This window comes from Streptomyces sp. NBC_01551, from assembly GCF_026339935.1.
GTDB lineage: Bacteria > Actinomycetota > Actinomycetes > Streptomycetales > Streptomycetaceae > Streptomyces.
Genome location: NZ_JAPEPX010000001.1, coordinates 5,558,803 through 5,616,473 on the forward strand (window position 1 = coordinate 5,558,803; position 57,671 = coordinate 5,616,473).

The 57,671-nt window shown below is 73.0% G+C and carries 48 protein-coding genes, 1 tRNA gene and 2 pseudogenes (2 of these 51 only partly in view); 24 read left to right on the forward strand and 27 right to left on the reverse strand.

The genetic code is table 11. The features are described from left to right. A protein-coding gene (locus tag OG982_RS25085; RefSeq protein ID WP_266782944.1) for a hypothetical protein crosses the window boundary here: on the forward strand, positions 1–283 show its 3' portion. Its footprint begins 158 nt before the window's first position; the window shows 283 of its 441 coding nt (coding positions 159–441); its start codon lies off the left edge, out of view; the stop codon is at positions 281–283. Here the strand turns inward: OG982_RS25085 and OG982_RS25090 are convergent. Both OG982_RS25090 and OG982_RS25095 read right to left on the reverse strand, forming a co-directional pair. After that, positions 269–1,075 (reverse strand): helix-turn-helix domain-containing protein, encoded by an 807-nt coding sequence (locus OG982_RS25090; protein ID WP_266782942.1) that lies wholly within the window; start codon positions 1,073–1,075, stop codon positions 269–271. The two genes, OG982_RS25085 and OG982_RS25090, sit on opposite strands and share 15 nt — an antisense overlap. Before the next feature lie 67 nt (positions 1,076–1,142). Then, positions 1,143–2,954, reverse strand: a complete 1,812-nt coding sequence (locus OG982_RS25095; RefSeq protein ID WP_266949254.1) for an FAD-dependent oxidoreductase — start codon at positions 2,952–2,954, stop codon at positions 1,143–1,145. A 212-nt stretch (positions 2,955–3,166) separates the two neighbouring features. Here OG982_RS25095 and OG982_RS25100 point away from each other — a divergent pair, with 212 nt between their 5' ends. After that, positions 3,167–3,472, forward strand: coding sequence for a 4a-hydroxytetrahydrobiopterin dehydratase (locus OG982_RS25100; RefSeq protein ID WP_266782938.1), 306 nt, complete (start codon positions 3,167–3,169; stop codon positions 3,470–3,472). A 25-nt stretch (positions 3,473–3,497) separates the two neighbouring features. Here the strand turns inward: OG982_RS25100 and OG982_RS25105 are convergent, their stop codons facing one another. The 8 genes from OG982_RS25105 to OG982_RS25140 all read right to left on the reverse strand — a co-directional run bounded on the left by OG982_RS25105 (position 3,498) and on the right by OG982_RS25140 (position 14,239). Next, positions 3,498–3,923 (reverse strand): RICIN domain-containing protein, encoded by a 426-nt coding sequence (locus OG982_RS25105; RefSeq protein ID WP_266782936.1) that lies wholly within the window; start codon positions 3,921–3,923, stop codon positions 3,498–3,500. A gap of 14 nt (positions 3,924–3,937) precedes the next feature. Further along, positions 3,938–4,786 (reverse strand): aldo/keto reductase, encoded by an 849-nt coding sequence (locus OG982_RS25110; RefSeq protein ID WP_266782934.1) that lies wholly within the window; start codon positions 4,784–4,786, stop codon positions 3,938–3,940. Continuing rightward, complete coding sequence (locus tag OG982_RS25115; protein ID WP_266782932.1) at positions 4,783–5,712, reverse strand: CPBP family intramembrane glutamic endopeptidase; 930 nt, start codon at positions 5,710–5,712, stop codon at positions 4,783–4,785. The genes OG982_RS25110 and OG982_RS25115 overlap by 4 nt, the downstream gene beginning before the upstream one ends. A gap of 673 nt (positions 5,713–6,385) precedes the next feature. Next, positions 6,386–7,165 (reverse strand): ABC transporter ATP-binding protein, encoded by a 780-nt coding sequence (locus OG982_RS25120; RefSeq protein ID WP_266782930.1) that lies wholly within the window; start codon positions 7,163–7,165, stop codon positions 6,386–6,388. Next, on the reverse strand, positions 7,162–9,999 hold the full coding sequence (locus OG982_RS25125; protein ID WP_266949255.1) for an ATP-binding cassette domain-containing protein: 2,838 nt from the start codon (positions 9,997–9,999) through the stop codon (positions 7,162–7,164). Before OG982_RS25125 ends, OG982_RS25120 begins: the two co-directional genes overlap by 4 nt. Before the next feature lie 19 nt (positions 10,000–10,018). After that, on the reverse strand, positions 10,019–11,302 hold the full coding sequence (locus OG982_RS25130) for an ABC transporter substrate-binding protein (protein WP_266782925.1): 1,284 nt from the start codon (positions 11,300–11,302) through the stop codon (positions 10,019–10,021). Between the two features lie 137 nt (positions 11,303–11,439). Continuing rightward, positions 11,440–13,263: a long-chain fatty acid--CoA ligase gene (locus tag OG982_RS25135; RefSeq protein WP_266782923.1), complete on the reverse strand. Its 1,824-nt coding sequence runs from the start codon at positions 13,261–13,263 to the stop codon at positions 11,440–11,442. A gap of 124 nt (positions 13,264–13,387) precedes the next feature. Next, positions 13,388–14,239 carry a LysR substrate-binding domain-containing protein gene (locus OG982_RS25140; RefSeq protein WP_266782921.1) on the reverse strand — a complete coding sequence of 284 codons (852 nt, stop codon included), beginning with the start codon at positions 14,237–14,239 and terminating at the stop codon, positions 13,388–13,390. Between the two features lie 423 nt (positions 14,240–14,662). On the opposite strand from OG982_RS25140, the gene OG982_RS25145 reads away from it, so the two are divergent. Beyond that, positions 14,663–15,703: a bile acid:sodium symporter family protein gene (locus OG982_RS25145; protein WP_266791723.1), complete on the forward strand. Its 1,041-nt coding sequence runs from the start codon at positions 14,663–14,665 to the stop codon at positions 15,701–15,703. 9 nt (positions 15,704–15,712) lie between these two features. Further along, complete coding sequence (locus tag OG982_RS25150) at positions 15,713–16,144, forward strand: (2Fe-2S) ferredoxin domain-containing protein (protein WP_266782919.1); 432 nt, start codon at positions 15,713–15,715, stop codon at positions 16,142–16,144. Between the two features lie 102 nt (positions 16,145–16,246). Here OG982_RS25150 and fdhD read toward each other — a convergent pair whose 3' ends face one another. Next, the gene (fdhD, locus tag OG982_RS25155) at positions 16,247–17,074 is read right to left on the reverse strand and encodes a formate dehydrogenase accessory sulfurtransferase FdhD (RefSeq protein WP_266791721.1); all 828 of its coding nucleotides are present in this window, start codon (positions 17,072–17,074) and stop codon (positions 16,247–16,249) included. A gap of 218 nt (positions 17,075–17,292) precedes the next feature. Between fdhD and OG982_RS25160 the strand changes: the two genes are divergently transcribed. Then, positions 17,293–18,234, forward strand: a complete 942-nt coding sequence (locus OG982_RS25160) for a beta-ketoacyl-ACP synthase III (RefSeq protein ID WP_266782917.1) — start codon at positions 17,293–17,295, stop codon at positions 18,232–18,234. Positions 18,235–18,407: 173 nt separating this feature from the next. Then, a tRNA-Leu gene (locus tag OG982_RS25165) sits at positions 18,408–18,492 on the forward strand. Positions 18,493–18,667: 175 nt separating this feature from the next. On the opposite strand, the gene OG982_RS25170 is transcribed toward OG982_RS25165, so the two are convergent. Beyond that, a complete protein-coding gene (locus OG982_RS25170) occupies positions 18,668–19,228 on the reverse strand; it encodes a TetR/AcrR family transcriptional regulator (protein ID WP_266949256.1) in 561 nt (186 codons plus the stop codon). Positions 19,229–19,353: 125 nt separating this feature from the next. On the opposite strand from OG982_RS25170, the gene OG982_RS25175 reads away from it, so the two are divergent. Next, positions 19,354–20,040: an SDR family oxidoreductase gene (locus OG982_RS25175; protein WP_266782891.1), complete on the forward strand. Its 687-nt coding sequence runs from the start codon at positions 19,354–19,356 to the stop codon at positions 20,038–20,040. Positions 20,041–20,147: 107 nt separating this feature from the next. Then, positions 20,148–21,137 carry a hypothetical protein gene (locus OG982_RS25180; protein ID WP_266949257.1) on the forward strand — a complete coding sequence of 330 codons (990 nt, stop codon included), beginning with the start codon at positions 20,148–20,150 and terminating at the stop codon, positions 21,135–21,137. 30 nt (positions 21,138–21,167) lie between these two features. Here OG982_RS25180 and OG982_RS25185 read toward each other — a convergent pair whose 3' ends face one another. Next, positions 21,168–24,200, reverse strand: a complete 3,033-nt coding sequence (locus OG982_RS25185; protein WP_266949258.1) for an NACHT domain-containing NTPase — start codon at positions 24,198–24,200, stop codon at positions 21,168–21,170. Positions 24,201–24,362: 162 nt separating this feature from the next. Here OG982_RS25185 and OG982_RS25190 point away from each other — a divergent pair, with 162 nt between their 5' ends. Together OG982_RS25190 and OG982_RS31010 are read left to right on the forward strand one after the other, a co-directional pair. Next, on the forward strand, positions 24,363–25,622 hold the full coding sequence (locus OG982_RS25190; RefSeq protein ID WP_323139279.1) for a serine/threonine-protein kinase: 1,260 nt from the start codon (positions 24,363–24,365) through the stop codon (positions 25,620–25,622). Further along, complete coding sequence (locus tag OG982_RS31010) at positions 25,592–26,077, forward strand: hypothetical protein (RefSeq protein WP_323139280.1); 486 nt, start codon at positions 25,592–25,594, stop codon at positions 26,075–26,077. Before OG982_RS25190 ends, OG982_RS31010 begins: the two co-directional genes overlap by 31 nt. A gap of 335 nt (positions 26,078–26,412) precedes the next feature. Here OG982_RS31010 and OG982_RS25195 read toward each other — a convergent pair. Next, positions 26,413–27,132 (reverse strand): annotated as a pseudogene (locus OG982_RS25195) (IclR family transcriptional regulator C-terminal domain-containing protein); the annotation flags it as partial. An 809-nt stretch (positions 27,133–27,941) separates the two neighbouring features. After that, positions 27,942–28,535 carry a sigma-70 family RNA polymerase sigma factor gene (locus tag OG982_RS25200; RefSeq protein ID WP_266782885.1) on the reverse strand — a complete coding sequence of 198 codons (594 nt, stop codon included), beginning with the start codon at positions 28,533–28,535 and terminating at the stop codon, positions 27,942–27,944. Positions 28,536–28,937: 402 nt separating this feature from the next. On the opposite strand from OG982_RS25200, the gene metG reads away from it, so the two are divergent. Then, on the forward strand, positions 28,938–30,653 hold the full coding sequence (metG, locus tag OG982_RS25205; protein WP_266949259.1) for a methionine--tRNA ligase: 1,716 nt from the start codon (positions 28,938–28,940) through the stop codon (positions 30,651–30,653). A gap of 113 nt (positions 30,654–30,766) precedes the next feature. Here the strand turns inward: metG and OG982_RS25210 are convergent, their stop codons facing one another. After that, positions 30,767–32,269 (reverse strand): YfcC family protein, encoded by a 1,503-nt coding sequence (locus tag OG982_RS25210; protein WP_266782883.1) that lies wholly within the window; start codon positions 32,267–32,269, stop codon positions 30,767–30,769. 71 nt (positions 32,270–32,340) lie between these two features. Beyond that, positions 32,341–33,681: a M20/M25/M40 family metallo-hydrolase gene (locus OG982_RS25215; RefSeq protein ID WP_266949972.1), complete on the reverse strand. Its 1,341-nt coding sequence runs from the start codon at positions 33,679–33,681 to the stop codon at positions 32,341–32,343. Positions 33,682–33,981: 300 nt separating this feature from the next. Between OG982_RS25215 and OG982_RS25220 the strand changes: the two genes are divergently transcribed. Further along, positions 33,982–35,424, forward strand: coding sequence for a glyceraldehyde-3-phosphate dehydrogenase (locus tag OG982_RS25220; protein ID WP_266782881.1), 1,443 nt, complete (start codon positions 33,982–33,984; stop codon positions 35,422–35,424). 157 nt (positions 35,425–35,581) lie between these two features. On the opposite strand, the gene OG982_RS25225 is transcribed toward OG982_RS25220, so the two are convergent. Next, a complete protein-coding gene (locus OG982_RS25225) occupies positions 35,582–36,724 on the reverse strand; it encodes a cytochrome P450 (protein ID WP_266949260.1) in 1,143 nt (380 codons plus the stop codon). 140 nt (positions 36,725–36,864) lie between these two features. On the opposite strand from OG982_RS25225, the gene OG982_RS25230 reads away from it, so the two are divergent. The 3 genes from OG982_RS25230 to OG982_RS25240 are packed head-to-tail and all read left to right on the forward strand — an operon-like array spanning position 36,865 to position 38,319. After that, positions 36,865–37,158, forward strand: a complete 294-nt coding sequence (locus OG982_RS25230; protein ID WP_266949262.1) for a hypothetical protein — start codon at positions 36,865–36,867, stop codon at positions 37,156–37,158. Between the two features lie 8 nt (positions 37,159–37,166). After that, complete coding sequence (locus OG982_RS25235) at positions 37,167–37,505, forward strand: hypothetical protein (protein WP_266949263.1); 339 nt, start codon at positions 37,167–37,169, stop codon at positions 37,503–37,505. 37 nt (positions 37,506–37,542) lie between these two features. Continuing rightward, entirely contained in the window at positions 37,543–38,319 is a 777-nt protein-coding gene (locus tag OG982_RS25240; RefSeq protein WP_266782877.1) for a DUF4239 domain-containing protein, read from the forward strand. A 21-nt stretch (positions 38,320–38,340) separates the two neighbouring features. On the opposite strand, the gene OG982_RS25245 is transcribed toward OG982_RS25240, so the two are convergent. From OG982_RS25245 to OG982_RS25255, 3 genes are all read right to left on the reverse strand, one after another. Then, positions 38,341–39,522 carry an MAB_1171c family putative transporter gene (locus OG982_RS25245; RefSeq protein ID WP_266782876.1) on the reverse strand — a complete coding sequence of 394 codons (1,182 nt, stop codon included), beginning with the start codon at positions 39,520–39,522 and terminating at the stop codon, positions 38,341–38,343. Continuing rightward, positions 39,519–40,076, reverse strand: coding sequence for a toxin-antitoxin system, toxin component (locus OG982_RS25250; RefSeq protein WP_266782875.1), 558 nt, complete (start codon positions 40,074–40,076; stop codon positions 39,519–39,521). Before OG982_RS25250 ends, OG982_RS25245 begins: the two co-directional genes overlap by 4 nt. A gap of 67 nt (positions 40,077–40,143) precedes the next feature. Continuing rightward, positions 40,144–40,809 carry a helix-turn-helix transcriptional regulator gene (locus tag OG982_RS25255; RefSeq protein ID WP_266782874.1) on the reverse strand — a complete coding sequence of 222 codons (666 nt, stop codon included), beginning with the start codon at positions 40,807–40,809 and terminating at the stop codon, positions 40,144–40,146. Between the two features lie 218 nt (positions 40,810–41,027). Between OG982_RS25255 and OG982_RS25260 the strand changes: the two genes are divergently transcribed. From OG982_RS25260 to OG982_RS25270, 3 genes are all read left to right on the forward strand, one after another. Next, entirely contained in the window at positions 41,028–42,017 is a 990-nt protein-coding gene (locus tag OG982_RS25260) for a helix-turn-helix domain-containing protein (protein WP_266782873.1), read from the forward strand. 115 nt (positions 42,018–42,132) lie between these two features. Next, a complete protein-coding gene (locus OG982_RS25265; protein ID WP_266782872.1) occupies positions 42,133–43,482 on the forward strand; it encodes a 6-phospho-beta-glucosidase in 1,350 nt (449 codons plus the stop codon). A gap of 36 nt (positions 43,483–43,518) precedes the next feature. Then, positions 43,519–45,651 (forward strand): MDR family MFS transporter, encoded by a 2,133-nt coding sequence (locus tag OG982_RS25270; protein ID WP_266949265.1) that lies wholly within the window; start codon positions 43,519–43,521, stop codon positions 45,649–45,651. Positions 45,652–46,003: 352 nt separating this feature from the next. Here OG982_RS25270 and OG982_RS25275 read toward each other — a convergent pair whose 3' ends face one another. Both OG982_RS25275 and OG982_RS25280 read right to left on the reverse strand, forming a co-directional pair. Further along, positions 46,004–46,489 (reverse strand): NUDIX hydrolase, encoded by a 486-nt coding sequence (locus tag OG982_RS25275; RefSeq protein ID WP_266782871.1) that lies wholly within the window; start codon positions 46,487–46,489, stop codon positions 46,004–46,006. A 14-nt stretch (positions 46,490–46,503) separates the two neighbouring features. Beyond that, complete coding sequence (locus OG982_RS25280) at positions 46,504–47,127, reverse strand: helix-turn-helix domain-containing protein (RefSeq protein WP_266782870.1); 624 nt, start codon at positions 47,125–47,127, stop codon at positions 46,504–46,506. A gap of 201 nt (positions 47,128–47,328) precedes the next feature. Between OG982_RS25280 and OG982_RS25285 the strand changes: the two genes are divergently transcribed. Both OG982_RS25285 and OG982_RS25290 read left to right on the forward strand, forming a co-directional pair. Continuing rightward, complete coding sequence (locus OG982_RS25285; protein WP_266949267.1) at positions 47,329–48,288, forward strand: NAD(P)/FAD-dependent oxidoreductase; 960 nt, start codon at positions 47,329–47,331, stop codon at positions 48,286–48,288. A gap of 206 nt (positions 48,289–48,494) precedes the next feature. Then, positions 48,495–49,877, forward strand: a complete 1,383-nt coding sequence (locus OG982_RS25290) for an NAD(P)/FAD-dependent oxidoreductase (RefSeq protein ID WP_266949269.1) — start codon at positions 48,495–48,497, stop codon at positions 49,875–49,877. 159 nt (positions 49,878–50,036) lie between these two features. Here OG982_RS25290 and OG982_RS25295 read toward each other — a convergent pair whose 3' ends face one another. Further along, positions 50,037–51,104: an ATP-dependent DNA ligase gene (locus OG982_RS25295; protein ID WP_266949270.1), complete on the reverse strand. Its 1,068-nt coding sequence runs from the start codon at positions 51,102–51,104 to the stop codon at positions 50,037–50,039. Between the two features lie 75 nt (positions 51,105–51,179). Here OG982_RS25295 and ligD point away from each other — a divergent pair, with 75 nt between their 5' ends. The 3 genes and pseudogenes from ligD to OG982_RS25310 all read left to right on the forward strand — a co-directional run bounded on the left by ligD (position 51,180) and on the right by OG982_RS25310 (position 53,429). Then, entirely contained in the window at positions 51,180–52,199 is a 1,020-nt protein-coding gene (gene ligD / locus OG982_RS25300) for a non-homologous end-joining DNA ligase (protein WP_266949271.1), read from the forward strand. Between the two features lie 9 nt (positions 52,200–52,208). Further along, a pseudogene (locus OG982_RS25305) lies at positions 52,209–52,393 on the forward strand (hypothetical protein); the annotation flags it as partial. 181 nt (positions 52,394–52,574) lie between these two features. Further along, positions 52,575–53,429, forward strand: a complete 855-nt coding sequence (locus tag OG982_RS25310) for an alpha/beta hydrolase (RefSeq protein ID WP_266949272.1) — start codon at positions 52,575–52,577, stop codon at positions 53,427–53,429. On the opposite strand, the gene OG982_RS25315 is transcribed toward OG982_RS25310, so the two are convergent. Further along, positions 53,426–54,097 (reverse strand): TetR/AcrR family transcriptional regulator, encoded by a 672-nt coding sequence (locus tag OG982_RS25315; RefSeq protein WP_266949274.1) that lies wholly within the window; start codon positions 54,095–54,097, stop codon positions 53,426–53,428. The two genes, OG982_RS25310 and OG982_RS25315, sit on opposite strands and share 4 nt — an antisense overlap. 154 nt (positions 54,098–54,251) lie before the next feature. Here OG982_RS25315 and OG982_RS25320 point away from each other — a divergent pair, with 154 nt between their 5' ends. Then, the gene (locus OG982_RS25320; protein WP_266782861.1) at positions 54,252–54,506 is read left to right on the forward strand and encodes a WhiB family transcriptional regulator; all 255 of its coding nucleotides are present in this window, start codon (positions 54,252–54,254) and stop codon (positions 54,504–54,506) included. 257 nt (positions 54,507–54,763) lie between these two features. Here the strand turns inward: OG982_RS25320 and OG982_RS25325 are convergent, their stop codons facing one another. Next, positions 54,764–55,735, reverse strand: coding sequence for an acyl-ACP desaturase (locus OG982_RS25325; protein WP_266782859.1), 972 nt, complete (start codon positions 55,733–55,735; stop codon positions 54,764–54,766). A gap of 385 nt (positions 55,736–56,120) precedes the next feature. Continuing rightward, on the reverse strand, positions 56,121–57,671 hold the 3' portion of the coding sequence (locus OG982_RS25330; protein ID WP_266949276.1) for an ABC-F family ATP-binding cassette domain-containing protein. The gene runs 96 nt beyond the window's last position; the window shows 1,551 of its 1,647 coding nt (coding positions 97–1,647); the start codon falls outside the window, past its right edge — the gene reads right to left on this strand; its stop codon occupies positions 56,121–56,123.

The window sequence follows — 57,671 nt, forward strand, 5'->3', positions numbered from 1 at the left end:
CGGGCAGGGGCTGCTGCTCGGGCTCGGCGTGCTCCTGGTGCTCTACGGCGCCGCGGTCGGTCTGCTGGCCTCGCGCCGACGGCCCCCCGCCTTCGCGGTGCGGTGTGTGATCGAGACCAACTACGCCTGGGCGGCCGTCAGTCTGGCCTCGCTGTTCCTCTGGTTCTCGCCGACCGCCGCCGGCGCCGGCTGGATCCCGGCGCAGGCCTTCGTCGTGGCCGCCTTCGCCGTCCTCCAGCAGCTCTCCCTGCGCGCGGCGCAGGCCGGGTCAGGAGTCCAGTGAGCGCAGGTACTTCGCCGTCGCCGGGTCGGCCGGGAGCAGCGTCTCGATGGCCAGCTCGGCGACGGTCACGTCCATCGGCGTGTTGAAGGTGGCGATGGAGGAGATGAAGGAGAGCAGCCGCCCGTCGTGCTCGATGACCAGCGGGAGCGCGATGTACGGGGCCGCCTCGTCCGGCTCGGCCTCGCCCGGCCGGTCCGGGGCGGGGTCCGGCACGGGGTAGGCCGACACCTCCTCGTACAGCGCGCGCAGCGGCGCCGAGCGCGCCAGCGCGATCTGCCGCCCCATCTGCGCCAGCAGGTGCCCGCGCCACTCCTTGAGGTTGTGGATGCGCGGGGCCAGGCCCTCGGGGTGCAGGGTGATCCGCATGGCGTTCAGCGGCGGGGTCAGCAGGTGCTCCGGCAGCCCGTCCAGCAGCATCGCGATGCCCCGGTTGGCCGCGACGACCGTGTAAGTGGCGTCCACGACCAGCGCCGGATACGGCTCGTAGCCCGTCAGCAGCCGCTCCAGCCCCTCCCGCAGGGCCCGCATCGCCGGCGCGTCCAGCGGGGTCTGCGCGTAGTGCGGTGCGTATCCGGCCGCGAGCAGCAGCGCGTTGCGCTCCCGGATCGGCACGTCGAGTCGGTCGGCGAGCCGCAGCAGCAGCTCCTCGCTCGGCCGGGACCGGCCGGTCTCGATGAAGCTGATGTGCCGGGACGAGGACTCGGCGCGGCCTGCCAGTTCCAGCTGGCTGATGCCGCGCCGCTCGCGCCAGGTGCGGAGCAGGGCTCCGACGGACGTCGTCGAGGGGGTCATGCCCACGACGTTAGCGGGGTCCGGTCGGGCCGGTCCGCCCCTGCCCGTCGTGCCGGAGCGTCCCGCCTCACCCCAGGTCGAAGACGTTCCGCAGGCCGAGGCGGTGGCGCCACAGGTCGTGCCGCTTCGCGGCCTCCACCTCCGGCGCCCGGTACAGCGGCGTGATCGTGCAGGGTCGCGCCGCCGAACCGTCCCTGGCCAGCAGCGCGTTGACGGCGGCCCGCGCCGACGCGTTGGCGCCTTCCATCGTCGCCAGGTCGATGTCGACCGCGACGTAGTCCCCGCTGAGGAAGAAGTTCGGGATACGGGTGCCCGCGCTCGGCCGGTTGTGGAAGGTGCCGGTCGGGTGGATCAGCAGCTCGTCCTGGTTCGTGGGGTTCGGGGTGCCGAGCCCGTCCACCCCCGGGTCCAGGAACCACGAGTGCAGCGCGCCGTCCGACAGCGCGCTGCGGCCGGTGTCGTTGAGGGAGGCCTTCAGCTGCGCCCACACCTCGCGGGCGACCTCGTCGCGGGTGCACTGCTTGGCCGTCTTCCCGTAGAGGAGCCCGGGCTTGTCCCACTCCGAGATGTCCACCGACAGGCAGTCCACCACCGCCCCGTCGCCGTAGTCGGCGGGGAAGTTCCGGGACGGCCAGTGTTCGGCCTGCTGGATCGCCGTCAGCGACCAGGGCGAGTCGATGCAGTTGAGGTGGCCGTGCACCAGCGGTGCCCGTTCGGTGAGATAGAACTGGATGCCGGTCATCCAGTCCGTCTCCAGCTTGTCGCAGCGTCCCAGCATCGGGTCGGCCGCGCGCAGCGCCGCGCTCCAGGTGCGGCGGGCGTGTTCGACGGGCAGGGCGGACACGTAGTGGTCGGCCGTCACGCTCTGGCGGACGCCGGCCGGGTCCTCGACCGCGACCCCGCTGACCAGGCCGTTCCCGTACCGCACCTCCCGTACCGTCCAGCCGATCCGGAACTCCACGCCCAGCGAGCGCAGATGGGCCTCCCAGGGGTCGATCCAGGCCTCGTTGGTCGGCAGGTTGAGGATCCGGTCGGGCGGGCCGTCCGCGCCCCGGCCGAGCAGGTTGAAGACGAAGGCCTCGCCGAGGGTGCCGACGGTACGGGTCGAGGCCTCCTCGGCCTTGGTCGCCACGATGTTGCGGGTGACGCCGATCGCCAGGATGCGCTGGTACTCGCTCGACATCCGCGCCGCGCGCACGAAGTCCCACCAGGGGGTGTGCTCCCAGACCTCGTCGCGGCGCTCGTCGCAGCTGGTCAGGAAGACCAGCGCGCGGTTCACGAAGTACGCCGTCTCGTGCGGGGGCAGCCTGACGAGGGACTGCATGATGCCGGTCAGGGCGCGGCGGAGCTCGTCGGGTGTCAGCTCGGCGGGGGAGTGGTCGGGCCAGGGGATGGGCGCGCGCAGGTCCTCGCGGCCGCCCGCCCGGGCGAACATCATCTCGCGCGGGGCGACCAGGTTGTCCCAGACGCCGTTGGCGTTGCCGGGGAAGGGGATGCGCCGCATCGTGTCGGGCAGGTTGTGGTAGATGCCCGGGATGAAGCGGAAGCCGTGCTCGGCCGGCAGCGGGCGGCGGCCGCCCCGGGCGCTGCCGGGCACGTCCATGCTGCGGGCCTTGCCGCCGAGCGCCCGGCGCTCGTACACGGTGACGGCGTAGCCGCGCTCGGCGAGTTCGTGGGCCGCCGTGAGGCCGGCGACGCCGCCGCCGAGCACGGCGACGGTGCGTCGGCCCGTCGGTGCCGAGCCCGGTGCGGCCGCGGCCCATGGCCGCGCGGCCGCTGCCGGGGCTGCCAGGGCGCCGGAGGCCCCCACCGCCGCGGCGCCGGCGGCCGCGCCCGCGCCCGTGATGAACGTACGCCTGGAATTGCCCGTGCGTGCCATGGGGTCCCCTCGGTGTGCGCCGTATTACCGCCGGTAACAGTCACGTCCGGCGCAGGAGCATAGGGGTGTCGCCATGGTCACGGAAGACGCGGAAGTACCCGCACGCACTATGGCGCGAAAGCTTCCCCGCGCCGCGCGCTGTGGGAACCTTGACAGCACGTCAGTCGTGGGACGGGCGCGGACAGCGAGGACCACCGGGAAGGAGCGTGCGGATGTCGGACGAGCCGCTTTCGCAGAAGGAGATCGAGGACCGGTTGCGGGAACTCCCCGGCTGGGCCTACGAGAACGACCGGATCACCCGCACCTACCGGCTGGACGGCCACTTCGCGGCGAGCGCGCTCGTCGCCCACATCGCCGCCCTCCAGCAGGAGTTGAACCACCACTCGGACCTCACCCTCGGCTACAACACGGTCCGGATGGCAGTGAACACCCACAGCGCGGGCGACGCCGTGACCGCGACCGACTTCGCCCTCGCCGAACGCGTCGAGGGCATCGCGCCCGGCCACGGCGCGAGCTGATGCCGATAACGGGGCGGGCGCGGGATCAGAGGGGTTCCAGGCGCCACCACTGGGAGGGCGCGTCGCTGTCCTCGCACTGGCGGGCCTGCCCCTGCGCGTCCGCCTCCAGCGGCAGTCCGCTGATCGCGGCGATCAGCGAGACCACGCCCGGCGCGTCGAGGTGCTCCTCGACGATCCACTCCTGCGCCCCGAACGCGTTCGCCTTCCACACCTGCACGCGCGTCCCGCTCTCCGTCGACGCGTTCGCGACATCGAGCCGTTTGCCGTTGTGCGCGCTCACCACGTGGAAGAGCCCGCCGCCGCTGTGTACCGGCGAGATCTCCCACTGCTGGGCCGCCGCGGGCACCGGCGCGCCCTCGGGCCCGACGCGCACCCGGTTGCCGCTCTCCACCTGGAGCAGCAGATCACTGGCGACGTTGCGGACCCGGTACAGGCCGTCCGGGGGATTCACGCGCGACCCGCCCCTCAGTAGTCGAACTCGGCCGGGTCGGGCCCGATCCGCCGGCCCTCGGGCCCGGACCCCAGGGCGTCCAGCGCGGCCACGTCCTGCGCGTCCAGCTCGAACCCGAACACGTCGAGGTTCTCCCGGATGCGCGCCGGGGTCACCGACTTCGGGATCACGATCGTGCCGGCCTGCAGGTGCCAGCGCAGCACCACCTGCGCGGGCGAGCGGCCGTGCTTGTCCGCGATCCCGGTGACGACCGGCAGCGTCAGCAGCTCCTTGCCCTGGCCCAGCGGCGACCAGGCCTCGGTGGCGACGCCGAGGCGGGCGTGCAGCGCGCGCAGGTCCGACTGCGGGAACAGCGGGTGCAGCTCGATCTGGTTCACGGCGGGCACGAGGGAACTCACCGTCCCGATCCGCTCCAGGTCCACCGGGCGGAAGTTCGACACGCCGACCGCGCGGGCCCGGCCGCTTGCCGCGATCTCCTCGAAGGTCTGCCAGATGGTCAGGAAGTCGTCGCGCATCGGGCGCGGCCAGTGGATCAGGTACAGGTCGAGGTGGTCGAGCCCCAGCCGGTCGAGGGACTCGTCGAAGGCGCGCAGCACCCCGTCCCGGTCCCAGACCCGCGTCTTGACGTTCCACAGCTTGGTGGTGACGAACAGCTCCGCGCGCGGCACCCCGCAACGGGCGATGGCCCGGCCCGTTCCCGCCTCGTTGTCGTACACGGCGGCGGTGTCGATGCTGCGGTACCCGGCCTCCAGGGCGTCCCCGACGGCACGTTCCGCCTCGCCGTCCGGGATCTGCCAGACGCCGTAGCCGAGCTGCGGCATCAGTGTGCCGTTGTTGAGCTTGATGGTGGGGACCTGGTTCACGTCTGCTCGTTCCCTCTCGTTCCCTCGCCGCGGTCACCGGATGGCTGCCGAGCCGGCACGTTACTTTGCGGAAGTCCCTCAGGGAAGGAACCCTTCGGAGCGGCGGGACCGCGGCGTTCCACTCCGTACTTGGTGCTCAGCTTCGCGATCAGCAGGCAGTAGGCCGGGGCGATGACCAGCTCCAGCACGAGCGCCTGCCAGGGGGCGTCCGCCGCGGTCCCGTTGTCCTCCAGCTGCCCCACGGCCAGGGAGATGCAGAAGGCCAGCACGTTGTTGGCGGTGTGCGCCGCGATCACGGCCTCCAGGCCGCCGGTCCGGATGACCAGCCAGCCCCACCACATGGCGGAGTAGAACAGAAGGGCGAACCCGGACCAGGCGCCGAAGCCGTGCGCCAGGGCGAAGAGCAGCGAGGCCACCACGATGCCGGGCCAGGGGGACTTGAGGAATCCGCCGAAGTACTGGGCGAGCCAGCCCCGGAAGACGAACTCCTCGGCCGCCGCCTGGAAGGGCACCACCAGCCAGAACACCAGCAGGCCGAGCAGCAGGCCGCCCCAGCCGGGGAACTCGCCCTCCAGGCCGGCGTCCCCCTCCTGGAGCCAGCCCCACAGCATGAGCAGGCCCATCTGGAGGGCGAGGACGGGAAACGCGACGGCGGCGCACACCCCGAGCCAGCGCCAGCGCAGCCGCCCGACGACGGAGGCCACGCTCCCGGCGAACCGGTGCCCGCAGACGCGGACCGCGAGCAGGACGGCGGGTATGCCGACCGCGATCCCCGCGAGCGCCAGGGCGTTGTCCGCCAGCGGATCGGCCAGCAGCTGCTCACTGTCGTCCGGGGCGACCTCGATCCCCAGCGCGTAGCCGGCCGCCATGCCGGCGATGATGACGGCGATCATGCCGCCGATCGCCACCGCGATGACCAGCAGCAACTCCCCGACCCGCCCGAGCCGGCCCTGCCGGCCGTTGCGCGCCTGCTCGTGATAGAGCGACCCGGCCGGGGCGGCCGTGGGCCCCAGGTGTTGAACCGCATACGGCCCGGCGGGCCACCCATGCGGCGGCGCCGCCCACCCTTGAGGACCGGGCCAGCCCTGGGGCGCGGCCCCGTCTTGGGGCGCGGCCCCGCCCTGGGGTGCGGCCCCGCCCTGAGGTGCTACCCCGCCCTGAGGACCGGCCCCGCCGTGGGGCGCGACCCAAGGACCGGGCCCGCCCTGAGGTGCCGCCCAAGGACCGGGCCCTCCGTGGGGCGCCGCCCCGCCCTGGGGCACGGCCCCGCCTGGGGAGTCGGGTCCGCCCTGGGGCGGTACCCCGCCTTGGGGCACGGCCCCGCCTTGGGGCGGTACCCCGCCTTGGGGCACGGCCCCGCCTTGGGGCGGCACCCCCTGGGGGTCGGGTGCGGTCGGGGTGACCGGGGTGTCGGTTGGGGCGGGGGTGCCCGTGGGTGGGGTCTGGTCGTTCGTGGGGCGGGTCCAGCCCGCTCGGTCGGGTGTCTGTGACACGGGTAGTCCGCCTTCTTCCAACTCCGCCGTCCTTGACCCCCATTCGATCACGCGCTCGACCGTGCGCGGTGCCGAGCCCGCTCCGGGGACGTACGGCGGCCGGAGGTCAGGCGGTGGCGGTCCCCAGATACGCCTCCCGCACCAGCGGGTCGGCCCGTACCTCGGCCGCCGTTCCCTCGGCGAGCACCGTCCCGAGGTCCAGTACGACGACCCGCGCGCAGAGGTCCATCACGAAGGCCACGTTGTGTTCGACCAGCAGCACCGCGCACCCCTCCTCCTCGGCCAGCCTCCGCACCACCCCCGCCAGCTGCGCCCGCTCCGGCGCCGACATCCCCGACGCGGGCTCGTCCAGCAACAGCACCCGCGGCGGATCGGCCACCGCGCGCGCCAGCTCCACCATCCGGGCCCGCCCCACCGGCAGCCCGCCCGCGTACGAGGGCCCCAGCGGCCCGATCCCGCAGTCGGCCAGCACCCGGGCAGCCCGCTCCCGGCGCTCCCGTTCCCGCCGGCGCCGGGCCGGCGAGGCGATCAGGTCGGCGGCGAGACCGCCCCCGCCGCCCCGCCACTCCTGCGCGACGAGCACGTTGTCCGCCACGCTGAGCTGCCCGAACAGCTGCTGGCGCTGAAAGGTCCGGCGCATCCCGTGCCGGGCCCGCCACACCGGGGAGCGGCGGGTGATGTCCACCCCGTCGAGCAGCAACCGCCCCCGGTCCGGCCGGCGGATCCCGGACAGGACGTCGAACAGGGTTGTCTTCCCCGCTCCGTTCGGCCCGATCAGCCCGCACACCTCCCCGGCCCGGATCCCGATCCGCACCCCGGTCAGTGCCCGGACCCCGCCGAAGCGGACGCTGACGCCGCTCGCCTCCAGTACGTACGGCTCCGTCATGTCGCCATCCCCAAATACGCCTCGGTCAGCCGGTCCTCCTCCACCTCGGCCCGCGGGCCGCACCACGACACCCCGCCCTGGGAGAGGTAGGCGACGGTGTCGGCGACCCCGAGGATCCCGGCCGCCTTCTCCTCCACCAGCAGCAACGCCGTCCCGGCGTCACGCAACTCGGTGAGCAGCGCGTACACCTCCTCCACCACACGCGGGGCGAGTCCGAGCGAGGGCTCGTCCGCGATCAGCACCTCGGGCGGCCGCTGGAGCAGCGGGGCGAGGGCCAGCATCTGCTGCTCGCCGCCCGACAGCGCCCCGGCGGGGACGTCGCGGCGCTCCCGCAGGCGCGGGAACCGCTCGTAGACGGCGTCCCGGGCGCGCGGGTCCCGCAGGTAGAGCGCCAGGTTCTCCTCGATGCTGAGCGAGGGGAAGATGCCCCGCCCCTCGGGCGCGAGCACCACCCCGCCCCGCGAACGCCGCACGGCGCCGTCCCCGGTCACGTCCCGCCCGCGTACGAAAACCCCGCCCGCGGCGACCGGCACCAGCCCGGCGGCCACCCGGCACGCGGTGCTCTTCCCGGCCCCGTTGGGCCCGAGCACGGCCAGGATCTCCCCGCGCCGCACGGTCAGATCCACCCCGTGCAACACGAGCCCTCCGTCATACCCGGCCCACACCCCCCGCAACTCCAGGGCGACGTCCGGCCCCGAGGCCCCGCCGGCGTTCGAGGCACGGCGGCCCGGGAGCCGGCTCCCGATTTCGGGAAGGGGCGGGGCGGGGGGAAGCCCCGCAGGGCCCACCATGCCGGCCCCGTCAGCCCCGGCCCCGTCAGCCGCGGCCCTGGCCACCCCGGCCCTGGCCCCGGCCCCGGCCCCGGCCACCCCGGCCCCGACCCCGGGCCCGGCAGCCTCGGCCCCGGCCACCCCGGCCCACGCCACCGCGCCCCGCCGCCTGGCCAACCGCACCGGAACAGCCGCGCAATACCCGTCCGGATCATTGGCCAAGGCCAACCCCGCCAACCCGAACAGAATCACCGGCAGATGCGCCGACGCCGTCACGTAGTCCGCCATCACCCGCGGAGCGACGGCGAACACCAGCCCCGCCACCACCGCGTACTGCGGCCGCCGGACCCCCGCGGCCACCACCACCGCCAGCCACACCAGCCCCGTCATCGCCGTGAAGTCCGTCGCCGTGATCCGGGTGTTGTACGACGCGTACATCACGCCCCCGAAGCCGGCCAGCCCCGCCGACAGCGTGAACAGCAGCAGCTTCGTCCGCAGGACGGACACCCCCGAGGCCATCGCCGCCGCCGGCGCGGACCGCACGGCCAGCATCGCGCGCCCCGACGGGGAGTCGCGCAGCACGCTCAAGCCGGCGGCCACCGCCGACACCAGCAGCACCAGCGCCACGCCCAGCGCCCGGTCGTCCGACAGGTCCACCGGCCCGATCACCGGCCGCGGGACCGACCAGCCCGCGTCCCCGTTCCGCAGCCACCGCAGCTGGAACAGCACCTGGTCGGCGAGGAACGCCAGCGCCAGCGTCGCCAGGGCGAGCGAGCGCCCGCCCAGCCGCAGCGCCGGCAGCGCGACCAGCGCCCCGAGTACGGCGGCCACGCACGTCCCGACCGCCAGCGCCGCCACGAACGGCCAGCCCCGGCTCATCAGCAGCCCCGCGACCAGCGCGGCCCCCGTCACGAACGTGGCCTGCGCCAGCGAGACCATCGCACCGAGCCCCGTCACCACCGTGAAGGACATGAACACCAGCGCGATCGCCAGTCCCTGCGCCAGCAGCCCGCTCCAGAACGGGGTGGTGACGGTGTAGAACGCCACGCACAGCGCCCCCGCGAGGGCTGCCCACACCCCCCACCGCCGCGCCCAGGACGCCCCGGCCAGATGGTCGACCGGCGGCGCGTCGGCCGCGGCGGTCCCCGCCGTCCGGGCCCGGCGCGTCAGCACCAGCAGTCCGCCGAACAGGATCAGGAACGGCACCGCGGTGCGGAACCCGGTGATCCCCTCGGCGAACGACGCGTACCCGGCGACGAGGTTCTGCAGCACCCCCAGCCCCAGCCCGCCCGCGAACGCGAGCGGTACCGACGCGAACCGCCCGATGACCGCCGCCGTGGCCGACACGAACAGGAACAGCGTGAAGTCGTGCGCCGACAGCCCCAGCAGCGGGGTCGCCAGCACCCCCGCCAGCCCGGCCAGCCCCGAGGCGATCATCCAGGCCACCGAGGACAGCCGGTCGGCGCTGATCCCGCGCAGCTCGGTCAGCGAGCGGTTGTCGACCGCCGCCCGCAGCCGCAGCCCCAGCCGGGTGTGCCGCATCAGCACCCACAGGGCCACGGCCACCAGCGCCGTCACCACCCAGGTGATCAGCTGGTCGGAGTCGATGCCGACGCCCTCCGTGAGCTGCCAGGACCGCGCCGGACTCGGCCCCACGCCCGGCAGCCCGAACTGGTTCTCCGCCGGCTTCACGGGCGCGCCCGCGTCCGCGAGGAGCTCCACCGCCCACAGTCCGGCCGCCGGGAGCGCGACCAGCAGCCCGATGGTGGCGACGATCTGCGCGGTCTCGCCGACCCGCGCGAGCCGGCGGAACATGAGCCGGTCCAGTGCCCAGCCCAGGCCGGGCGCGACGACCACGACGACCAGCAGGGCCGCCGGGACCGCCGGGACGCCCAGCCCGGAGTGCACTTCGTAGAAGATCAGTGCACACAGGTAGGCCGTCGCCCCGTGCGCGAAGTTGAACAGGCCGGAAGCCGAGTACGAGAGCACGAGCCCGGTGGCGAGCAGTGCGTACAGGGCGCCGGAGACCAGACCGCTCAGGACGAAAACGAGCAGATCCTCCATGCCGCTCCCCCTGCCCGGGCTACTTGAAGGGGATGGGCTCGCGGCACGTGAAGGGGACGGAGACCTCGTACGCCCCGTTCTTCAGCTGGACGAGGGCCCCGCAGCCGAAGCTGTCCTTCTGCCCCTTCGGCTCGGCCCGGTCACCGACGAGGGTGCCGGTGTCGGAGAAGCTCTGCGCGGCGTTCTGGAAGTGCGTGACGGTGAGGTCCTTGCCCGCCTTCTGGGCGATGGACACGAAGAGGTCCGCCGACATGTAGCCGGTCAGCATGTGCATGTTCAGCGGTATTTCCTGGCCGCCCGAGGCCGCCTTGATGTCCGCCTTGAACTGGGCCATCCCCGGGCTCGTCGACTCGAAGGGCTCGAACTGGAGCAGCACGTGCACGCCGTCGAGAGCCTGCTTGGTGGTGTCCTTGGCGAGCAGCGCCGGGTCGTAGTCGGTCGGGTCGGAGAGCAGACCCTTGTACCCGGCGCGCTTGAGCGCGGTGAACAGCCCGATGTTGTTGGGGGTCTGCATGACCGAGACGACGGCGTCCGGGGCCTTGCCGCCGCCCGCGGCGAGGATGTCCTTCACGTACGCCGACCAGTCGCTCGGCACGGCCGTGCCGGGGACGGACGCCTTGGCGTAGGCGACCTCGAACCCGGCGGCGGCGAAGCCCTGCTGGAAGGTCCGGATGCCGAACTTCCCGGCGTCGCTGTCGTTTGCGATGATCGCGACCGACTTGCCCTTCGCCCCGCCGAGGAGCTGCCCGATGCCCTCGGGCCAGGTCTGGTTGACGGTGCCGCCGGGGGAGGGGACAAGGCAGCCGTTGAACCCGTAGATGTGCTTGGGGCCGCAGAAGGAGGGCAGCGTGCCCCAGCCGAAGGTGGGGACCTTCTCCTGCTCCAGGAAGTCGGCGCCGGAGAAGGTGACCGAGCTCATCGGGGCGACCGCGAAGACCTTGTCCTGCTGGACGAGTTTGCGGGCGGCCGCCAGGTTCTTGCCGGGGTCCTGGCCGTCGTCCTCCGCGCCGATGTAGTCGATCTTTCGCCCGTTGATCCCGCCCTCGGCGTTGGCCCGCAGGTAGCGGGCCCTGGCCCCGAGGTCGGTGTCCTTCTTGCTGTAGCCGCCGGCGCTGGTCATGGAGACGATGCCGCCGACCTTGATCGAGTCGGCGCTCACCCCGCGGGTGGTTCCGGCCGCGTCGCCGGGCCTGCCCGGCTGGGAGCTGTTGGAGGCGGAGTTGCAGGCGGAGACGAGGGCGAGCGCGGCCGCGGCGGCGGCCAGGGCGCGGATCGGTCGCGGGGCGCGGATCGGTCGCAACATGGGTGGAATCCCCTCCCGGTCGGAATCCCCGCATTCTGTGCGTGACCTGACGCACCGTCAATATCCCTGACGAGGTGATTTGACGGAGCGTCAGATGTGTCGGGAGCGGTGTCGGGAGCGGTGCCGGGAGAGTGGCGTCAGGACGGGTAGAGGGCGGCGACCTCCTGCGCGTACGCCTTCTCGATCGCCCCGCGCTTCAGCTTCAACGAGGGCGTCAGCAGACCCCGTTCCTCCGTGAACTGCTCGGCCAGCACCCGGAACGTCCGGATCGCCTCGGCCTGCGAGACCAGCGTGTTGGCCGCCACCACCGCCCGGCGCACCTCCGCCGTCAGGTCCGGGTCGTGCACCAGGTCCGCCGCCACCAGCTGCGGGCGGCCCCGCATCGACAGCCAGTGCGCGACCCCCTCCATGTCCAGGGTCACCAGCGCCGCTATGTACGGCCGGTCGTTGCCCACCAGCACGCACTGCGCCACCAGCGGATGCGAGCGCACCCGCTCCTCCAGGGCCGCCGGCGCCACGCTCTTGCCGTTGGAGGTCACCAGGATCTCCTTCTTGCGCCCGGTGATCGTGAGGTAGCCGTCCTTGTCCAGCCTCCCCAGGTCCCCCGTCGCCAGCCAGCCGTCGCGCAGCACCGCGTCCGAGGAGCGCGGGTCGTTGAGGTACCCGGAGAAGATGTGGCCGCCGTGCAGCCAGACCTCCCCGTCCTCGGCGATGTGCACCGTACTGCCCGGGATGGGCCGCCCGACGGTGCCGTACTTCGTCGCCCCCGGCGGGTTCGCGGTCGCCGCCGCGCAGGACTCGGTGAGCCCGTACCCCTCGAACACCGTGATCCCGGCGCCGTCGAAGAACAGCCCCAGCCGGCGCGACATCGCGGACCCGCCCGACATGGCGTGGCGCACCCGGCCGCCCATCGCCTCGCGGACCTTCCCGTACACCAGCTTCTCGAACAGCTGGTGCTCCATCCGCAACGCCGCCGAGGGGCCCGGCCCGGTGCCGAACGCCTTCTGCTCCCGCGCCTCGGCGTACCGTACGGCCGCCTCCACCGCCCGGTCGAAGGGGCCCGTGCGCCCCTCCTTCTCGGCCTTGCGGCGGGCCGCCGCGAACACCTTCTCGAAGACGTACGGCACCCCGAGCACGAACGTCGGCCGGAACGCGGCCAGATCCGGCAGCAGCTCGGCCGCCGCCAGCACCGGCTGGTGCCCCAGCTTCACCCGGGCCCGCACCGCCGCCACCTCGACCATCCGGCCGAAGACGTGCGCGAGGGGGAGGAAGAGCAGGGTGGACGGCTGCTCGCCCGGGCCGGTCTGGAACACCGACTCCCAGCAGCTGACGAGCGTGTCGGCCTCGAACATGAAATTGCCGTGCGAGAGCACGCAACCCTTGGGGCGGCCGGTGGTGCCGGAGGTGTAGATGACGGTGGCCGTCGAGTCCGGGGTCACCGCGCTCCGGTGGCGGTGCACCACGCCCTCCGCGACCCCGCGCCCGGATTCGACCAGGTCCGCGACCGCCCCGGCGTCGAGCTGCCAGAGCCTGCGCAGGTCGGGGAGGCGCTCGATGACCGAGCCGACGGTCATGGCCTGGTCCTCGTCCTCGACCACGCAGCCGACGCAGGACGAGTCGTACAGGATCCAGTGGACCTGCTCGACGGAGGACGTCGGGTAGACGGGGACCGGCTGGGCGCCGATGGCCCACAGGGCGAAGTCGAACAGCGTCCACTCGTACCGGGTACGGGACATCACGCCGACCCGGTCCCCGAAGCGGACCCCCTGCGCCAGCAGGCCCTTCGCCAGCGCCAGCACCTCGGCGGCCAGCTCGCCGGAGGTGACGTCCAGCCAGCGGCCGTCCGTCTTACGGCCGAGGACCACCCGGTCCGGGTCCTGCCGGGCGTGATCGAACACGACGTCGGCCAGGCCTCCGACCGGTGCGTCCGTGATCACGGGTGGGACGGTGACCTCGCGCAACACCCGGCTCCTCTCCGTGTCGGCGCCGTGACGCTACCTCACGCGACACGCCGGCCGGGAGCCCTTCGGAAACCTCCACACGATCCCCCCGGATTTCACCGCGTCCGGTGATTCCGTTCGCAGGTCAGGCGGGCCGGCTGAGGCGGTCGCCGCCCGCGAGGACCGCGGCCGCCAGGGCCTCGGAGGCCGGGGTCGGGCGGCGCCCCTGCAGCAGCGCGAACTCCACCGGCCCCAGCTCGGGCAGCCCGCCGACGCGGACCAGGCCCGGCGGGATCAGCCCGCGGGTGTGCGCCATCACGCCGAGCCCGGCGCGGGCCGCCGCGATCAGGCCGCTGAGGCTGCCGCTTGTACAGGCGATGCGCCAGGCGCGGCCGTCGCGCTCCAGGACCTCCAGCGCGCGGGCCCGGGTGATGCCGGGCGGCGGGAACACGATCAGCGGGACCGGCCGCTCCGGGTCCACCCGCAGCCCCTCCGCCCCGATCCACACCATCCGGTCCCGCCACACGAGCCGGCCGCGCTCGTCGCCCGGGCCGCGCCGCTTGGCCAGCACCAGGTCCAGCCGGCCCGCGTCGAGCCGCTCGTGCAGGATCCCCGACAGCTCGACCGACAGCTCCAGGTCCACCTCGGGGTGCTCGTGCCGGAACCCCTCCAGGACCTCCGGCAGCCGGGTCAGCACGAAGTCCTCCGACGCGCCGAAGCGGAGGCGGCCGCGCAGCCGGGTCCCGGTGAAGAACGCGGCGGCCCGCTCGTGCGCCTCCAGGATGGTCCGCGCGAACCCGAGCAGCGCCTCGCCGTCCTCGGTCAGCTCCACGCTGTGCGTGTCCCGCAGGAAGAGCGCCCTCCCGGTCGCCTCCTCCAGCCGCCGCACGTGCTGGCTGACGGTCGACTGCCGCACCCCGAGCCGCCCGGCGGCCTGCGTGAAGCTGAGCGTCTGGGCGACGGCGAGGAAGGTACGGAGCTGGCCGGGGTCGTACACGGCGCCCAGATTATCGCGATTCCCGATAACAGTGAGAGCGCCGTACGCCTTTCCCGATCACCGGCCCCACGGTGAGGATGACGGAACCCGGCGACGGCACACGTCCACCGGCACCCCCTCGCCCACCCGCCCCCGTCCCCGCCCAGCCACCGTCCCCGCCCAGTTGCTGCTCACCGCGTCCCGGCTCATCGCGCCTCCGCGCCCGCCCGCTGTCAGCGCCCGGCGGGGCCGCCGGCTCGGCCTCGTCGAGCGTCCCGCAGGACCCGTCCCCGCTCCGCGTCTCCACCCCCGCCTGCTGCCATCGCCCTGCGAGGCCGCCGGCCCGACCCCGTCGAACGTCCCGCCGGACCGGCGAGAAGGCACCCGCACATGCGCCGTACAGACCCGACCGACCCCGCCCCGCAGCAACGGCGCGGGTGGGGGATGCCCGCGTGGCTGCGGGTGGACCCGTACGTGCTCGCCCTGCTCGGGACCGTCGGTGTCGCCGCGTTGCTGCCCGCCCGGGGGGCGGTCGGTGCCGGGGCCGACGCGGCCGCGACCGGCGGGGTGGCGCTGCTGTTCTTCCTCTACGGCGCCCGGCTCTCCGCCCGCGAGGCCCTCGACGGCCTGCGCCACTGGCGGCTCCACCTCACGGTGCTCGCCGCCACCTTCCTCCTCTTCCCCCTCCTCGGCCTCGCCGCCCGCGGCCTCGTCCCCACCCTCCTCACGCCCCCGCTCTACAGCGGCCTGCTCTTCCTCTGCCTCGTCCCCTCGACCGTCCAGTCCTCCATCGCCTTCACCTCGATCGCCCGAGGCAACGTCCCCGCCGCGATCTGCGCCGGCTCCTTCTCCTGCCTCGCCGGCCTCCTCCTCACCCCGCTCCTCGCCGCCGCCCTCCTCGGCCCGGCCGCGGGCGCCGGCTTCTCCCTCGACTCCCTCGCCGAGATCGTCCTCCAGCTCCTGCTGCCGTTCCTCCTCGGCCAGGCCCTGCGCCGCCGGCTCGCCGGCTTCCTGGTCCGCCACAAGAAGGTGCTCGGCCACGTCGACCGCGGCTCGATCCTGCTCGTCGTGTACGCCGCGTTCAGCGCGGGCATGGCCGCCGGCATCTGGCACCAGGTCAGCCTCCCGCGCCTCGGCGCCCTGCTGGTGGTGGAGGCCGTAGTCCTCGCCGTCATGCTCCTGGCCACCTGGTACGGCTCCAAGCGCCTCGGATTCGCCCGCGCGGACCGCATAGCCATCCAGTTCGCGGGGTCCAAGAAGAGCCTCGCCGCCGGACTCCCCATGTCGAGCGTGCTGTTCGGGCCGCAGGCGGGCCTGGCGGTGCTGCCGCTGATGCTGTTCCACCAGATGCAGCTGATGGTCTGCGCCGTCCTGGCCCGCCGCCGCGCCCGCGACCCCGGGCCACGGCCAGAGGATGAACTCCCCGTCGGCCATGTGGCGGAGGTCTCGCCCGCGCCCCAACACCCCGCCGCCCGGGCCCGGTAACGTGCGGCGGTGACCTGGATACGCCCGCTCGCTGCCCACGCCGAACGCCCCTGCACCCTCGTGGTCTGCCGGGGCTGCTGCTGTGGCGACCCCCGCAAGAACCCCGGCACCGACCACGCCGGGCAGCTCGCCCGGCTGCGCGAGGCCGCGGCCGCGTCGGGGGGCCGGCTGGCCGTCCGTACCAGCGACTGCCTGGGCCCCTGCGCGCAGGCCAACGTCATCGTGGTCCAGCCCACCTCCGAGGCCCGGCGCCGCGGCGCCCGCGCGGCCTGGTTCGGCTGGGCCCTCGACGACACCGCGACCGACGAGATCATCGCCTGGGCGCGAACCGGCGGCCCCGGCTCCGCCCCGCTCCCGGACACCCTGGACCTGCACCGCATCGACCCGCCGGAGCCGAAGCCGAAGGCGGGCACGCCCCGCCGCGCCCGCCGTGGCCGCTGAGGCGGACACCGGCTACGGGAGCCCCGGCTACGGGAGCCCCGGCTACGGGAGCGCCGGCTACGGGAGCGCCGGCCACGGGCGCACCGGCCACGGGCGCACCGGCTACAGGAGCACCCGCTCGTCACCCGCATAGATGTTCATGTCCGCCCCGCGCAGGAACCCGACCAGCGTCAGCCCCGTCTCCAGCGCGAGGTCCACCGCCAGCGAGGACGGCGCCGAGACCGCCGCCAGCACCGGGATCCCCGCCATCACGGCCTTCTGCGCCAGCTCGAAGGACGCCCGGCCCGACACCAGCAGCACCCCTCCCGCCAGCGGCAGCCGCCCGGCCTGCAGCGCCCGCCCGACGATCTTGTCCACCGCGTTGTGCCGCCCCACGTCCTCCCGTACGTCGAGCAGCTCGCCCTCCGCTGTGAACAGCCCGGCGGCGTGCAGCCCGCCGGTCCGGTCGAACACCTTCTGGGCCGCGCGCAGCCGGTCCGGCAACTGCCCGAGGACCGCCGCGGGGACCCGTACCGGATCGGCGGCGATCCCCGCGAAACGGGTCGCCGTACGCACCGCGTCCAGGCTGGCCTTGCCGCACAGCCCGCAGGAGGAGGTGGTGTAGACGTTCCGCTCCAGCGTGATGTCCGGCACCGGCACTCCGGCGGCGAGCTGCACGTTGACCACGTTGTACGTGTTCGAGCCGTCCTCCGTGGCGCCCTCGCAGTAGGTCACGGCCTGTACGTCCGCGGCCGCGGCGAGTACGCCCTCGCTCACCAGGAAGCCCACGGCGAGCGCGAAATCGTCACCCGGGGTGCGCATCGTGATGGCCAGCGGCTTGCCGTTCAGCCGTATCTCCAGCGGCTCCTCGGCGACCAGGGTGTCCGGGCGGGTCCCGGCCACGCCGCCCCGGATCCGCACGACACGACGGCGTTCGGTGACCCGTCCCATGGCGATCAGCCCACCCGTTCTCTGCTCGTCGCGCACCTCGTCGTGCACCTGACGAGCACATTCTCCCGGATCGCCGCCCATGGATGCCCCCGGCAGCGAGTTGCTCGGAATTCTCCAAATTCCGGGGCCGGAATCCTGTCGGGTCACTCACACCCGTACCCACCGGTAGCAGGCCAAGCTGGTTAATCCTGACCACCCGACAAAGGGGGACCCCGCCCATGACCGGTTCACGCGTGGTGGCGCTAGGGCACTACCAGCCCGCGAAAGTGCTCACCAACGAGGACCTCTCGGCCATGGTCGACACGAACGACGAATGGATCCGGTCCCGGGTCGGCATCAAGACCCGCCACATCGCGGGTCCCGAGGAGCCGGTCGACGAGCTGGCCTTCCAGGCCGCCGGCAAGGCCCTCGCGAACGCCGGTCTGAGCCCCGACGACATCGACCTCGTCCTCGTGGCGACCTCGACCGCGATCGACCGTTCCCCGAACATGGCCGCCCGCGTCGCGGCCAAGCTCGGCATGCGCAGCGCCCCCGCGCTCATGGACATCAACGTCGTCTGCTCGGGCTTCACGCACGCCCTGGCCACCGCCGACCATGCGATCCGGTCCGGCTCCGCGACCCGCGCCCTGGTCATCGGCTCCGACAAGATGACCGAGATCACCGACTGGACCGACCGCACCACCTGTGTGCTGACCGGCGACGGCGCGGGCGCCGCCGTGGTCGAGGCCAGCGAGGAGCCCGGCATCGGCCCGGTCCTGTGGGGCTCCGTGCCCGAGATGGGCCACGCGGTCCGCATCGAGGGCTCGCCGCCGGTCTTCGCGCAGGAGGGCCAGTCCGTCTACCGCTGGACCACCAGCCGCCTCCCGGCGCTGGCCCGCAAGGCCTGCGAGAACGCCGGGGTGACCCCGGAGGAGCTGGCCGGCGTCGTTCTCCACCAGGCGAACCTCCGGATCATCGAACCGCTCGCCAGCAAGATCGGCGCCGTCAACGCGGTCGTCGCCCGCGACGTCGTCGACTCCGGCAACACCTCGGCCGGCAGCATCCCGATGGCCCTGTCGAAGCTGGTCGAACGCGGCGAGATCCCCTCAGGCGCCCCGGTCCTCCTCTTCGGCTTCGGCGGCAACCTCTCGTACGCGGGCCAGGTCATCCGCTGCCCGTAGCGCCGACCACGCCCGGCACTGGCGAGACGCTCCGTCTCGTCACCGCGTGCGACGCATGCGTGCAGGTCAGCGCGGCCGCGTCGGACGCCCCGGCCCGATTACCTGGTCGGAACCACCCCGATCCCCTGCTATTGTTGTCCATGTCGCCGCGGGAAACCGGGGCCGACCACCTGGTCCGGGTGGCGGAATGGCAGACGCGCTAGCTTGAGGTGCTAGTGCCCTTTATCGGGCGTGGGGGTTCAAGTCCCCCCTCGGACACAAAGGTCAATCGACCACATGGAGCCGGTCAAAGTGACACTGTCGCTTTGACCGGCTCTGTCGTATGCGGTGAACATCGTCCGGCCCCCTGCGGTTCGCAGGGGGCCGGACTTGTTCGTGCTGGTGAGCTCGGGCGTAGGCGTTGGCGTGCGTGGCCCGGGTCTGTGCCGTTTCGTCAGGGCGTGGGGGTCAGTGCGGCCCGGGCGGCGTCCAGGATCTCGTCGGAGAGCGGGGTGTCCTTGGTGGCGCGGGCCAGTACGACCGCGCCGAGCATCGTGCACAGCCGGGCGATGCCGTCCTGGTCGTCCGTGGCGAGCCAGTCGGCGAAGTCGGACACGCCGTCGGCGTAGGTGCGGTGCGCCCCGAGGTCCCCGGGGTCGCGGGCCATGTCGACGGCCAGTGCGGCGGCGGGGCAGCCGACGGCGGGGGAATCCCGGTGCCGGGCGGACAGGTAGCTGTCGATCATCGCCTGCTGGGCCGCGGGGCGCTCGCCGTCGTGGTCCTCCAGTGCGGTGGTGCGCCGCTCGGCCAGTTCCCGGAACGCGTGCGTGACGGCCTCGTCGATGAGCGCTTCCTTGGAGGCGAACTGCTTGTAGAAGCCGCCGTGGGTCAGGCCGGCCGCCTTCATCAGGTCGGCGACGCTCACGCTCGTGCCCTGTTCGCGGAAGAGCCGCGATGCCATCTCCACGACCCGCTTGCGGTTCTCCTGCGCCTGCGCCTGCGATACGCGGCCCATGGCACCTCCTCGTTTGGATGACGACTGGCATCTATCTTACTCCGGGTGTAGATTATGGGCGTAATCTAAATGGGCCGGGACGAGCGTGTGCGCCCCGGCCGGCCGCCCGAACCTTGGGAGATGTCATGGAACTGAAGGACGCCGTCGCCGTGGTCACCGGAGCCAACCGGGGCCTGGGTCGTCATTTCGCCGCCCAGCTCGTCGAGCGCGGGGCCAAGGTCTACGCCGCCGCCCGCCGCCCCGAGTCGGTGGACCTGCGGGGCGTCGTACCCCTCCACTTGGACCTGGCCGACCCGGGGTCGGTGCGGGAGGCCGCCCACATCGCCTCGGACGCCACCGTGCTCGTCAACAACGCCGGGATCATGACGGGCACCCCGCTGGTCGCGGGCGACTGGGACGCGGTGCGGCTGGAGATGGAGACGAACTTCTTCGGCCCCCTGGCCGTCACCCGGGCGTTCGCCCCGGTCATCGAGGGCAACCAGGGCGGGGCCGTCCTCAACGTGCTCTCCGTCCTGTCCTGGTTCCACCCGGCCGGAGCCGGTGCCTATGCCGCCGCCAAGGCCGCCGGCTGGGCGATGACCGACGCGATCCGGGAGGAACTGGCCCCGCGGGGCATCGCGGTCACCGCGCTCCACGTCGCCTACATGGACACCGACATGGCCGCCCGGATTCCGGCCGGCCAGAAGACCGACCCCGCCCTCGTCGCGGCCCTCGCCCTCGACGGCCTGGCCGCCGGGGCACCGGAAATCCTCGCCGACGACCTCACCCGCGGTGTCAGGCAGGGGCTCGGAGGCGTCCCGTCCGCCGCCTGACCCACCCGCCCGGCCGCTCGCGGTCCGCCACCGCCGGACCGGACCAGGAAAGACCCTCCATGAAATCCCCCGTCACATCCGCCCCGGCTGTCCTTGCGCCCGCCGTGGTGGGCGAAGCCCCCGCCCCGCCCGTCCCCGACACCCGCCGCCGTCCGCCCGTACGGACCTGGCTTCAGCCCGCCGTGATCGCCCTGGTCCTGGCCGTCGCGTTCATCGGCTGTTACATCGGCCTGCAGCGTGACCCCCAGCCCCACCACGTCCCCATCGCCGTCACCGGGCAGGAACTCGCCGCGCGGATGGGCGGCGCGCTCGGCGACAGCGTCGAGGTGCACCCGGCCGTCGACGCCGGGGCCGCCCGCCGGGCGCTGGAGCGGCACGAGGTCTCGGCCGCGCTCAGCGAGGGCCCCGGCGGCCGGCTGCACCTGGAGATCGCCGGAGCCTACGGCCCGTCCACCACCTCGGCCGTCAAGAGCCTCGTCGGCGCGTACGCCGAGGGCGCGCGCCGACAGGTCACCACCGAGGACGTCGTGCCCCTGACCCGCTACGACTCGCGCGGCCTGGCCGGCTTCTACCTCGCCTTCGGCGTGACCCTCGCGGGATTCGTCCTCGCCCAGAACGCCCTGGGCCTCGCCGGCCTGCTCCGCCTGCGCCACCGGCTCTGGCTGCTCTGCGCCGTCTCCGCCGCGGTCGGGACCGTGGCCGCCATCCTCGCCGGGCCCGTCCTGGGCGCCGTACCCGCCCCGATCGTCCCCCTGGCCTTCACCCTCACCCTGCTGGCCGCGGCCGCCGCGTTCGCCACCAAGCTGCTGGGTACGTACCTCGGTCCCGTCGGGGTACCCGCCGCGACCCTGCTGCTGCTCACCGTGGGCAACTCCACCAGTGGCGCCGCCATCAGCGCGGATCTCCTGCCGCCGGCCGCGCACGCCGTCTCCGCGCTCCTGCCGCCGGGGGCGGCCGTCCGTGCCATCACCGACCTCGGCTACTTCCACGGCGCCCGCGTCACGGGCCCGCTCGTCACCCTGGCAGCCTGGGCCGTGACCGCAGCGCTCCTGGTCGCACTGCGGTCCCGCCTGCACCGCACTGCCGCGGATTCCTGACGCCCCAGCCAAGAGCGGGGCACTGCGTGGTCACCGGAGAACGTCCACGTGAACGGTGGAGGGCAGGGCGTCCGCTCCCCGGACATCGCCGTGGCCGTGGGCTGTTTTGACGTGGACCTGCTCAAGGTCGGGCAGGTCGGCGAGAGGCGCGAGGTCGATCTCGTCGTCAGGCGCCGCGCGCCAGGTGACCTGGAGCGATCGCAGCCTCGGGAACGAGCTGGGCAGGCGGTCGATCGCGGCCTGCGTGGTTCCGTGTTCGTGGACGAGGAGGACCAGGGTCCTGACCGCCGTGAATTGCGTGGTCGTGGGCATGGACTCAAGCGCGTCGAGGGTCGTCATCAGCTGGAACAGGGTGGACAGGGTGGAGATTTCCCGCCATTCGTCCGCGGTGGGTTCGCAGTCTTCGTCGAGCTTCAGGTCGCGGAGGGGGAGTCGGGCCATGCCGGAAAGGTCGACCAGGGCGGGGCACTGCCCGATCCACAACGCCTTCAGCTCCGACTGCCCGGCCAGAAAGCCCAGATCGGTCGCCGTGTCGTGCGTGAGCTCGAATCGTGTGACCGCATGGCGCGAGAGGTATGAGGTGAGCGCGGAAACGGAGACGCCGGTTCTGATGTCCAGGCGCCTCGGCCGCAGGCCCAGGCGGTCGAGGTGGTCCAGCTGCGCGTCCGACGTCACCGTGTAGTCCAGGTCGGCCGGGTCCAGGCGCGCGATGACCTCGTCGGCGTACCGGGCGGTGTCGAAGCGCGACCACGACCACATGAGCTGGGAACGGACCGGGAGCGACGGGTGATCGGCGAACCGGGACAGGAAGGCGACGGCGCCGTCGGACTGGAGGTGTGAGGCGGCGATGACCACGTGGTACGCGTCCGTGTCGGCCAAGCCCTCCGGGCCCGGGAGGAGGTCCAGGACGAGGGGGCCGACCTCGGCCAACGCGCGGGCTCCCTCCTCGTTCCTCGGCGGGATCAGGGAGGCCGTGCGCGCTTGCACCGCCTCGCGGACCGACGGGTCCAGGGTCGTGGCGTGTTCCAGGCAGGCCGCCGCCAGGAGGTAGACGCGGGCCTTCGTGGGCTGGTCGGGGGCGGTGGCGTCGCCGATGGCCAGCAGGTCGCGGAGGATCGCCACGCGTTCCGCGGGGCGGGCGAGGGCGACCGCCATGCGGATGACGTCCTCCCACTGGTCGTCGGCGGCGTGCCGGGTCAGCAGCCCGAAGTCGCCCTCCTCCACGGCGGCCCGCGCCCCGAGGAAGTCCTGGAAGGTGCGGTGGACGAAGTCCACCGTGCCCGGGGCCGGTTCGCGCAGCAGCCCGCTGCGCTGCAGGAAGTGCTCGAAGACCACCGGGGCGGCGCCCAGTGCGGCCGCCTCGGGGACCGACGGCAGTGCCCGGCCGACGATGTCCTCGGCACGCGCGCGGTCCATCTCGGTACGGCCGTTCTTGATCAGCCAGTACGCGAGCCGCTGGAGCAGATCGAGCTGCGGCTCCTCGCGCAGGTCGGGACCCGCCATGTCGCGCTCCCGGTCGCGTCGGCTCAGCAGCATCGACAGCGCGGCCTCGTAGAGGTCCTTGCGGCCGTGCGGGAGGTAGCCGCCCCGGTCGCGGTGCAGCGCGCAGATCAGCCCGCACATCAAGGGGTTGGTCGCCAGCCGGCCGAGGTCGGGCTTCGTGCGGACCGCGCCGAGGAGCTGGCCCTCGTACATGTCGAGTTCGGCGTCCCGTTCGGCCGTGTCACGGCCCGTGCCCCGGGCGGCGGCGTGCCAGCGCCTGATGAAGGTCGCGATGTCGGCGGGGCCCATGGCGGACAGCGTCAGCTCGGCGAACCCGTCCTCCGCGAGCCAGTCCTGGTCCACGGCCGACGGCCGGGAGGTCACCAGCCACCGGTTGTCGCCGTCGTACGTGTCGACCAGGTCCCGCAGCCAGCGCCGGGCCCGCGCCCGCTCGGCGTCGGGGATCTCGTCGATGCCGTCGACGAGGATCAGGCCGCGTCCCGCCGCGAGGACGCGGTGTTCCCAGCCCGCCGGCTGGGTCCCCGCCGGCGAGCAGTCGGTCGCCGCGAGGAAGTCCTTCGGCGCGGGCAGCCGCTCGCCGTTGCGCGTCAGCGTGCGCAGCGGGAGGACGAAGGGGACGCGGTCGCGGAGGTACGCCGGCTGCTGCCCGGTCCGGGTTCCGCCGGCGGCCGTGACGGCCAGCCACTGCACGAGGGTGGTCTTCCCCGAGCCGGCCTCGCCCCGCAGGAGCACCCGGGGGCTGTGCGCCAGAGCCCGGTCCGCGGGCTGCGGCCCGGGCAGATGGCGCAGCGCGCCGCGGTAGGGCGCCGTGGGGTCGGGGTCCGGCAGACCGTCCACCGCCCGTGCGTCGCCCCCCGGGGCCGCCTCCAGGCTCAGGTACGCCACGTCCAGCGGCCACCGGGTGGGGGAGTTGCCGAGATCGATCCCGTAGATCGTGAGTTTGCCGTGCTTCTTGGCCACATAGGGCAGGTACGTCGCCTCGAACGCGGCGTCCGCGCCCTCCGGGAGGGGGACGCGGCGGATCAGCTCGTCCGTCTTGGCCGTCAGCTCGCCCATCCCGCGCGACTGCTCGACCAGGGCGCGGGCGACGAACGTGGAGCGCTGCGTGAAGAAGTGCAGGATCTGATCGGCGGCGACGTCGAGCAGCCGCTCGTAGAAGTACGTGGCGTCGGCGCCGAGATGGCGCTCGGGGTTCCCGCCCGCGCGGCGCAGCTGCCGTACGAACTCCGCGCGCCCGAGGCGGACGGCGTCCAGATCGGTGAGCGTGAGGTCGCCGAGGGCGTGCAGCGTGGTCGCGAGGGCGTCGGCGACGGCCCGCTCCTCGTCGGCCGGTACGGGACGTTCGCCCGCGCCGACGGCCCGGCGGACGAGGGCGGCGGCGAGAGCGCTGACGTCCGCCTCGGTCAGGGAGCGTTTCTCGCCCCGGAAGGAGACGTACGAGGAAATGCGGACCGGCTTGTCGACGAGGCCGGCCCCCGGGCCCTCGGCGACGAAGATCTTCCTGATCAACGGGCCGATCACGGCCGAGGCCAGCCGGGTGCCGATCGTGATGGGTTCCATGCCAGCCCCCGTAGCGCCGTCAGCGAAGTCTTCGTGATCTTAGGGCGACCGCCCGTGCTCCACCCCCGACTTCAGCGGTTCGCTGACACTCTCGCGCACCACGGACACGGCCCCCTGCGCGTGCGGCATCATGGCACTTGAACGGGCCGAGGGGGAGCGAACGTGTCGCAGGACGAGCCGGGCAACGGCAACGTGATCGCCGGGCGTTACCGCCTGGGGAAGCGGCTGGGCAGGGGCGGCATGGGCACCGTCTGGCGGGCCACCGACGAACTGCTCGGACGCCCGGTCGCCGTCAAGGAACTCCACGTCGACGGCGGCAAGAAGGCCGCCACCGGCGCGCTGCGGGAGGCGCGCACCGTCGCGCAGGTCAAGCACCCGCACGTCGTGGTCGTGCACGACGTGGTCGAGGACGACGAGCGCCCCTTCATCGTGATGGAGCTCGTCGAGGGCGGCTCCCTCGCCGACCGGCTCTCCGCCGACGGGCCGTTGAGCGTCGGCGACACCGCCCGTACCGGACTCGCCCTGCTCGGCGCGCTGAGCGCGGCCCACGCCCGCGGGGTCCTGCACCGCGACGTCAAGCCCGCCAACGTCCTCATGGAGGCGGGCACCGGCCGGGTGGTGCTCACCGACTTCGGCATCGCCAGCCTCGCCGGGTCCACGACCATCAGCGAGACCGGCGCCTTCGTCGGCTCGCCCGAGTACACCTCGCCCGAGCGCATGCAGGGCGCCGCCGCCGGCCCCGCCAGCGACCTGTGGTCGCTCGGCGCGCTGCTCTGCGCCGCGCTGACGGGCGAGTCGCCCTTCCACCGGGACTCGCTCGGCGGAGTGCTGCACGCCGTCGTGTACGACGAGATCCGGCCGCCCGAGCAGGCGGGGCCGCTGGTTCCGGTCATCCGCGGCCTGCTGGAACGCGACCCGGAGCGGCGGCTGGCGGCGGCCGAGGCGGAGCGGCTGCTCTCGGCGTACGTGGCCACCGGGCGGGTCCCGCTGATGGAACGGGTCCCGGGCGCGACCCCGCCGTCCGCCGTGAAGCCGCCCGGCGCGGTCCCGGCCGACCGGGTGGCCGTGGGGTACTCACCGACCGAGCACGTCGCCCGGCCCGCGGCCCCCGCGTCCGCGGAGCCCCGGCCGGCCCGCCCGGCCGCCCTGCGGGTGGGGCTGGTCGCCGCGCTCGTGGTCGCGGCGGTCGTCGGCGCCGTGGCCGTGACCTCGTACCTCGGCGACCGGTCGGCCGCCCGGCCCCCGCCACTGTCGCGGACGCACCGGCCACGCCCTCGGCCTCGTCCGCTCCGTCCGGCTCGCCCGCCGCGGGCCCCACGCCGAGCGCCGCCGCACCCGGCGCGGCCACCCCGCCCACCGCGGACGCCAAGCCCGCCGGCACCAGGTCCCCGGTGGACGCGCTGCCGACGGCCCGCACCGTGACGGCGAAGCCCGCGCCCGCCGGGTACCGGAACGTGACCGACAAGGAGGGCTTCGGCATCGCCGTACCCGTCGGCTACCAGCGGACCACCGACGACCGCCGCGTCTTCTACGTGTCCCCGGACGGGGCCTTCCGCATCGGCATCAAGGTGAGCGGGCCGGCCTCCGGCGGCGCGCTCGGCGCGATGCGGCGCTCCGACGCGAACGGCGCGTCCACCAACCCCGGTTACCGCGACAACTCCGTCGTCGCGACCACCCACAACGGACTGCCCGCCGCCCTCTGGGAGTTCACCTGGAACGGCTTCAGCACCGCCGAGGGCGCCCGCCACACCTTCGACGTCTGCTGGGACGAGAACGGCCGCATGTACGACGTCTGGGTGTCCGCGCCCGTCGGCAGGCTCGCCGAGGCCCGCAGCCACTTCGACACCGCCCTCGACTCGTTCGTGCCGGCGGGCTGACCCGGCCGCCCTCAGGTGCCCAGTACCACCAGGCCGTCCGGGGTCGGCAGGCTCCCCGGCCGCAGCGGGGCGAAGGTGTGCGGCAGCGCGAGGCGGCGCCCCTCGCCCGCCGCCTCCGCGACGGCGTCGAAGAGATAGGCCGCCGCCGACGCCGGGTCGCTGACCAGGTGCGGGCCGTGCGGGCCGTGCGGCTCCGCGGTGGTGGCCCGGGCCAGGGGCGTACGGAACATCCTGCGCAGATGCCGCAGCGTCTCCGGGGTGACGCCCCCCGGCTGCGGAAGCGCGGGCACGGCCACCGGGGCGTCCGCCGGGACCTCCGGCGGGATCGCGCCCGTCAGCAGCAGCGCGAGCAGCACCGGAACCGCCTTGCGGCGCAGCGCCTCGGTGGCGGGCCGCAGGCGGTGCGCGTGCGCCACGGGCAGGGACAGCGCGAGGCTCCCGGCGGCGTTCCCGATGGTGATCGGCACCGCCGAGCAGACGACGCCGGGGGAGTACTCGCGCAGGTCGAAGACGGGCGCGCCCGGCGCGACCGCGTCCAGGGCGCTGAACAGGGCCCGGCTGTCGGTGATGGTGCGCGGGGTCAGCCGGGCGGGGCGGTGCCGGGCCACGTGGTCGGCCCGGCCGTCGTGGTCGAGCTGGGTCAGCAGGCACTTCCCGACGGCGCTGGCGTGCGCGGCCGCCCGGAAGTCCACCCACTCCCGCACGGGCGGGGTGCCGGGCCCGTCGGCCATCTGGGTGATCAGCACCTCGCCCTCCGCGTACCGGCTGAGGTACACGGCGGCGCCCGCGCTGTCCCGGGCCAGGGCCAGGGTCCGCTGGAGCCGGGCCGCCAGGCCCCGGCCGCCGGGGGCGCGGAGCTGGTCCAGGGCGGGCCCCCGGCCGTAGACGCCCGGGCCCAGCAGGTACGCGTACTCCTCCTCGCGCAGCATCACCAGCAACGGCCGCAACTCCGCCTCGGCGAGCCCCGCCTGCCGCCCCAGCGCGCGGGCCCGAACCCCCAGCGGGTGCCGTTCGAGTACCCGTACGACGGCCAGCGCGCGGTGTGCCTGTGCCAGGGCCTCGCTGCCGCTGCCCCGCGGGACGCTCGCGCGGGCCGCCGCCGTCAGAGCGGGATGCCGCAGCGGGTCCGGTCCGGGCCGGACCGGCCGCGCCGCCGGGGCCGCGGCGGTCCGCACCAGCGGCGGGGGCGGGTGGAAGGCGCCGAGCACCCCCGCCAGCCCGGGCCTGGGCAGCGGCACCGGTCCCACGTCGGGATCGTCGAGCTGGTCGACGTAGCGCAGGACGGCGGCCTGCGCGCACAGCCGTACCTCCCGCAGATCGCGGTGCCCGCCGGGCCGGAACCCGCGCCGGCCCAGCTCGCGCGCCCAGATCCGGGCGTCGTGGTGCTCGCCGCGCCGGGAGTGGTCGAGGAAGAGGCAGTACGCGGCGTGCGCGGTCCGGGGACTCCCCGACCCGGCGGCGAACTGCCACCAGAAGCGGGAGCCCTCGCGCAGCCCCGCGAGGTGCAGGAGGCAGCCGAACACGACGGCGCCCGCCAGGTCGCTGTGGTCGCCGGCGGCGAAGGAGCCGAGCTCGGCCTCCGCCGCGGGCGCGCACACGGCGGCCAGGCAGGCGGCCTTGAGGTCGCGCCGGGCCCGCTCGGAGTCGAGCGGGCAGTCCCGCGCGGGGTCGCTCCACCCGAGGGAGCGGCGGCGGGAGCGCCCGACGGCCGCGCCGAGCGCCCGCGGGACGCGCAGCAGGCGGGCCTCGGCCGCGCCGAGGTCGTAGTGCGGGTAGCGGTCGCGGACGCCCGCCCGTTCCAGGAAGTCGGCCAGGGAACGGGGGGTTCCGTCGCTCTCGGGCCACTCGGGCCGCTCTCGCCGCCTCATGATCGCGCGGACGTGTCGAGCAGGCGGGCCAGTCGCCGGTGGGCCTGGCCGAGGTGCGTGCGGACCGTGGCCTCGTCGACGCCCATCACGGCGGCCGCCTCCCCGGGGCTGCACTGGAGTCCGTAGCGCAGGATGACGGCGTCGCGCTGCCGCTCGGCGAGCCGGGAGACGGCCGAGTAGAAGCGGATGGTGTCGGTCAGCACCTCGTACCGGTCGGCCTGGGCCTCCTTGAGGGCGGCCTCGAAGGCGCTGATGTCCATCGGCCGGGGCCAGGGGCTGCGGCGGTACTGCCGGTCGGCGAGCCGCTGCTTGAGCACGGTCCAGGCGTAGGCGTCCAGACGGTCCATGTGCAGCATGCGCAGCCACTCGTTCATGAGCGCGTCGAAGGTGGCGTCCACCGCGTCCTCGGCGGCCGCGTCGGAACCCAGCTGCAGGTACGCGAAGCGCATGTACGAGGGCCGCCGGTTGGCGTGGAACGCCCAGTAGGACAGGCGTGCCGCCGGGCCCCACTGGCTCATCGGAGTCGGCCGCCGCCGTCGGCTGGGCAGCCCCACCGCCCCGCCGGACTCCTCCGGTCCGCCATCGCTCACCGTTCCACCTCATCCCCTCCGCGCAGCGTCGCCAGCCTGTCAGCGCGGGCGCACTCGGGGGGCGCGGAGGAGCAAGCTGGAGGCATTGCGCTCGGTGATGATCGACTCGTGACCGACTTCGATCAGGCACCGGCCCAACCAGGGCATTCGCATATGCCGCTCGCGTGTGACGGCCGGTGGACGCCGGTCGGGGCGCGGCCGGGCCCCCTGTAACATGGGCCCATTGCGAGGGCCGTGACGGAGAGGTCACTGCCCTCGCTTTTGCGTTACCACCTGCCTGACCCTGCGTTCGTCCACCCGTAGAAATGCGGCGCGCGGCGTTTCGGCGGTTCGATACGATGAACCGCATCACAATCCGTCACGTCACGTCGCAACCGCATATATGAAATGGAGCATCCGAGGATGGCTCGACACCTGATCACCAGCGCGCTTCCGTACATCAACGGGATCAAGCACCTGGGCAACATGGTCGGGTCGATGCTTCCGGCGGATGTGTACTCCCGGTACCTCCGCCAGCGCGGCCACGACGTCCTCTACATCTGCGCCACCGACGAGCACGGCACCCCCGCCGAACTCGCCGCCAAGGAGGCCGGTCTCTCGGTCGCCGAGTTCTGCGCGCAGGCCCACGACGCCCAGAAGGCGGTCTACGACGGCTTCGAGCTGTCCTTCGACTACTTCGGCCGCAGCTCCTCGGCGCAGAACCGCGAGATCACCCAGCACTTCGCGCGCCGGCTCCAGGAGAACGGCTTCATCGAGGAGCGCGCGATCCGGCAGGTCTACTCGCCGGTCGACGGCCGCTTCCTGCCGGACCGCTACGTCGAGGGCACCTGCCCGCACTGCGGCTACGACAAGGCCCGCGGCGACCAGTGCGAGAACTGCACCCGCGTCCTGGACCCCACGGACCTGATCGAGCCCCGCTCGGCCATCTCCGGCTCCACGGAGCTGGAGGTCCGCGAGACCAAGCACCTCTTCCTCCTGCAGTCCAAGCTCCAGCACGAGGTCGAGGCCTGGGTCGCGGAGCACGAGGAGGAGTGGCCGCAGCTGGCGTCCTCGATCGCCCGCAAGTGGCTGACCGAGGGGCTGCACGACCGCGCCATCACCCGCGACCTCGACTGGGGCGTGCCGGTCCCGGCCGACACCTGGCCCGAGCTGGCCGCCGAGGGCAAGGTCTTCTACGTCTGGTTCGACGCGCCGATCGAGTACATCGCCTCCACCAAGGAGTGGGCGGACGCCGACCCGGCGGGCCGCGACTACAAGTCGTGGTGGTACGAGGCCGACGACGTGCGCTACACCCAGTTCATGGCCAAGGACAACGTCCCGTTCCACACGGTGATGTTCCCGGCCACCGAGCTCGGCACCCGCGAGCCCTGGAAGAAGGTCGACTACGTCAAGGCCTTCAACTGGCTGACGTACTACGGCGGCAAGTTCTCCACCTCGCAGAAGCGCGGCGTCTTCACCGACCAGGCGCTCCAGATCCTGCCGGCCGACTTCTGGCGCTACTTCCTCATCGCCAACGCGCCCGAGTCCGACGACTCGTCCTTCACGTGGGAGCACTTCACCGCCACGGTCAACAAGGACCTCGGCGGCACCCTCGGCAACTTCGTCAACCGCGTGCTGACCTTCTCCCGCAAGAAGTTCGGCGACGAGGTCCCGGCGGGCAGCCCGGCCGGCGAGGCCGAAGCCAAGCTGGGCGAGCAGATCGCCGAGCTGCTGGCCGAGTACGAGGGCCACATGGAGTCGCTCCAGTACCGCAAGGCGGCGGCCGCGCTGCGCGCCCTGTGGTCGGCCGGAAACGCCTACCTCGACGAGAAGGCCCCCTGGCTGGAGGTCAAGACCGACCTGGAGGGCGCGGCGCTCACCCTGCGCACCGCGATGAACCTCATCCACCTCTACTCGGTGGTCTCCGAGCCGTTCATCCCGGCCTCGGCGCGCGCCATGCGCTCCGCGTTCGCCCTCGCCGGCGACACGGCGACGTGGGTGACCCCGGAGCAGGCCAGGTCGCTGGACTCGGTGCCGGCGGGGACGCCGTTCACCGTGCCGCCGGTGCTCTTCGCGAAGATCACCGACGAGGACCTGGAGTCGTACCGGGAGCGCTTCGGCGGTTCCGAGGCGGGCTGATCCTCGGCTGAGCCAAGGGGCGCGACCTTTTTCGGGGTCGCGCCCCTTCGGCGTACCCGAGGGGATCAGGATCAGCATCGGGATCGGGATCGGGATCGGGATCGGGATCGGGATCAGCCGAGGTTCGCGCCGAGCACCAGGAATCCGCAGATCAGCACGAACAGGATCGCGAGCAACGGCCAGACGAAGCGCAGGTACTTGTCGTAGCCGACCTTCGCGAGGGCCACGCCGCCCATGGTGACGGCGGTGGTCGGGACCCAGAGGTTCATCCAGCCGCTCGCCGACTGCCAGGCCGTGACCACCAGCGCCCGCGAGACGCCGGCGAAGTCGGCGAGCGGGGCCAGGATCGGCATGGCGAGGGTGGCGTGGCCTGAGGTGGAGGGGATCAGGAAGGCCAGCGGCAGGTTGACCACGAACACGATCACCGCGAACAGCCCGGACGAGGTGCCCCCGACCACGCCCTCGATCGAGTGGAGGATGGTGTCGGTGATCTTCGAGTTGTTCATGATGACCGTGACCCCGCGCGCCAGCATGATGACCAGGGCCGGGGAGATGAAGTCGGCGGCGCCCTGGATGATCGTCGAGCTCAGCTTCGCCTCGCCCAGCCTCGCCACCAGGCCCACCAGCACCGCCGCGCACATGAACAGCGCCGACAGCTCCGGGAAGGACCAGCCCAGCTCCCAGGCGTACGGGGCCGCTTCCGCCTCGCCGGTGAGCGCGCTCGCCCAGGGCACCACCGAGAAGATCATGAAGCCGAACACCAGGACGAGCACGACCAGTACCGTCTTGTGCAGGCGGGTCAGCTCGGGTTCCACCGCGTCCGCGTCGGTCGCCCGCTGCTCCCGGTCGCCCGGCAGGAACCCGCACACGGATTTCGCCGGGTCCTTCTGGACCCGCCGCGCGTACCGGACGACGTAGAGGATCGTGACGGGGGTCAGCACCACCCACATCGCGGCGCGCAGCGCGATGCCGTCGCCGAGGGAGATGCCGGCGGCCGAGGAGGCCACGCCCGTCGCGAACGGGTTCACCGTCGAGCAGAGGACCCCGATGCCCGCGCCGAGCACGGCGGAGCCGACCGCGACGAGCCGGTCGTAGCCGAGGGCCAGCATCATCGGCACCAGCAGGCCGTAGAAGCCCAGGGTCTCCTCGGCGAAGCCCTCCACGGTGCCGAGGACGGAGAAGACCGTCATCACGGCGGCGATCAGGAGCGCGCCCCGGTCGCGGAGCCGGTGGGCGAGGACGGCGATCCCGCGGTCGAGGGCGCCGGTGGCGAAGACGACGGTGATGAACGCGCCGATGGCGAGGACGAAGAGGAAGACGCCCGCGCTGCCGTACAGGTCTCCGGTGAAGCTCGGGCCGACCTCGCGGGTGGTCGTGTCCTGGATGCCGTAGAGGCCGTTGACGGGGGCGAGGAAGAGGTCGTTCAGGCGGTCGGTGAAGCTCTGGGTGTCCGGGACCCGGTGGTAGGTGCCGGAGACGGGCGCGCCGCTGTCGTTGCGGTCGTACTGGCCGGCCGGGACGAGGAACGCCAGCAGCCAGACCGCCACCGTGACCAGGGCCAGGATGGTCAGGGCGCTCGGGAAGGCGAACTTCCTCTCCGGGGGCGGCGGTCCCACCGCCTCGGGCGCCAGGGGTGGCGGGGGCGCCGCCGGCGGGCCTGGCGGGCTCGGCGGGCTCGGAGGGGTCGTCACCGCGGGTCCTGCGCCGGGGCGGGGCGGGCGGCGCGGTAGTCCGCGGCGTACTCGCGCAGGAACGCGGCCATCGCCACCACCGTGTTGCGCAGCTCCGACAGCAGCACCCGCTCGTTGGGCGCGTGCAGGTTGCACATGCTGTCCTGCGCGCCGAACAGCAGCACCTCCGCCTCCGGCGCCGCCTTCGCGAGTCCGTTCACCAGCGGGATCGAGCCGCCCGTCGCGACGTACGAGGCCTCCGTGCCCCAGGCCTCCTTCAGCGCGGTCAGCGCCGCCCGGTACGCGGGACCGCCCGTGCGCGCCTCGAAGCCCGGGCCGGTGTCCCCCGGCGTGACGGTGAGCGGGATGCCGAACGGGCGCTGCGCGAGCAGGTGGTCGACGAGCCGCTCCCGGGCCTCGTGCGGGTCTTGCAGCGGGTGGAAGCGGAGGTTCAGCTTGGCCCGGGCGTACGGGACGACCGCCGAGGCGGCCTGCTCCACGCCGGGCGCGTCGAGCCCGATGACGGTGATGGCGGGGCCGCTCCACAGCCGTTCGCCCAGGGATCCGCTGCCCAGCAGCGGCAGGTCGTCGTGGACGGAGGCGAGGTCGCGGAACTCCTCGTCGGTGTACGTCGTTCCCTCCCACGGCTCCCGCCGCAGCCCGGGCACCGCCACGTCGCCGCGGGCGTCGTGCAGCGTGGCCAGCGCGTGCAGGAGGACCAGCAGGGCGTCGGGGGCCGCGCCGCCGAACTCCCCGCTGTGCCGGGGCTCGGCGAGGGTGCGTACCTCCACCATCACCTCGCAGGCCCCGCGCAGCCCGGTGGTCAGGGTCGGGGTGCCGGGTCGCAGGTTGCCCAGGTCGGCGATGACCATGGCGTCGCAGGCGAACCGTGCGGGGTCGGTGGGCGGGAACGCGTCGAAGACGCTGCCGTACTCCTCCTGCCCCTCGACGACCAGCTTGATCCCGACGGGCGGGCGGCCCTCGTAGAGGCGCAGCATGCCGAGGTACGCGATCAGATTGGACTTGTCGTCGGCGATGCCGCGCGCCCGCAGGCCGCCCGGGACCGGGGTCGGGACGAAGGGCGGGGAGAGCCAGAGGGACTCGTCGCCGGCCGGCTGGACGTCGTAGTGCCCGTACAGCAGGACGGTCGGGGCGTCCGGTTCCGGCGGGGGTATGTCCCCGTAGACCACCGGGGCCGTGCCGGGGAGGTCGATGCGCTCGACGGTGGGGACGCCGGCCTCTCGCAGGAGGGAGACGACCAGGTCGTGCGCCTCCTGGACCGGTTCGGCCGGGTGGCCGGGGAAGGCGATCGAGGGGATGGCCGCCAGCCGCTCCAGATCCGCCCGGAGGCCCTCCATGAGGGCGTCCACCCGCGCTCCGAGGGCGCCCCTGCTGTCCGCTTCCACCCGGCGTCACCGTCCCGTCCTCCTGGTCCGCCCGCGCGGGGCAGCGGGTCGCTGCTTTGAGCATGGGACCGGCGGGAGGCGCGTGGCGTGCGGGATGAGCCGGGCGGGTGAACGGCAGGGTCTGCCCTGGCGCTCGACTGAGCCCGTATTGCCTGCTCAGAGCCCCAGGGGCGGTGCACACGCACACCGCGTGAAGGATCAAAGTGCGGTGGGGTTAGCATATGAGCGCCGCCTAGCTCGAAAGATAAACCTGTGACTGTCAACGAGGACTCGTTCACCAACTGGAAAAACCGCGAAGAGATCGCGGAGTCGATGATCCCGATCATCGGGAAGCTGCACCGCGAGCGGGACGTCACCGTCCTGCTGCACAGCCGCTCCTTGGTGAACAAGTCGGTGGTCAGCATTCTCAAGACCCACCGGTTCGCCCGGCAGATGCCCGGCGGTGAGCTCTCGGTCACCGAGACGCTGCCGTTCCTGGAGGCGCTGACCGCACTGGACCTCGGCCCGTCCCAGATCGACCTGGGCATGCTCGCCGCCAAGTACAAGACCGACGACCGCGGTCTGTCGGTCGCGGAGTTCACCGCCGAGGCCGTCTCCGGCGCCACGGGTGACAACAAGATCGAGCGCTGCAAGCCGCGCGACGTCGTGCTCTACGGCTTCGGCCGCATCGGCCGCCTCGTCGCCCGCCTGCTCATCGAGAAGGCCGGCTCCGGCAACGGACTGCGGCTGCGCGCCATCGTCGTACGCGGCGGCGGCGAGGCGGACCTCGTCAAGCGCGCCTCGCTGCTGCGGCGCGACTCCATCCACGGCCAGTTCCAGGGCACCATCACCGTGGACGAGGCGACCAGCACGATCATCGCCAACGGCAACGCCATCAAGGTGATCTACGCGAACGACCCGTCGGAGATCGACTACACGGCGTACGGCATCAACGACGCCATCCTCATCGACAACACCGGCAAGTGGCGCGACCGCGAGGGCCTCTCGCTGCACCTGCGTCCGGGCATCGACAAGGTCGTCCTGACCGCTCCGGGCAAGGGCGACGTCCCGAACATCGTGCACGGCGTCAACCACGACACGATCAAGCCGGACGAGCAGATCCTGTCCTGCGCCTCCTGCACCACCAACGCGATCGTCCCGCCGCTGAAGGCCATGGACGACGAGTACGGCGTGCTGCGCGGCCACGTGGAGACCGTCCACTCGTTCACCAACGACCAGAACCTGCTGGACAATTACCACAAGGCCGACCGCCGCGGCCGTTCCGCGCCGCTGAACATGGTCATCACCGAGACCGGCGCCGCCTCCGCCGTCGCCAAGGCGCTGCCCGACCTCAAGGCGCCGATCACCGGCAGCTCGATCCGCGTCCCCGTCCCGGACGTCTCGATCGCCATCCTCAGCCTGCGCCTGGGCCGCGAGACCACGCGCGAGGAGGTCCTCGACTACCTCCGCGACGTCTCCCTGCACTCGCCGCTGAAGCGCCAGATCGACTTCACGACCGCCCCCGACGCCGTCTCCATGGACTTCGTCGGCTCGCGCCACGCCTCGATCGTCGACGCCGGCGCCACCAAGGTCGACGGCGACAACGCGATCCTCTACCTCTGGTACGACAACGAGTTCGGCTACTCGTGCCAGGTCATCCGGGTCGTCCAGCACGTCTCCGGCGTGGAGTACCCGACGTACCCGGCCGCGATCTGATCGCGCCGCTCCGTCCGTCCGACCCGGCGCCCCGGCAGGCGCGCCGGCTGCGGGGCGGCGACTGGTCCCCCACGGGATCCGGCCGCCCTCCCGCCGCCGGCCGCAACCGGCGGCGCCGGTCCGGGTTCCGGGCCTGACCGGCGCCACTTCGACAGCACTAGCCGGCCGCGCGGGCGCGCAGCGGGAGGCGGGCGTACGAGGGAATCAGCACCCCCCGCGCCGGGCGTCGCCCCGCTATCGTCAGCTCCGGGAAGCCCCGCAGCGCCCCGACGACCGCCCGGATCTCCGCCATCGCCAGCGGCATCCCCAGGCAGAAGTGCGGGCCAGCCCCGAACCAGAGCCGGCGCAACTCGGCCGTACCGGCGGCGTCCCGCTCCGGCGCGAACGGCCCGTACGCCCGCGTGCACAGCAGCGTGGCGATCACCACCCGCTCCCCGGCCCCGACCCGGACGCCCCCGAGCCGGCCCGCCCGGGCCGCGCTCCGCAGCATCACCGGCGTCGGCGACGTCACCCGCAGCGCCTCCTCCACCAGCGCGTCCGTGATCCGGTCCGGCCCGCGCCCCGTGTCGTGGGCCAGCGCGACCAGCCGCGGCACGAAGGAGACCAGCGTCTCCGTGCCGGTCAGCAGGAACAGCCCGACCGCGCCCCGCGCCTCCGTCTCGTCCAGCCCCAGCGCGCGCAGCCGCCCCGGCACCGTCGACTCGTCCCCGGCCCGGTACGCGGCCACCGCCGCCTCGCTCAGCCGGGCCAACGCCGTCCGGGCACGCTTCGTCTGACGCCCGGTCAGCGAGGTCCGCCACAGCCGCACCGCCGACACCACCGCCGACGCCTCCGCGAAGTCGGCCCCGCCGGGCGGGAGTCCGACCAGCTCGCGGATCACCTCGCCGGCCCCGTCCCGGACCACCCGGACCAGGTCCACCTCCGCGCCCGCCGCCAGCCGCCGCTCCAGCTCCCCGAGCGGAGCCCGCAGCACCCGTTCGCACACCGCCGCCACGTGCCCCGGCGTGAACAGCCCGCCCAGACGCCTGCGCAGCGCCGCGTGCTCGGCGCCCTCCAGGGTGATCAGCGTCCGCGTCCCGAGCACCGGGGCCCACAGCCCGGCCGCCGCACCCGGCCCGGTCTTCGTGTACGCCGAGGTGTCCGTCAGCACCTCCCGGGCCAGCCGGGCATCGCTCACCACCACCCCGACCCGGGGCACCCGCACCACCGGGCCGCGCGCCGCGACCGCCCGCATCAGCCGGTACGCCACCGGGTGCGCGGCCGTCTGCACCCGTTGCTCCCAGCGCTCCCACTGCTCCATCCGGGCAAGGTAGCGCCACCGGTGGCCGGAAAGTGACCCCCCGGGCAAGGATCTTGACCTGTCTGCCGCGTGTCGAAGGGGGTGTCGTGATCGTTTCTTCAGACGGAACCCCACCATCTGCGGCGGAAACGGGAGGACGTGTGGCGACCGCTTGGCAGTACCTCGCCGGGGCGGGCCTGGTGGCGGCGCTCTGCCCGCTCCAGGCCCAGGTGGCGGTCGCGGGCGAGGGGTACGGCGACGACGGGGCGGGGGCCGGTGCCTCAGCCGGCGCCGGCCCCGCCGCGGCAGCCGGCCCCGCCGACGCCTGCGTGCCCGCCGGGCGGCCGCGGCCGCAGCCGGTGCCGGAGCCGGACCCCGGTCCGACGCCGGCGCCGACGGTGCCCGCGCCGCCCTCCGTGCGGCCCCCGCGCCGGCGCCCGCGCGGCCGTCGGTGAGGGTGACCGTGCCCCGCGCCGAGCGGCCGACCGTGCACCACCCCGGGCGCGCCGCCGTGCCCGTCCGGCCCGGCGCCCCCGTGCCGGGCGGCGCGGCGCAGAACCCGGCACCCGCGCCCCAACCCCGGGCGGTGGCCGCGCCGGAGGCCGGGGAGATCACCGCTCCGCCCCTGCCGGCGGTGGCCGTCGCCCCGGTCGCCCGCTTCCACGTGCGTCCGTACCACTCGAAAGTCCTGGAGCGGCGCGGCCCGGACGGCATGTCCACCGTGATGCTCATGACCGTCGTCACCACCCCGGCCGTCCTCGCGGCCGCCGCGCTCCGCCCCCGCGGCAAGAGCCGGCGCTGACGCCGCACACCTGCGATCCACAAACGGGAGAACCCTCGTGTCCGAATGGCTGGTCCTGGCCATCGCCATGGCGCTCGTCTGCGCCCTCGTCCTCACCTTCACCACGATCCGGCACCGCCGGGTCGCCGAAGACGAGGACACCAGCGAAACCCCCGACGTCATCGAGTACATGACGATGATGGTCGGCGTGGTCTACGCGATCGTCCTGGGCCTGGCCATCGCCGGCGTGTGGGAGGCGCGCGGCTCCGCCGAGGACGGCGTGCGCCGCGAGGCCCAGGCGCTGTACGAGGTCACCCAGCGCGCCGACGTCTACCCGGCCCCCGTCCGCGACCGGATCCGGGACGAGGTGGGCGCGTACGTCTCCCACACCGTCAACGTGGACTGGCCGCGGCTGACCTCCGGCGAGGCCGCGTCCGCCGAGGGCGCCGGCCTGCTGGCCAAGCTGCGCACCGATGTCACCCACGCGAGCCCCACCAGCGAACTCCAGGCGCAGGCGTACCAGCCGCTGCTGGACCACATCGCCGCCGCCGACGACGCCCGGCACTCGCGCACGCAGAGCTCGGAGTCCACGCTGCCGAGCGTGGTGTGGGTGGGGCTGCTGGTCGGCGGGGTGGTGACCGTCGGGCTGATCTTCACCCTGCAGATCCGCCGGTCTGGGCGGGAGCTGCTGCTCGCCGGGCTGTTCAGCGCGCTGATCGTGTTCCTGCTGTTCATGGTGTGGAGCTTCGACGCTCCCTACGGCCGGAACGGAATCGATTCGGCGGAGCCGTTCGAGGACCTGTTCCCGACGCTGACGGTCACCGCCGCCCGCTGATCGGCGGTGGGGGCAGGGCGCTCAGCCCGACAGCGCTGCCGACTGCCGCCGGACCGCAGCCACCAGCGGCGAATGCCGCAGCGCGTGGGAGATCCGTACGAGATCGCGCGGCCCGGCGGCGGTGTCCGGCACGTCGCCGCCCTCGACGGCGTCGATCGCCTCGCCCTCGGGGTCCGCGGAGCGCGCCCGCACGGCGGCCGCGACCATCGCGGCGTCGGCGATCGCGCGGGCCGTCTCCTCGTCCGAACCGTCCGCGAGGGCGCGCCCGTAGGCGCTGTCCCGGTGGTCCTTGTCGAAGTACGGGCCCAGGTGCAGGAACCCGTCGTGGATGTCCGACTCCCGCTGGATCACCCGGATCTCGGCCGGGGTCCACCAGGACATCCGCACGGCCGGGGTGCCGGCGGGAGCGGCGCTGCGCACCTCCTGCCAGAGCGCGCCGAGCCTGCGGTACGTCGTCCAGGTCTGCCAGCTGTCCCCGAGCCGCTGGCAGACCAGCGGGAGGACGAACCCGACGGCGCTCACGAGCGCGCCCGCCGAGGCGAGCGGCGGGGCGACGAAGGTGCTCAGGTCGTCCAGGTCGTGCCCGCTCCAGCGGGCGACGACCGCGGTGAACTTGGTGGCGTCGTAGGCGAGGCTGCACCCGTACCCGGACACGATGATCATCAGGCCGACGCGCAGCCATCCGTGCACCTGGAGGGACCAGCGCCAGCACATCGCCGACATCGTGAGCGCCGCGACGCTGTGGGCCAGCAGGTAGAGCGCGATCAGGATCTGGATGTACGGGGTGTTCGCGTAGTACGTGTCGAAGTCGCGCAGCCGCTCGTCGGGGGCGTCGCCGAGCATGAACAGGACGACGAGCACGGCGGCGACGGCCGAGTAGCCGACGATCCAGCGCCGGGAGAACCGCCGGGTCTCCTCCGGCGGCCCGCCCCGCCAGTTGACGATCAGCACCAGGCAGGAGGCGCTGAACAGGGTCATCAGGCAGTAGACGAGCGGGGCCGAGAAGTTCGGGATGCCGGTGAGGCGGTTGACGGCCCCGATGGTGGGCGGGGCAGCGAAGGTGAACACCGCCGTGGCGAGGACGAGCAGGAGACAGACCGAACGCTGGAGCGGATCCCGCCAGCTGTTGCGCAGCGCCGGCAGCTTGCAGGCCAGCGAGACCGCCATCGCGGCCGCCGGGATGTAGTAGTCCTGTCCGTTCAACGTTCGGTCCTGTGCCCCCGGTAGCCGAGCGAGGTCTCGATCCGGCCGGCCAGCTGGTCGCGCTGGGCCGGCGCCCGGTGGCCCGCGGATCCGGCCAGCCAGCTCCGGCACCGGCTGCCCAGCAGTAAGCCGAAGGACTCGGCCTCGGTCTCCTCCGTGACGTCGGCGCGGGTGCGCGCGGCGACGCGGCGGACCGTCTCGCCGAGGTCGGCCCCGTCGGAGAGCAGCCGGGCGGCGACGGCGGCGCCGTCGACGTGGTGGCTGCAGTGGCCCGCCTTCATGTGCCACAGCTCGTGCCCGAGGATCACCAGTTGGTGGTCCGGTGCCGTGCGCTCTTCGATGACGACGAGATCGCGGTCCGCCATGTCGAGCCACAGACCGCTGGCCGTTCCGGGAGGGAACGCCGCCATCCGGAAGTCCACCCGGCGGCCGCGGTGTCTGCTCATGCCCTCGCAGAGGGCGGCGTAGAGGTCCACAGGTTCCACGGGGGCGGTCAGCTTGATGCCGTCCACCAGCTCCCCGCACAACCGCCGCTGCGCTCTGCCTATGCTCACCGTTCTCCCCGTCGGCGCGGATCCGGATCAGGATTCAAGGATCAGACCCAGACTTTCGACTGGGTCCCTATTCGTTCGGTTTGACGCTTTCGAGCAGCATGTCCAGCCATTCGGTCACCTTGTCCCGGTGCTTGTCACTGGGCAGTTGGGCGGCGCGCCAGGCGATGCCCCGTACACCGTGGTTCTGGAGGAGTCTTGCCAGCGGATCGCCCGCCGAAGCGGGCGCGGCGGGGGCGGTCTGACGTTCGCGCCCCGCGAAGTCCTGGAGCAGCTGCTGCTCGGTGCGCTGGAGCGCGTCGGTGAGGGCGTCGGCGTCGTGGGCGGTGAGGAAGCCCGCGTGTACCCCGAAGAAGCGCTGGATGGCGTCGCAGTGCTCCATCGTGGGGCGGCGGTCGCCGTTGATCAGGGCGCCCGCCTGCTGCCGGGACATGCCGGCGCCGTCCGCGATCTCCTGCTGCGTGTAGCGGCGGCCGTTGGGCTTGACCCGGGTCCGGCGCAGCAGGTCGAGGCGCTGGAGGAAGCGGGTCTGGAGATCGGGTTCGCCGGCCGGGCGGCCGTCCAGCAGGGTCTTGACCACGTCCGTGGGGACGCCGGAGGCATCCGAGAGCCGTCGCAGGTCGAAGACCTGGTTCAGGTCGCGGCCCATTTTGCCCGCGAGTTCGGCGACGCGTGCGACGGTGGCTGCCAGGGGCACGTTGGCCGCCGCGACGGGAGCCGGGAAGCCGTCTGTCACCAGTGGTTCTCCTAGATCGCGCGAGGTCGGTACGGGCACGTGGTCGGCCTGTCGAATCTATCCGGTCTGCTTCCTTAGGGCCAGAACTTGCCACAGCTGTGGCGGGAATGAGCTGTCAAGAGGCTGGAATTGCCACAATAGTTGACACTCGAATGAAGTCGGTAGCAGGATCGCCACACGGAAATGAAGATCCAGACCGTGAGGAGGGGGAGCTCTCGGTGCCATATCTCGCAGCGGTGGGCCCGTCCGATGACCTCGCCCGAGCCGGTGAGGAACGCCTGGCGGGCGAGGAGTCCGTACGAGGCGCAGTGCGGTCGGAGCGACGCAAGGAGATTTTGCGCCAGCGCCGCGAGGAGCTGGGGCTGAGCCAGGAAGACGTCGCCGCACGCCTGCGCATCAGCGTGCGCGCCTACGGAAACTGGGAACGCGGCCTCGTCAAGGAGTGGACGGACCGCAAACTGCTCGCCCTGGCCGAGGCGTTGGAGATGAGCGAGCGCCAGTGCTTCTGGCTGTTCCGCGTCATGGTCGACCGCGACCCCCCGCCGACCTGGCGCGCGGCCGAGGAGAACCGGCTGCCCGAGGACCCCGCCCAGCGGGACTACCTGTGCGACTACGCGGCCCTGATGGAGGCCGTGCCCTACCCGAGCTTCCTGGTGGACCACCGCTGGGACGTCGCGCTCACCAACTCGGCCTTCGACAAGCTCTTCCAGACGGTGCGCCCGCACCCGACCGCCCTCCCGGACGACAACTTCCTGCGCTTCGTGCTGTTCCACCCGGACGCCGCGGCCGTGCTGGAGGACCACGAACCGGCCTGGTGCGTCCCGCTGCTGGCCCAGTTCGCGACCGCGCTGGCCTCGTCCCCCGACGACGAGGGCCTGCGCAGCATCCGGCAGGAGGTGGCCCGCGACCCGTTCATGGAGGCGGCCTACCGCTACGGCGTGCCGCACTGGCTGACCACCCACGGGTCCGAGGCCGCCGAGCAGGACGGGGCGGTGCGCACCGTGCGCCACCCCGACCCGCACTGGGGTCTGGTGCGCTGCCGGATGGTGGCGGAATCCAGCCGCATGCTGGAGGCCATGGGGCTCACCCGGATCACCCTGGTCCTCTCGGCGCCGCAGGGCCTGCCCGCGGGTCCGGTGCGGGGCGGGGCCGGCATCGAGAACCGGCCACAGGCCCGGCTGCGCGCCGTGCCGCCGCTGGGGGAGTGACCCGGCGGGGGACACTGGAGCCGTGAGGAAACGTGCCGCCGCGGGGCCGAGTGCCGAGTGCCGCGGATCGTGGCACTGATCGTGGCACTGGTGGGGCTGAAAGGGCGGTAGGGGCGTGCGGCTGACCATCCTCGGCGGGGGCGGATTCCGGGTACCGCTCGTGTACGGAGCACTGCTCGGCGACCGCGCCGAGGGCCGGGTGTCCCATGTGACGCTCTACGACGAGGATCCCGGCCGCCTCAGCACCATGGCTCGGGTGCTCGCCGACCAGGCCGACGGGGTCGCCGACGCCCCCGCCGTCACCGCGACCACCGACCTCGACGAGGCGTTGCGCGGGGCCGACTTCGTCTTCTCCGCCATCCGCGTCGGCGGCCTTCAGGGGCGTGCCGCGGACGAGCGGATCGCCCTGGCCGAGGGAGTGCTGGGGCAGGAGACGGTCGGCGCGGGCGGGATCGCCTACGGCTTGCGGACCGTTCCGGTCGCCCGGGGGATCGCGCGGACGATCGCGCGTATCGCACCGGAGGCATGGGTCATCAACTTCACGAACCCGGCCGGGCTGGTCACCGAGGCGATGGCCGAGGAACTGGGCGACCGGGTGATCGGGATCTGCGACTCGCCGGTGGGGCTCGGGCGGCGCATCGCCCGGCTGCTCGGCGCCCGCCCGCAGGACGCCTGGATCGACTACGTCGGCCTCAACCACCTGGGCTGGGTGCGCGGGCTGCGCGTCGGGGGGCGGGACGAGCTGCCCCGGCTGCTGGCCGACCCGGTGGCGCTGGAGTCCTTCGAGGAGGGGCGGCTCTTCGGCGCTCAGTGGCTGCGGTCGCTGGGCGCGATCCCGAACGAGTACCTCCACTACTACTACTTCAACCGTGACACCGTACGGGCCTACCAGGAGGCCAAGCAGACGCGCGGCGCCTTCCTGCGCGACCAGCAGCGCGGCTTCTACGCCGAGGCCGGAGTGCCCGGAGCGCCGCCCGGGGCGGCGCTGGCCGCCTGGGACCGGACGCGGGCCGAGCGCGAAGCCACGTACATGGCCGAGAACCGCGAGGTGGCCGGCGTCGGCGAACGCGAGGAGAGCGACCTGGAGTCGGGCGGCTACGAGCAGGTCGCGCTCGCGCTGATGCGGGCCATCGCCCGCGACGAGCGCGCCACGCTGATCCTCAACGTGCGCAACGGCTCGACGCTGTCGGTCCTCGACGCGGAGGCCGTGATCGAGGTGCCGTGCCTGGTCGACGCCAACGGCGCGCACCCGGTGGGGGTCGCTCCGCTGCCGCTGCACGCGGTGGGGCTGGTGACCTCGGTCAAGGCCGTCGAGCGGGAGGTGCTGGCGGCCGCCGCGAGCGGGTCCCGGGCGGACGCGGTCAAGGCCTTCGCGCTGCATCCGCTGGTGGACTCGGTGGGCGTGGCCCGGCGGCTGCTCGACGGGTACGCGGCGGAGCACCCGGGCCTCGCTCACCTGCGCTGATTGCGGCCGGGGGTCACCCGTACGGCGTCGCGCCGCATGCGGGGCGGCGGGGGCGCTGTGAGAGTGCGAGATGTGACCACAGCGCCTGCCGAGGCCTCCGCCGGACCGCCTGCCGGACCGCCTGCCGCACCGTCCGCGCCGCCTCCCGTGCTCGACCGGAGGCGGCGCAACGTCATCTTCGGCACGATCATGCTGGGCGTGCTGCTCGCGGCACTCGACCAGACGATCGTCGGGACCGCGCTGCCCACGATCGTGGCGGACCTCGGCGGCGGCGACCACATGTCCTGGGTGGTGACCTCCTACCTGCTCGCGGAGACCGTCTCGACGGCACTGGTGGGCAAGTTCGGCGACCTCTTCGGCCGGAAACTGATCTTCCAGGTTTCGGCGATCGTCTTCATCACCGGCTCGTTCCTGTGCGGCCTGTCCGCGAACATGACGTTCCTGATCGTCTGGCGGGGCGTGCAGGGCATCGGCGCCGGCGGCCTGATGGTCACCGCGATGGCGCTGATCGCCGACGTGGTTCCGCTGCGCGAACGCGGCAAGTACCAGGGCCTGATCGGCGCCGTCTTCGGCGTCGCCACCGTGATCGGGCCGCTGCTGGGCGGGCTGTTCACCGACCAGCTGACCTGGCGCTGGTGCTTCTACGTCAATGTCCCGATCGCGATCCTCGTCGTCATCGCGGCCGCCCGGACGATCCCGTCGGTGCGGGCCGGGGGCAAGCCGGTCATCGACTACCTGGGCATCACGATGGTCGCGATCGGCTCCAGCGCGCTGATCCTGGCCACCAGCTGGGGCGGGAACCAGTACGCCTGGGGCTCGCCGGTGATCATCGGCCTGTTCGTGGCCGGCGTGGTCGCGCTGGCGCTCTTCTGCCTGGTCGAGACGCGGGCCGCGGAGCCGATGCTGCCGATGCGGCTGTTCCGGAATCCGGTCTTCGCGGTGTGTTCCGTGCTGAGCTTCGTCGTCGGGTTCGCGATGCTCGGCGCGATGACCTTCCTGCCGACGTACCTCCAGTACGTGGACGGGGATTCGGCCACCGTCTCGGGCGTACGGACGCTGCCACTGGTCTTCGGCCTGCTGATCGCCTCCGTCTTCAGCGGCAACGTCACCAGCAAGACCGGCCAGTACCGGATCTTCCCCATTGTGGGCTGCGCGGTCATGGCCGTCGGCCTGTACCTGCTGTCGACGATGCGGCCCGGGACAAGCGCCTGGCTGGAGTCCCTGTACATGTTCGTGCTGGGCACGGGCATCGGCCTGTCCATGCAGGTGCTGACGATCGCCGTGCAGAACACCGTGCACTACGCCGACCTCGGAACGGCCACCTCCGGGGTCACCTTCTTCCGTACGCTCGGCAGCGCGTTCGGGACCGCGGTCTTCGGGACCATCTACGCCAACAGCCTGGGACCCGCGCTGAGGTCGGGCGTCGCGGAGGCCGCCCGGCTGACGGGGCAGGACCCGGTGCAACTGGCGAAGGCCGCGTCGAGTCCCCAAGGAGTGCATGGGCTCGATGCGCGGACCGCCGGGCCGATCATCGACGCGTACGCGGACGCGCTGCACACGGTGTTCCTGTGGACGGTGCCGGTGGCGGTCGTCGGGTTCGTCGTCGCGCTCTTCCTCAAGCAGGTCAAGCTGCGCGACAGCGCGCGGGCCGGGTCGACGGACATCGACGGCTTCACCTCGCCGGCCACCACCTCGGCGGATCCGGCGAAGCTGCTGGAACTGGCGGTGGGCAAGCTCGTACGGAACATGGGGCCGGACGAGGCGCGGGAGATCGTGAACGGCTCGGACACCCGGCTGGACATCGCGGGCGCGTGGGCGGTGATGCAGGTGGACCTGCTGACCCGGACGGTCGGGCACGCGAGCCTCGGCGTGATCGCGACGCGGCGGTCGGTGCCGCCGGAGGTGCTGCTGCCGGTGTTCGACCGGATGCTGGAGGAGGGGTACCTGACGCGCGAGAACGGATACTTCACGCAGACCCCGGCGGGGGTGCGGGAGGCGCGGGTCATCTCGCACGCGTGGGCCGAGTGGCTGGGGGACAAGCTGGAGAAGGACCGGGGCCGCCCGAGCAGCGCGGAACTCCGCGTGGCGACGGACTCGATCGCGAAACGCCTGCTGGCGGAAGACCTCAGGGAGGGCCACTTCGCCCAAACCCCACAGCCACGCCCGTAGCCACCAGGGCCGCCCCCGACTGCCCACCCGGCTGCTGCTGCCGCCTCTGGCCGCGTGCGCCCGATTGAAGCCGGGATCGTCCCTGCGGGCTCCTGACGACACGCCCCAGCCCAGCCCGGCTCGGCCCAGCGGTTGGGGCGGCAACTCCGGCCTCGCCGGCGTTTGAGGCGCGGGTTCGGGCGGGCCCGGGAGGTGGGCGTTCGCGTTTTCCCGGGGCCGTGCCCGGGCCGGGCGGGCCGATTCAGCCTCGCCGGCGATTGAGGCGCGGGGTCCGGGCATGGTCCGGGGAACGGTGGAAGGGCGGGGCGGGGAGTGGCTCCGCGCAGCGGCAACCGCCCCTCCCGGCGGCAGCTCAGGCACCGCCGGTCGGGTAGTCGTACGAAGGCGCGGCCGTCGGCCCCGCCAGCCCCGGCCGCCACGCCCGCAAGACCGCCGCCGACGGCGCGTACAACGCCGAAGGAATCTCGCCCTCCCCGAACCACTCCCACCGCACGATCTTGTGCGGCTCCGTCACCACGGCCTCCCCCTCCGCGCCCCGCGTCACCGCCCCCGCAGTCAGCCGCGTGACATCGCCCGCGTCCGGCGCCAGCTGAACGGTGAACACCGAAACGCCCTCCGGCGCCACCCGCAGATCCGTCTCCTCGGCGAGCTCCCGCGCCGCGGCCTGCTCGAACCCCTCCCCGGGGTCCACCTTCCCGCCGGGCAGTTCCCAACGCCCGTCGTGGGCCTGGCCGAGCAGGATCCGCCCGTCCGGCCCCACCACGATGAGCCCGACGCCGACCACGGCATTCGGCTTCGGCACCGCTCGCACGGCAGGGAGGTTGTCGGAGCTGGTCATCAGGGTCCTTCCCCTCAGGATTGTGCTGAGTCGGCGGCGCCGCCCCGCGGCCTCGCCCGTACGTGAATGCGCTCGCCCTGCGGCCCGAACAGGCTGAGGAACTCCGCCGGCTGCGGCCCCGGATTGAAGAACGCGTGCGGGGTCCGGGTGTCGAACTCGGCCACCTCCCCGCTGGTGAGCACCAGGTCGTGCTCGCCCAGCAGCAGCCGTACCCGCCCGGACAACACGTACAGCCACTCGTAGCCCTCGTGCACCCGCAGCTCGGGCAGCGGCGCCGACGCTTCGGCCGCCGGCATGATCGTCTTGAAGGCGTGCACCCCGCCGAAGTGGCGCGTGAGCGGCACGTACGTGCTGCCGTGCCGGACGAACGGCCGCGGCCGGATCCGCGGATCGCCGGTCTCCGGCGCGCCGACGAGCTCGTCGAGCGCCACCCGGTGCGCCTTGGCCAGCGGAAGCAGCAGTTCCAGAGTCGGGCGGCGCTGCCCGGACTCCAGCCGGGACAGCGTGGAGAGCGAGATTCCGGTGATCTCGCTGAGCTGGGCCAGCGTGGTGCCGCGCTGCCGGCGCAGCGCCCGCAACCGCGGGCCCACGGCGGTGAGCACGTCCGCCAGCTCTTCGTCCTGCTCGGGGGTGACCATGCCTCCATTTGCCGGTTCGGCAAGTCCATTTGTCAAGAGGCGCCCCTCCGGCACACCCTCACGGGTATGGACAACGCGATGACGAGGCACTCCGACGCAGAGCTCGCAGAACCGGACACCCGGCTGGACGCAGGGCCGGACACACAGCCGCACACAAGGCCGCACGCAAGGCCGCACGCAGAGGCAGACACCCCCGTAGACGTGGCGGTCATCGGCGGCGGCGCCGCCGGCCTCGCGGGCGCCCTGACCCTCGCCCGGGCCCGCCGCTCGGTGCTCGTACTGGACTCCGGCAGCCCGCGCAACGCCCCCGCCGCGCACCTGCACGGCTACCTCGGCCACGACGGCGCGAGCCCGGCGGACCTGCTGGCCCGCGGCCGGGCGGAGGTGGCCGGGTACGGCGCCGAGATCCGGTCCGGGGCGGCCGGTACGGCCATCGCGGCCGATCGCCTGCCGGGCGGGGGCTTCCTCGTCCGCTGCGCAGACGGCTCCGCCGTCCGGGCCGGGCGGCTGCTGGTCGCCACCGGCCTGGTGGACGAGCTTCCCGCGCTGCCCGGTCTCGGGGCGCGCTGGGGGCGGGACGTGCTGCACTGCCCGTACTGCCACGGCTGGGAGGTCCGCGACCTTCCCTTGGCCGTACTGGCCACCGGGCCGGTCTCCGTTCACCAGGCGCAGCTCTGGCGGCAGTGGAGCTCACAGGTGACGTTGCTGTCCCACACCTGGCGTCTCACCGACGAGGACCGGGAGCTGTTGGCCGCCCGGGGCGTCGAGGTGGTGGCGGGCGAGGTGACCGGCCTGAGCGTCGCCGAGGACCGGCTGACCGGGGTGACCCTGGCCGGCGGCGCTAGCGTCGGGTGCCGGGCGCTGATCGTGGCCCCGCGCTTCACCGCCCGGTCCGGGGTGCTGACCAGCCTCGGCCTGCCCGCCACCGACCTGGTGCGGGACGGCCATGTGGTCGGCACCTGCGTGGAGTCCGATCCGGCCACCGGCGCCACCGCCCTCGCCGGGGTGTGGGCGGCCGGCAATGTGACCGCGCCGATGGAACAGCTGGCCGGCGCGGCCGCCCAGGGCGTGCACGCGGCGGTGGCCATCAACACCGACCTGGTCGCGGCGGAGACGCGGAGCGCGCTCGAAGCCCACCGCGCCACGGGCCCGACGGGCTAGCCGCGAGCCCGACAGCCCGCTATCGGACATGTGTGCGGGTTTCGGTCAGGTCCTACCCGCGCAGGCTTTGGGCGGTGTGATCGTCGTACGACGCGTCACGTCGGCGGCTCGCCGACGCAGCGGCTCGACGCATCGACGCATTCGCGCATCGGCGTATCACAGCATCGACTCATCGACTCATCGGCTGGTCGGCTCAGGGGGGCGCAATGGCACATGTGCTGGTTGTCGGCGGAGGGGTCGGAGGGCTGGCCACCGCGCTGCTCGCGGCGCGCCACGGACACACCGCCGAACTCTTCGAACGGGACACCCGGGCCCCCGGCACCGCGCTGGACCGCGACTTCTTCGGCTGGCGCCGCCCGGCCGTCCCGCAGGCCACCCAGCCGCACGCGCTGCTCGGCGCGGCCCGCAACGTGCTGCGCGACGATCTGCCCGACGTCCACGCGGAGATGCTCCGGCTCGGTGCCCGCGAGCGCCACGAGCTGGACTGGTTCGACGTACGACCGCCCGCGCGCCCCGGCGACGAGGACCTGGTCATGCTGCAGGCGCGGCGGATCCTGCTGGAGAGTGCCCTGGCCACGGCCCTGCGCGGCGAACCGGGCGTGGTCGCGCGGTATGGGGAACCGGTCACCGGAATCACCGCCACCCCCGGCATCCGCGTGACCGGCGTGACCACATCGGCCGGGGCGTACGAGGGGGACCTGGTCGTGGACGCGGGCGGGCGGCGCGGTGGCGTCGAGCGCTGGCTCGCCGCGGCGGGCTGCCGGCCGGCCGTCGTGGAGCGGCACCGCACGGGGCTCGCGTACTTCTGCCGCTGGTACCGGCTGCCGGAAGGGCTGGACGAGGGCCCGCGCCGGCCCTGGACGGTGACCGGCGGCGCCTTCGCGGGCTGCGCGGTCTTCCCGGCCGACAACCGGGTGTTCGCGGTCACCCTGTTCGTGCACACGGAGGACACCACGCGCTCCGCGCTGCGCCACCCGGCCGTCTTCGAGGCCGCGGCGCGGGCCTTCCCGCCCGGCGCGGCCTGGCTGGAGCTGGGCGCCGAGCCGCTGTCCGACGTACTGGCGACGGCGAGCCTGGACAACCGTTGGAGCTCGCTGGTCGACGAGCGGGGCCCGGTGGTCAACGGGCTGGTGCCCGTCGGGGACGCCATCGCCCACACCAACCCGACCCTGGGGCAGGGCACCTCGCTCGCCCTGTGGGCCGCGCGCAGGGTGGCCCGTACCGCCGGCCAGGACCCGGGGTCGGCCCGCTTCGCCACCGAGTACCACGACTGGGCGGTGCGCACCCTGAAGCCGTGGTTCGACTACCAGGTCGTCGCCGACGGGGCCATCGGCGAGCGCTTCGCGACCCGGGCCGGGCGGACGGGGACGGCGCGCGAGGTGGCCGCCCTCTTCGACTGCGCGCTGGAGGACCCCGAGGTGATGCGCGCGCGGGCCAGGGTCCGTCACCTGGCCGAACCGCCGGAGCGGGCGTACGCGGATCCGCAGGTCAGGACCCGGGTGGCGCGCTGGCTGGCCGCCCGGCCGGACTACGCGCCGAACGCGGTGGGGCCGGACCGGGCGGAGTGGGAGAAGCTGACGACGGGCTGAACGGGCTGAACGGGCTGAACGGGCTGAACGGGCTGAACGGGCTGAACGGGCCGAACGGGCTGACGGGGCCGACGGGCTGACCAGGCCGACCTCGCCGACCTGGCCAAGCCGGACCGCCCGGCCGGCGGTCCTCCCTCGCCGACGTGCTCGGCCGGGCGGTCACTCCGTCCGGCCGAGCACGTCGGCGAGGTCGTAGCCGACGGCCTCCTCCAGCTGCTCGTACGTACAGCTCTCCGGCGCCCGGTCGGGCCTCCAGCGGCGGAACTGGGCGGTGTGGCGGAAGCGGTCGCCCTCCATGTGGTCGTACGCGACCTCGCAGACCCGCTCGGGGCGCAGCGGTACCCAGGACAGGTCCTTCTTGCCGGTCCAGCGGCTCTGCGCACCCGGCAGCCGGGCGCTCTCGTGCGCGGACTCCTCGGCCCAGGCGGCCCAGGGGTGCCCTTCGGGATCCGCCATCCGCAGCGGTTCGAGCTCGTCCACCAGTTCGGCGCGGCGCTTCATGGGGAAGGCGGCGCAGACGCCCACGTGCTGGAGGGCGCCGTGCCCGTCGAGCAGCCCGAGCAGCAATGATCCGACAATCGGACCGCTCTTGTGGAAACGGAAACCCGCGACGACGACGTCGGCCGTACGCTCGTGCTTGATCTTGAACATGAGTCGGGCATCGGGCCGGTAGGGGAGATCGAGGGGTTTGGCGATCACCCCGTCGAGCCCGGCGCCCTCGAACCGCTCGAACCATTCTTGCGCGAGCGCGGGGTCGGTGGTCGCGGGCGCGAGATGAACGGGGGGCCGAGCGGTGGAAAGGGCTTGGGAGAGGGTGTCGCGGCGGTCCGCGAGCGGAGTGTCGAGGAGTGCCTCGTCGCCGAGCGCGAGCAGATCGAAGGCGACGAAGCTGGCCGGGGTCGTCTCGGCGAGCATCTTCACGCGGGAGGCGGCGGGGTGGATCCGCTCGGTCAGCCGGTCGAAGTCGAGCCGCCCGCCCTGCACGATGACGATCTCGCCGTCCACCACGCAGCGGGCGGGCAGGTTCTCCTTCAGTGCCACCACCAGCTCGGGGAAGTACCGGGTCAGGCTCTTCCCGGTGCGGCTGCCGATCTCGACCTCGTCGCCGTCGCGGTGGACGATGGCCCGGAAGCCGTCCCACTTGGCCTCGTACTGCATGCCCGGCGGGATCTTGGTCACGGACTTGGCTAGCATCGGCTTCACAGGGGGCATCACCGGCAGATCCATACTTGAGATTCTGCGGCGGTACATCCGGACCCGCCCGGTATGCGCGCCGGGCCGCGCCCGCCTACCGTGGCGCACATGGGTGCTGCCGGTAATGCGATCGAGCTCGACGCCGGAGGGCGGACGGTGCGACTGTCCAACCCGGACAAGGTCTACTTCCCCGAGCGCGGGCTCACCAAGAGGGACGTGGCCGAGTACTACCTGGCGGTCGCGCCCGGCATCACCCGGGCCCTGCGCAACCGCCCCACGACCCTGGAGCGCTACCCGGACGGGGTGGAGGGGGAGTCCTTCTTCCAGAAGCGGGCGCCCAAGAACCTGCCCGACTGGATTCCGACCGCCCACATCGCCTTCCCGAGCGGGCGCACGGCCGACGAGATCTGCCCGACCGAGCCGGCCGCCGTCCTGTGGGCCGCCAACCTGGGCTGCCTCACCTTCCACCCCTGGCCGGTGCGCCGCGATGACACCGACCGCCCCGACGAACTGCGCATCGACCTGGACCCGCAACCGGGTACCGACTACCACCACGCGGTGGCTGCGGCCCACGAACTGCGGACGGTGCTGGACGAGTTGGGACTGCGCGGCTGGCCCAAGACCTCCGGCGGCCGGGGCCTGCACGTCTTCGTGCCGATCGCCCCGCGCTGGACCTTCACCGAGGTCCGGCGGTGCGCGATCGCCCTCGGCCGGGAACTGGAGCGACGGATGCCGGGCAAGGTCACCACGGCCTGGTGGAAGGAGGAGCGCGGCGAGCGGATCTTCGTCGACTACAACCAGACCGCGCGCGACCGCACCATCGCCTCCGCCTACTCGGTCCGACCCCGCCCGCACGCCCCGGTGTCGGCGCCCCTGCGCTGGGACGAGGTGGACGACGCCGAGCCGGGAGACTTCGACATCGTCACGATGCCGGCGCGCTTCGCCGAGCTCGGCGACCTGCACGCGGACATGGACGAGCACGCCTTCGAGCTGGACGCCGTACTGGAACTCGCGGACCGGCACGAACACGACCACGGCCTGGGTGACATGCCCTATCCGCCGGACTACCCGAAGATGCCGGGCGAACCCAAACGGGTCCAGCCCAGCCGGGCCAAACAGGAGGACTGACCGACGGACATACCGTCTCGCACCACGCCCCTGCTCTTCCTCGACGTCGACGGACCGCTCATCCCGTTCGGGGCGACCGCGCGGCAACTGCCGGACGGCTACCCGACGTATCGGACGGTCCGCACGATCCGGCGGCCGACGGCCACCCGCTGCTGGCGCGGGTCAATCCCGCGCACGGGCCGCGCCTGGCGGCGCACCGCCTGACGGCGGGGTTGAGTAGCCCCTCGCGCCGCAGGGCGTCGCTGTCCGGACTAAAAACAACACGAACGATCGTGCTAATATTTTGCCCGTCATCCTGCCCATGCCCTCCGGCCTGGGCGAGCCCTCTGGCCGTTGGCCAGTTGAGGAGATTTCGGAGAACCGGGCATGCACCCCATGGCTTCACTCCTGAGCACCTCCCTCACCCTCGGCGCCCGCGTCGCCCCAGCCCTGGCCGGGCGGGCGGCGTTCGCGCTGTTCGTCCGGCCCATCGGCCGCCCCCGGCTCCGTCCCGAGGAGGCGGAGGTGATGGCCGGGGCGGTGACCGGCCGGCTCACCGTGGACGGCATACCCGTCACCACGTACCGCTGGGGAGACGGCGACCGGCCCGTGCTGGTGGTGCACGGCTGGACCTCGCGCGCCTCGCGGCTCGCCGGTTTCATCACCGCGCTCCGTGCCCAGGGCCGCACCGTCGTCTCCTTCGACGCCCCCGGTCACGGCGAATCCGGCGGCCGCGCCACCACGATCCGCAGGCAGCGCGAGATCATCCGCCGACTGCACGCGGAGCACGGCGACTTCTCGGCCGTCGTGGCCCACTCCTTCGGGGTGCTCACCACGTTCTTCACCCTGCGGGACGGCATCCCCGCGGACCGGATCGTCGGCATCGGGGGGATCGCCGACTTCGACTACCTGATGGCGCAGTTCCGCCGGAACTTCGGCGTGGGCCCGGCCGTCGAGCGCGCGCTGCGCCACCACATCCAGCGCCGCCTCTTCTCCGACGAGCCCGGCATCTGGCCCCGCCTCGACGCCCGTCGCAACCCCGAGGAAGTGCCGGCGGAGATCCTCCTGGTGCACGACGCCGACGACGACATGGCGACCCCGTCCCAGTCCCGCGGCATCGCCGCCGCGTACGGCAACCGGGCCCGGCTGATCGAGACCCGGGGCCTGGGCCACCGCCGCATCCTCGCCGACCCGCAGGTCATCACCGCCGCGGTGGACTTCGTGACGGCCCCGGCGGTCGCGCCGTCCTAGCCGGGGGAGTCGACGGGAGCAGTGGCGGCCGGCCGGTCCGGGAGGGCGTCCGGATCGGCCGCCACCGCACGGAGCCGGGCCAGTACCCCGCGCGCGGCCCGCTCGTAGGCCACCGGGTCCTCGTGCAGCACGGAATGCGCGTTGGCCAGCTCCATCAGCGCGATGATCTCGAAGGCCAGCTGCGGCACCTCCGCCGCGTCCGTCCCCGCCCGGAACCCGCCCGTCAGCCGCGCCTCGTCCAGGAGGCGCTCGATGTACCGCGTCCAGTCGGACCGGGCCTTGGCGATCTCGTCGTGCACGGGGCCGGGACGCGAGTCGAACTCCGCCGCGGCCGCGTAGAAGAAGCAGCCGCCGGGGAAGGTCCGGTCCCTGGAGTAGTCCATCCAGAGCCCGCACACCCGCCAGACCTTGGCCAGACCGGCCGGCTCCCTGCGCACGGGCCGCACGACCACGTCCATGAACACGTCCACGGCGGCGCGGACGGTGGCGAGTTGCAGGTCCTCCTTCGAGCCGAAGAGCGCGAACACTCCGCTCTTGCTCAAGCCCAGATCCGTGGCGATCTTCCCCAGCGACAGGCCCTCCAGGCCGTCCACCGAGGCGATGCTCATGGTGCGCTCGAGGACGGTCCGCCGCGTCTGGTTGCCGCGCTCCACGCGTCCGTCTGCCATAGGGCCCATCTTAACGAACGCACGGTCGTTCACTCTGTGGAGCGGCCGCTGTCAGTGGCGGGTGCGATGCTCGGAGATGTGAACACCGGGGCGCATGAACGCTTGTTGATCAGGTGTTGATAGGACGTCCATCGGTGGCGGACAGTCTCGGCGCATGTCGATGAACACGAGTGAGCGGACGACGACCGCCGCTGCCCCCGCCTGGTACGAACTCGCCCTGTGCGCCCAGACGGGCCCGGGATTCTTCTTCCCGGAGCCGGGCTCGTCGCTGCGCGACGCGAAGCGGCTGTGCGGTGCCTGCGAGGGTCGGGCGGCGTGCCTGGAGTACGCCCTGGCGAACGACGAGCGCTTCGGTGTCTGGGGCGGCCTCTCGGAAACCGAACGCCTCGCGCTGCGCCCGCGCGACTGATCAGGTCCGCGTAGCCCTCCCATTCCGCCGCACCGACCCACCCTGCGCGCGAGCGCGTCTCAGCGCGGTGCGGGCCTCCCGCAGAGCGGTCAGCGAGGAGAGGAGTCGAGGGTGCGGGAGAAACGGGCCAGTTGGTCGATGTCCGCCTGGAGGAAGGTCACGACGCGAAAACCCTGGCAGAGCACGGCTCTGCCAGGGCAATCGTCGTCTCCCCGTCGGGGGAGCGGGAACCGGTCAGGCCCGGGGGCCTGTGGGCATCAGGCCTTGCGGGCCGCGATGCGTGCCGCGCGGGCGGCCAGGCGCTCGTCGAACTTGCGCGCCTCGCCGTCCAGGCCGTTCATGAAGAGGCCGAGCTCCTCCTGGGCCTTCTGGCCGTCGGGGCCCAGGCCGTCGATGTCCATGATCTTCAGGAAGCGGATCACGGGGCTCAGCACGTCGTCGTGGTGGATCCGCAGGTTGTAGACCCCGCCGATCGCCATCTGCGCCGCCATGCGCTCGAAGCCGGGCATGCCGTGTCCGGGCATCCGGAAGTTGACCACGACGTCCCGCACGGCCTGCATGGTGAGGTCCGGGGCGAGCTCGAAGGCCGCGCCCAGCAGGTTGCGGTAGAAGACCATGTGCAGGTTCTCGTCCTGCGCGATGCGGGCGAGCATCCGGTCGCAGACCGGGTCACCGGACTGGTGGCCGGTGTTGCGGTGCGAGATGCGGGTCGCGAGCTCCTGGAAGGCGACGTACGCGACCGAGTGCAGCATCGAGTGCCGGTTGTCGGACTCGAAGCCCTCCGACATGTGCTGCATGCGGAACGCTTCCAGCTTGTCCGGGTCCACGGCGCGGGAGGCGAGCAGGTAGTCGCGCATCACGATGCCGTGACGGCCCTCCTCGGCGGTCCAGCGGTGCACCCAGGTGCCCCACGCGCCGTTGCGGCCGAAGAGCGTCGCGATCTCGTGGTGGTAGCTGGGGAGGTTGTCCTCGGTCAGCAGGTTCACGACCAGCGCGATCTTGCCGATGTCGGTGACCTTGGACTGCTCCGGGTCCCAGGCCTCGCCGTCCTCGAAGAAGCCCGGGAAGTTCCGGCCGTCGCTCCACGGGACGTACTCGTGGGGCATCCAGTCCTTGGTGACCTTCAGATGGCGGTTGAGTTCCTTCTCGACCACCTCTTCCAGCGCGTACAGCAGCTTGGCGTCGGTCCACGCCTCCGAGCTGCCGAGGTGGGGAGAGGTGATCGTCACTGGTACTCCTGGGGACAAAGCGAATTACCTACGGTTCCGTAGCCTACGAACCCGTAGGTTAAGCGCGCCGTGAAGGCCAGCCAAGCCCCACCGGTCCCTATGTCCGATTACATCCGGTTATCTGTGCAGTTTGAGGAGCCGTTTGAGGGCGTGCTGCGGCTGAAAGTCATGCGCAGGGGTGGTTCGACTTTGCCGGATTGACGCCGAATCGATGCCTTGGGCGTCCCCCGGAGGAGGGAATGGCGGAGGTCGGGGGTCCGGTAGGCGCTGCCTCCGGACCCCCGGCCTCCGGTCGTCCGGTGCCCCGGTCCCCGGTTCTCCGATCCCCGGTTCTCCGATCCCCGGCCCCTGGTCTGCCTCTGTCAGGCGGGTCGGCCTTCGGGCATCACTCGTGCCACAGGGACTCCCGGACCTCCTCCGCCGTGGTCGGCCGGAGGTCGCCGTCGAGCAGCAGCCATCGCGTGATGCCGATCGACTCCAGGAACGGCACGTCGTGGCTCGCCACCACGAGCGCGCCCTCGTACGACTCCAGCGCGCCCGCCAGCTGCCGTACGCTCGCCAGGTCCAGATTGTTCGTCGGTTCGTCCAGCATCAGCAGCTGCGGAGCCGGCTCCGCCAGCAGCAGGGCCGCCAGCGCCGCGCGGAAGCGTTCCCCGCCCGACAGGGTGCCGGCCGGGCGGTCCGCGCGGGCACCCCGGAACAGGAAGTGCGCGAGCCGCGCCCGGATCAGGTTGTTCGTGGCCTGCGGGGCGAACCGTGCCACGTTCTCCACGACCGAACGGCCGTCGTCCAGCACGTCCGCGTCCAGTCGCTGCGGCAGGAAGCGCGTCGGAACGTGCGTGATGGCCTCCCCGGACACCGCCGGGACGAGCCCGGCCACCGTGCGCAGCAGGGTGGTCTTGCCCGAGCCGTTGCGGCCCACGAGCGCGATCCGCTCCGGACCGCGCAGCTCCCACTCGCCCGGGACCGAGGCCCCGTGCGCCAGGTGCAGATTGCTCAGGGTCAGCACCTGTCGGCCCGGATGGACCTGGGTGGCGGGCAGCTCGATACGGATCTCCGCATCGTCCCGGACCGCCTCGACCGCCTGGTCGAGCCGCTCCCGGGCGTCCGCGAGCTTCTCGGTGTGCATGATGCGGTGTTTGCCGGCCGACTCCTGCGCCGCGCGCTTGCGGGCGCCCATGACGATCTTCGGCTCGCGCTTGGTGTCGTTCATCTTCTGGCCGTACCGCTTGCGCCGGGCCAACTTGGCGTGCGCGTCGGCCAGGTCCCGCTTCTGCCGCTGTACGTCGGCCTCCGCGACCCGGACCATCCGCTCGGCCGCGTCCTGCTCGGCGGCGAGCATCGCCTCGTAGTCGGTGAAGTTGCCGCCGTACCAGCGCACTTCGCCGTCGCGCAGCTCGGCGATCTGGTCGACCCGGTCGAGGAGTTCGCGGTCGTGGCTGACCAGGATCATCACCCCGGACCAGGACTCGACCGCCGCGTACAGGCGGCGACGGGCCCGCAGGTCCAGGTTGTTGGTGGGCTCGTCGAGCAGCAGGACGTCCGGCCGGGCCAGCAGCAACGCCGCCAGCCGGAGCAGGACGGACTCCCCGCCGGAGAGTTCCCCGACGGTGCGGTCCAGGCCGATCCGGGCGAGCCCGAGCTGGTCGAGCGTGGCGAGGGCCCGCTCCTCGACGTCCCAGTCGTCGCCCACGGCGGCGAAGTTCGCCTCGGTCGCCTCGCCCGCCTCGATGGCGTGCAGGGCGGCGCGGGCGGTGTCGATGCCGAGGGCCTGGTCGACGCGGAGTCCGGTGTCGAGCGTGACGCTCTGCGGGAGGTAGCCGACCGTGCCGGCGACGGCGGAGTGGCCGTCGGTGGGGGCCAGTTCACCGGCGATGAGCTTCAACAGGGTTGATTTGCCGCATCCGTTGAGGCCGATCAGGCCGGTGCGGCCGGG

Coding starts and splice junctions, on each gene's coding strand:
- OG982_RS25090 (WP_266782942.1), bottom strand. CDS start 1,075: ATGACCCCCTCGACGACGTCCGTCGGAGCCCTGCTCCGCACCTGGCGC.
- OG982_RS25095 (WP_266949254.1), bottom strand. CDS start 2,954: ATGGCACGCACGGGCAATTCCAGGCGTACGTTCATCACGGGCGCGGGC.
- OG982_RS25100 (WP_266782938.1), top strand. CDS start 3,167: ATGTCGGACGAGCCGCTTTCGCAGAAGGAGATCGAGGACCGGTTGCGG.
- OG982_RS25120 (WP_266782930.1), bottom strand. CDS start 7,165: ATGACGGAGCCGTACGTACTGGAGGCGAGCGGCGTCAGCGTCCGCTTC.
- OG982_RS25125 (WP_266949255.1), bottom strand. CDS start 9,999: ATGGAGGATCTGCTCGTTTTCGTCCTGAGCGGTCTGGTCTCCGGCGCC.
- OG982_RS25130 (WP_266782925.1), bottom strand. CDS start 11,302: ATGTTGCGACCGATCCGCGCCCCGCGACCGATCCGCGCCCTGGCCGCC.
- OG982_RS25145 (WP_266791723.1), top strand. CDS start 14,663: ATGCCCGCGTGGCTGCGGGTGGACCCGTACGTGCTCGCCCTGCTCGGG.
- fdhD (WP_266791721.1), bottom strand. CDS start 17,074: ATGGGACGGGTCACCGAACGCCGTCGTGTCGTGCGGATCCGGGGCGGC.
- OG982_RS25160 (WP_266782917.1), top strand. CDS start 17,293: ATGACCGGTTCACGCGTGGTGGCGCTAGGGCACTACCAGCCCGCGAAA.
- OG982_RS25170 (WP_266949256.1), bottom strand. CDS start 19,228: ATGGGCCGCGTATCGCAGGCGCAGGCGCAGGAGAACCGCAAGCGGGTC.
- OG982_RS25175 (WP_266782891.1), top strand. CDS start 19,354: ATGGAACTGAAGGACGCCGTCGCCGTGGTCACCGGAGCCAACCGGGGC.
- OG982_RS25185 (WP_266949258.1), bottom strand. CDS start 24,200: ATGGAACCCATCACGATCGGCACCCGGCTGGCCTCGGCCGTGATCGGC.
- metG (WP_266949259.1), top strand. CDS start 28,938: ATGGCTCGACACCTGATCACCAGCGCGCTTCCGTACATCAACGGGATC.
- OG982_RS25215 (WP_266949972.1), bottom strand. CDS start 33,681: ATGGAGGGCCTCCGGGCGGATCTGGAGCGGCTGGCGGCCATCCCCTCG.
- OG982_RS25225 (WP_266949260.1), bottom strand. CDS start 36,724: ATGGAGCAGTGGGAGCGCTGGGAGCAACGGGTGCAGACGGCCGCGCAC.
- OG982_RS25270 (WP_266949265.1), top strand. CDS start 43,519: ATGCGGGGCGGCGGGGGCGCTGTGAGAGTGCGAGATGTGACCACAGCG.
- OG982_RS25275 (WP_266782871.1), bottom strand. CDS start 46,489: ATGACCAGCTCCGACAACCTCCCTGCCGTGCGAGCGGTGCCGAAGCCG.
- OG982_RS25280 (WP_266782870.1), bottom strand. CDS start 47,127: ATGGTCACCCCCGAGCAGGACGAAGAGCTGGCGGACGTGCTCACCGCC.
- OG982_RS25290 (WP_266949269.1), top strand. CDS start 48,495: ATGGCACATGTGCTGGTTGTCGGCGGAGGGGTCGGAGGGCTGGCCACC.
- OG982_RS25295 (WP_266949270.1), bottom strand. CDS start 51,104: ATGGATCTGCCGGTGATGCCCCCTGTGAAGCCGATGCTAGCCAAGTCC.
- ligD (WP_266949271.1), top strand. CDS start 51,180: ATGGGTGCTGCCGGTAATGCGATCGAGCTCGACGCCGGAGGGCGGACG.
- OG982_RS25310 (WP_266949272.1), top strand. CDS start 52,575: ATGGCTTCACTCCTGAGCACCTCCCTCACCCTCGGCGCCCGCGTCGCC.
- OG982_RS25315 (WP_266949274.1), bottom strand. CDS start 54,097: ATGGCAGACGGACGCGTGGAGCGCGGCAACCAGACGCGGCGGACCGTC.
- OG982_RS25320 (WP_266782861.1), top strand. CDS start 54,252: ATGTCGATGAACACGAGTGAGCGGACGACGACCGCCGCTGCCCCCGCC.